This window comes from Streptomyces sp. NPDC059002 (assembly GCF_042740435.1).
Classification (GTDB): domain Bacteria; phylum Actinomycetota; class Actinomycetes; order Streptomycetales; family Streptomycetaceae; genus Streptomyces.
The window spans coordinates 1-57,125 of the sequence record NZ_JBHYJI010000061.1 but is presented as its reverse complement, the minus strand read 5'-3'; the positions used below and the strand labels follow the sequence as shown (position 1 = coordinate 57,125).

General features: G+C 68.6%; 49 protein-coding genes and 2 tRNA genes. 32 read left to right on the top strand and 19 right to left on the bottom strand.

From position 1 onward, the window contains the following. Positions 1 to 175: 175 nt before the first annotated feature. Both ACFWZ2_RS35795 and ACFWZ2_RS35790 read right to left on the bottom strand, forming a co-directional pair. Positions 176 to 1,702 (bottom strand): glycosyltransferase family 87 protein, encoded by a 1,527-nt coding sequence (locus ACFWZ2_RS35795; RefSeq protein WP_384552977.1) that lies wholly within the window; start codon positions 1,700 to 1,702, stop codon positions 176 to 178. A 137-nt stretch (positions 1,703 to 1,839) separates the two neighbouring features. Continuing rightward, positions 1,840 to 4,599 (bottom strand): transglycosylase domain-containing protein, encoded by a 2,760-nt coding sequence (locus tag ACFWZ2_RS35790; protein WP_384552975.1) that lies wholly within the window; start codon positions 4,597 to 4,599, stop codon positions 1,840 to 1,842. A gap of 373 nt (positions 4,600 to 4,972) precedes the next feature. Between ACFWZ2_RS35790 and ACFWZ2_RS35785 the strand changes: the two genes are divergently transcribed. The 4 genes from ACFWZ2_RS35785 (at position 4,973) to ACFWZ2_RS35770 (ending at position 8,795) form a co-directional block, all read left to right on the top strand. Next, a complete protein-coding gene (locus ACFWZ2_RS35785; protein WP_384552973.1) occupies positions 4,973 to 5,659 on the top strand; it encodes a helix-turn-helix transcriptional regulator in 687 nt (228 codons plus the stop codon). A 62-nt stretch (positions 5,660 to 5,721) separates the two neighbouring features. After that, complete coding sequence (locus ACFWZ2_RS35780; RefSeq protein WP_384552971.1) at positions 5,722 to 6,804, top strand: inositol-3-phosphate synthase; 1,083 nt, start codon at positions 5,722 to 5,724, stop codon at positions 6,802 to 6,804. A gap of 98 nt (positions 6,805 to 6,902) precedes the next feature. Next, positions 6,903 to 8,159, top strand: coding sequence for an MFS transporter (locus ACFWZ2_RS35775; RefSeq protein ID WP_384552969.1), 1,257 nt, complete (start codon positions 6,903 to 6,905; stop codon positions 8,157 to 8,159). 114 nt (positions 8,160 to 8,273) lie between these two features. Further along, positions 8,274 to 8,795, top strand: coding sequence for a hypothetical protein (locus ACFWZ2_RS35770; protein WP_384552967.1), 522 nt, complete (start codon positions 8,274 to 8,276; stop codon positions 8,793 to 8,795). Positions 8,796 to 8,910: 115 nt separating this feature from the next. On the opposite strand, the gene ACFWZ2_RS35765 is transcribed toward ACFWZ2_RS35770, so the two are convergent. Beyond that, on the bottom strand, positions 8,911 to 10,377 hold the full coding sequence (locus ACFWZ2_RS35765) for a CCA tRNA nucleotidyltransferase (protein ID WP_384552966.1): 1,467 nt from the start codon (positions 10,375 to 10,377) through the stop codon (positions 8,911 to 8,913). 207 nt (positions 10,378 to 10,584) lie between these two features. Between ACFWZ2_RS35765 and ACFWZ2_RS35760 the strand changes: the two genes are divergently transcribed. The 7 genes from ACFWZ2_RS35760 to trxA all read left to right on the top strand — a co-directional run bounded on the left by ACFWZ2_RS35760 (position 10,585) and on the right by trxA (position 20,511). Continuing rightward, complete coding sequence (locus ACFWZ2_RS35760) at positions 10,585 to 12,930, top strand: DUF6049 family protein (RefSeq protein ID WP_384552964.1); 2,346 nt, start codon at positions 10,585 to 10,587, stop codon at positions 12,928 to 12,930. A gap of 46 nt (positions 12,931 to 12,976) precedes the next feature. Next, positions 12,977 to 15,370: a murein biosynthesis integral membrane protein MurJ gene (gene murJ, locus ACFWZ2_RS35755; protein ID WP_384552963.1), complete on the top strand. Its 2,394-nt coding sequence runs from the start codon at positions 12,977 to 12,979 to the stop codon at positions 15,368 to 15,370. A 118-nt stretch (positions 15,371 to 15,488) separates the two neighbouring features. Next, positions 15,489 to 17,204, top strand: coding sequence for a protein kinase family protein (locus ACFWZ2_RS35750; protein ID WP_384552961.1), 1,716 nt, complete (start codon positions 15,489 to 15,491; stop codon positions 17,202 to 17,204). 45 nt (positions 17,205 to 17,249) lie between these two features. Beyond that, positions 17,250 to 17,984 carry an RNA polymerase sigma factor SigM gene (gene sigM / locus ACFWZ2_RS35745; protein WP_384552959.1) on the top strand — a complete coding sequence of 245 codons (735 nt, stop codon included), beginning with the start codon at positions 17,250 to 17,252 and terminating at the stop codon, positions 17,982 to 17,984. Further along, entirely contained in the window at positions 17,981 to 18,961 is a 981-nt protein-coding gene (locus tag ACFWZ2_RS35740; RefSeq protein WP_384552958.1) for an anti-sigma factor family protein, read from the top strand. The genes sigM and ACFWZ2_RS35740 overlap by 4 nt, the downstream gene beginning before the upstream one ends. Positions 18,962 to 19,177: 216 nt before the next feature. Next, positions 19,178 to 20,137, top strand: a complete 960-nt coding sequence (trxB, locus tag ACFWZ2_RS35735; protein WP_384552957.1) for a thioredoxin-disulfide reductase — start codon at positions 19,178 to 19,180, stop codon at positions 20,135 to 20,137. A gap of 41 nt (positions 20,138 to 20,178) precedes the next feature. Beyond that, positions 20,179 to 20,511, top strand: coding sequence for a thioredoxin (trxA, locus tag ACFWZ2_RS35730; RefSeq protein WP_384552955.1), 333 nt, complete (start codon positions 20,179 to 20,181; stop codon positions 20,509 to 20,511). A gap of 127 nt (positions 20,512 to 20,638) precedes the next feature. Here trxA and ACFWZ2_RS35725 read toward each other — a convergent pair whose 3' ends face one another. The 3 genes from ACFWZ2_RS35725 to ACFWZ2_RS35715 all read right to left on the bottom strand — a co-directional run bounded on the left by ACFWZ2_RS35725 (position 20,639) and on the right by ACFWZ2_RS35715 (position 23,750). After that, entirely contained in the window at positions 20,639 to 21,256 is a 618-nt protein-coding gene (locus ACFWZ2_RS35725; RefSeq protein WP_384552953.1) for a GNAT family N-acetyltransferase, read from the bottom strand. 320 nt (positions 21,257 to 21,576) lie between these two features. Then, positions 21,577 to 22,677: a ParB/RepB/Spo0J family partition protein gene (locus ACFWZ2_RS35720; RefSeq protein ID WP_384552951.1), complete on the bottom strand. Its 1,101-nt coding sequence runs from the start codon at positions 22,675 to 22,677 to the stop codon at positions 21,577 to 21,579. Next, positions 22,674 to 23,750, bottom strand: a complete 1,077-nt coding sequence (locus tag ACFWZ2_RS35715) for a ParA family protein (protein WP_384552979.1) — start codon at positions 23,748 to 23,750, stop codon at positions 22,674 to 22,676. Before ACFWZ2_RS35715 ends, ACFWZ2_RS35720 begins: the two co-directional genes overlap by 4 nt. Positions 23,751 to 24,192: 442 nt before the next feature. On the opposite strand from ACFWZ2_RS35715, the gene ACFWZ2_RS35710 reads away from it, so the two are divergent. Next, positions 24,193 to 24,492 (top strand): hypothetical protein, encoded by a 300-nt coding sequence (locus tag ACFWZ2_RS35710; protein ID WP_384552949.1) that lies wholly within the window; start codon positions 24,193 to 24,195, stop codon positions 24,490 to 24,492. 72 nt (positions 24,493 to 24,564) lie between these two features. Here the strand turns inward: ACFWZ2_RS35710 and rsmG are convergent, their stop codons facing one another. From rsmG to rpmH, 6 genes are all read right to left on the bottom strand, one after another. Continuing rightward, positions 24,565 to 25,281 carry a 16S rRNA (guanine(527)-N(7))-methyltransferase RsmG gene (rsmG, locus tag ACFWZ2_RS35705; RefSeq protein ID WP_384552948.1) on the bottom strand — a complete coding sequence of 239 codons (717 nt, stop codon included), beginning with the start codon at positions 25,279 to 25,281 and terminating at the stop codon, positions 24,565 to 24,567. Positions 25,282 to 25,381: 100 nt separating this feature from the next. Beyond that, a complete protein-coding gene (locus ACFWZ2_RS35700; RefSeq protein WP_384552946.1) occupies positions 25,382 to 25,897 on the bottom strand; it encodes a protein jag in 516 nt (171 codons plus the stop codon). A gap of 14 nt (positions 25,898 to 25,911) precedes the next feature. Then, complete coding sequence (yidC, locus tag ACFWZ2_RS35695) at positions 25,912 to 27,219, bottom strand: membrane protein insertase YidC (protein WP_384552944.1); 1,308 nt, start codon at positions 27,217 to 27,219, stop codon at positions 25,912 to 25,914. A 3-nt stretch (positions 27,220 to 27,222) separates the two neighbouring features. Next, positions 27,223 to 27,579, bottom strand: a complete 357-nt coding sequence (gene yidD / locus ACFWZ2_RS35690) for a membrane protein insertion efficiency factor YidD (protein WP_384552942.1) — start codon at positions 27,577 to 27,579, stop codon at positions 27,223 to 27,225. Then, positions 27,576 to 27,947, bottom strand: a complete 372-nt coding sequence (rnpA, locus tag ACFWZ2_RS35685; protein ID WP_384552941.1) for a ribonuclease P protein component — start codon at positions 27,945 to 27,947, stop codon at positions 27,576 to 27,578. Before rnpA ends, yidD begins: the two co-directional genes overlap by 4 nt. 21 nt (positions 27,948 to 27,968) lie before the next feature. Further along, positions 27,969 to 28,106, bottom strand: a complete 138-nt coding sequence (gene rpmH / locus ACFWZ2_RS35680; protein WP_003949374.1) for a 50S ribosomal protein L34 — start codon at positions 28,104 to 28,106, stop codon at positions 27,969 to 27,971. A gap of 367 nt (positions 28,107 to 28,473) precedes the next feature. Here rpmH and dnaA point away from each other — a divergent pair, with 367 nt between their 5' ends. The 10 genes from dnaA (at position 28,474) to ACFWZ2_RS35630 (ending at position 41,588) form a co-directional block, all read left to right on the top strand. After that, entirely contained in the window at positions 28,474 to 30,345 is a 1,872-nt protein-coding gene (gene dnaA, locus ACFWZ2_RS35675) for a chromosomal replication initiator protein DnaA (protein ID WP_384552939.1), read from the top strand. 888 nt (positions 30,346 to 31,233) lie between these two features. Beyond that, entirely contained in the window at positions 31,234 to 32,364 is a 1,131-nt protein-coding gene (gene dnaN / locus ACFWZ2_RS35670) for a DNA polymerase III subunit beta (RefSeq protein ID WP_384552937.1), read from the top strand. A gap of 89 nt (positions 32,365 to 32,453) precedes the next feature. Further along, positions 32,454 to 33,329 carry a phosphogluconate dehydrogenase (NAD(+)-dependent, decarboxylating) gene (gnd, locus tag ACFWZ2_RS35665; RefSeq protein WP_384552935.1) on the top strand — a complete coding sequence of 292 codons (876 nt, stop codon included), beginning with the start codon at positions 32,454 to 32,456 and terminating at the stop codon, positions 33,327 to 33,329. Positions 33,330 to 33,381: 52 nt separating this feature from the next. Then, complete coding sequence (gene recF / locus ACFWZ2_RS35660; RefSeq protein WP_384552933.1) at positions 33,382 to 34,503, top strand: DNA replication/repair protein RecF; 1,122 nt, start codon at positions 33,382 to 33,384, stop codon at positions 34,501 to 34,503. Continuing rightward, a complete protein-coding gene (locus tag ACFWZ2_RS35655; protein WP_384552931.1) occupies positions 34,500 to 35,063 on the top strand; it encodes a DUF721 domain-containing protein in 564 nt (187 codons plus the stop codon). Before recF ends, ACFWZ2_RS35655 begins: the two co-directional genes overlap by 4 nt. 265 nt (positions 35,064 to 35,328) lie before the next feature. Further along, positions 35,329 to 37,389 carry a DNA topoisomerase (ATP-hydrolyzing) subunit B gene (gene gyrB, locus ACFWZ2_RS35650; protein WP_384552930.1) on the top strand — a complete coding sequence of 687 codons (2,061 nt, stop codon included), beginning with the start codon at positions 35,329 to 35,331 and terminating at the stop codon, positions 37,387 to 37,389. Positions 37,390 to 37,432: 43 nt separating this feature from the next. Further along, a complete protein-coding gene (gyrA, locus tag ACFWZ2_RS35645; protein ID WP_384552928.1) occupies positions 37,433 to 40,033 on the top strand; it encodes a DNA gyrase subunit A in 2,601 nt (866 codons plus the stop codon). An 18-nt stretch (positions 40,034 to 40,051) separates the two neighbouring features. Next, entirely contained in the window at positions 40,052 to 40,762 is a 711-nt protein-coding gene (locus ACFWZ2_RS35640; RefSeq protein WP_384552926.1) for a DUF3566 domain-containing protein, read from the top strand. Between the two features lie 97 nt (positions 40,763 to 40,859). Beyond that, positions 40,860 to 40,933, top strand: a tRNA-Ile gene (locus ACFWZ2_RS35635). 208 nt (positions 40,934 to 41,141) lie between these two features. Next, a complete protein-coding gene (locus ACFWZ2_RS35630) occupies positions 41,142 to 41,588 on the top strand; it encodes a hypothetical protein (protein ID WP_384552924.1) in 447 nt (148 codons plus the stop codon). Positions 41,589 to 41,806: 218 nt separating this feature from the next. Here the strand turns inward: ACFWZ2_RS35630 and ACFWZ2_RS35625 are convergent, their stop codons facing one another. Then, positions 41,807 to 42,136, bottom strand: a complete 330-nt coding sequence (locus ACFWZ2_RS35625; protein ID WP_384552922.1) for a DUF6344 domain-containing protein — start codon at positions 42,134 to 42,136, stop codon at positions 41,807 to 41,809. Between the two features lie 313 nt (positions 42,137 to 42,449). On the opposite strand from ACFWZ2_RS35625, the gene ACFWZ2_RS35620 reads away from it, so the two are divergent. Then, on the top strand, positions 42,450 to 42,578 hold the full coding sequence (locus ACFWZ2_RS35620; RefSeq protein WP_003999697.1) for a DLW-39 family protein: 129 nt from the start codon (positions 42,450 to 42,452) through the stop codon (positions 42,576 to 42,578). Between the two features lie 205 nt (positions 42,579 to 42,783). Continuing rightward, positions 42,784 to 44,238, top strand: coding sequence for a hypothetical protein (locus tag ACFWZ2_RS35615; RefSeq protein WP_384552920.1), 1,455 nt, complete (start codon positions 42,784 to 42,786; stop codon positions 44,236 to 44,238). 17 nt (positions 44,239 to 44,255) lie between these two features. Here the strand turns inward: ACFWZ2_RS35615 and ACFWZ2_RS35610 are convergent, their stop codons facing one another. Then, on the bottom strand, positions 44,256 to 45,677 hold the full coding sequence (locus ACFWZ2_RS35610; RefSeq protein WP_384552918.1) for a serine/threonine-protein kinase: 1,422 nt from the start codon (positions 45,675 to 45,677) through the stop codon (positions 44,256 to 44,258). A gap of 49 nt (positions 45,678 to 45,726) precedes the next feature. After that, complete coding sequence (locus ACFWZ2_RS35605; protein WP_055563954.1) at positions 45,727 to 46,275, bottom strand: hypothetical protein; 549 nt, start codon at positions 46,273 to 46,275, stop codon at positions 45,727 to 45,729. 183 nt (positions 46,276 to 46,458) lie between these two features. On the opposite strand from ACFWZ2_RS35605, the gene ACFWZ2_RS35600 reads away from it, so the two are divergent. Together ACFWZ2_RS35600 and ACFWZ2_RS35595 are read left to right on the top strand one after the other, a co-directional pair. Continuing rightward, a tRNA-Ala gene (locus ACFWZ2_RS35600) sits at positions 46,459 to 46,531 on the top strand. A 104-nt stretch (positions 46,532 to 46,635) separates the two neighbouring features. Further along, complete coding sequence (locus tag ACFWZ2_RS35595; protein WP_384552916.1) at positions 46,636 to 48,501, top strand: tyrosine-type recombinase/integrase; 1,866 nt, start codon at positions 46,636 to 46,638, stop codon at positions 48,499 to 48,501. Positions 48,502 to 48,844: 343 nt separating this feature from the next. Here ACFWZ2_RS35595 and ACFWZ2_RS35590 read toward each other — a convergent pair whose 3' ends face one another. After that, positions 48,845 to 49,216, bottom strand: coding sequence for a LexA family protein (locus ACFWZ2_RS35590; protein WP_384552915.1), 372 nt, complete (start codon positions 49,214 to 49,216; stop codon positions 48,845 to 48,847). A 696-nt stretch (positions 49,217 to 49,912) separates the two neighbouring features. Here ACFWZ2_RS35590 and ACFWZ2_RS35585 point away from each other — a divergent pair. Further along, a complete protein-coding gene (locus ACFWZ2_RS35585; RefSeq protein ID WP_384552913.1) occupies positions 49,913 to 50,104 on the top strand; it encodes a hypothetical protein in 192 nt (63 codons plus the stop codon). A gap of 74 nt (positions 50,105 to 50,178) precedes the next feature. On the opposite strand, the gene ACFWZ2_RS35580 is transcribed toward ACFWZ2_RS35585, so the two are convergent. Genes ACFWZ2_RS35580 through ACFWZ2_RS35570 form a run of 3 tightly spaced genes read right to left on the bottom strand, consistent with a single transcriptional unit; the run spans position 50,179 to position 51,516 of the window. Beyond that, positions 50,179 to 50,838 (bottom strand): hypothetical protein, encoded by a 660-nt coding sequence (locus ACFWZ2_RS35580; protein ID WP_384552911.1) that lies wholly within the window; start codon positions 50,836 to 50,838, stop codon positions 50,179 to 50,181. Further along, complete coding sequence (locus ACFWZ2_RS35575) at positions 50,813 to 51,256, bottom strand: hypothetical protein (RefSeq protein WP_384552910.1); 444 nt, start codon at positions 51,254 to 51,256, stop codon at positions 50,813 to 50,815. The genes ACFWZ2_RS35580 and ACFWZ2_RS35575 overlap by 26 nt, the downstream gene beginning before the upstream one ends. Positions 51,257 to 51,258: 2 nt before the next feature. Further along, positions 51,259 to 51,516: a hypothetical protein gene (locus tag ACFWZ2_RS35570; RefSeq protein ID WP_384552908.1), complete on the bottom strand. Its 258-nt coding sequence runs from the start codon at positions 51,514 to 51,516 to the stop codon at positions 51,259 to 51,261. Between the two features lie 537 nt (positions 51,517 to 52,053). Here ACFWZ2_RS35570 and ACFWZ2_RS35565 point away from each other — a divergent pair. The 5 genes from ACFWZ2_RS35565 to ACFWZ2_RS35545 all read left to right on the top strand — a co-directional run bounded on the left by ACFWZ2_RS35565 (position 52,054) and on the right by ACFWZ2_RS35545 (position 57,024). Continuing rightward, positions 52,054 to 52,806 (top strand): DUF2786 domain-containing protein, encoded by a 753-nt coding sequence (locus ACFWZ2_RS35565; RefSeq protein WP_384552906.1) that lies wholly within the window; start codon positions 52,054 to 52,056, stop codon positions 52,804 to 52,806. Positions 52,807 to 52,871: 65 nt separating this feature from the next. Next, positions 52,872 to 53,312, top strand: coding sequence for a DUF6197 family protein (locus tag ACFWZ2_RS35560; RefSeq protein ID WP_384552904.1), 441 nt, complete (start codon positions 52,872 to 52,874; stop codon positions 53,310 to 53,312). Between the two features lie 117 nt (positions 53,313 to 53,429). Continuing rightward, positions 53,430 to 55,181: a ParB N-terminal domain-containing protein gene (locus ACFWZ2_RS35555; RefSeq protein WP_384552903.1), complete on the top strand. Its 1,752-nt coding sequence runs from the start codon at positions 53,430 to 53,432 to the stop codon at positions 55,179 to 55,181. A 67-nt stretch (positions 55,182 to 55,248) separates the two neighbouring features. Next, the gene (locus ACFWZ2_RS35550) at positions 55,249 to 55,671 is read left to right on the top strand and encodes a hypothetical protein (protein ID WP_384552901.1); all 423 of its coding nucleotides are present in this window, start codon (positions 55,249 to 55,251) and stop codon (positions 55,669 to 55,671) included. 135 nt (positions 55,672 to 55,806) lie between these two features. After that, entirely contained in the window at positions 55,807 to 57,024 is a 1,218-nt protein-coding gene (locus tag ACFWZ2_RS35545; RefSeq protein ID WP_384552899.1) for a hypothetical protein, read from the top strand. Positions 57,025 to 57,125 lie beyond the last annotated feature (101 nt).

Here is a 57,125-nt window from a genome sequence, read left to right as displayed (position 1 = left end):
GGCCTGCGGCCCGCTTGCCCGTGCCACCCGGCCCGGCCCCCCCGCGCGGCCCGCCCCCCCCCCCCCCCCCCCCCCGCGCGCCCCCGCCCCCGCCCTTCTCCATGCACACTCCTGGCCGCTCCCCACAGCCCTTGTTCGCTCTCGGCGAACAGCCCCCGGAGGCCGGGGGAGCGGTTCAGCGCGACAGGTCGGTCGCCGATCCCCACTGCACCGGGGGCGCCTCGGTGGCGCGCGCCATGGGCCGCGCCTCGTATGCCGCGGGCCCCAGGACGAAGCGGTCCTCCGCGCCGTCCAGAACACCGCCCGAAGGATCGTCGTCCCCCGACCGCCGCACCACGTCCCGCTCCGGCATGAGGATGTCCCGTACGACCACGGCGCACAGGTACAGGGTGCCCAACAGGTGCACGACGATGGCCAGTTGGTAGCCCTCGGTCGGCAGCCCCTTATGGGCGTCGCCGCTCGTCGTGTACGCCAGGTACAGCCAGATCCCGAGGAAGTAGGCGACCTCGCACGCCTGCCAGATCAAGAAGTCGCGCCAGCGCGGCCGGGCGAGCGCGGCGAGCGGAATGAGCCACAGGACGTACTGCGGCGAGTAGACCTTGTTGGTGAGGATGAAGGCGGCGACCACCAGGAAGGCGAGCTGCGCGAAGCGTGGGCGGCGCGGCGCGGTCAGGCCGAGTGCTCCTATGCCCAGGCAGGCGAGCAGCATCAGCGCCGCCGCCAGGGTGTTGACCGTGTCGGTGGTCAGCGGCGAATCCATGCGCTGGGAGAGGATCAGCCAGAAGGAGCCGAAGTCGACGCCGCGCTCCTGGCTGAATGTGTAGAACTTCGACCAGCCGTCGCTCGCGAGCAGCATCACCGGAAGGTTCACGACCAGCCAGGCACCCGCCGTGCCGAGCAGCGCGGTCCCGAACTCCCGCCAGCGGCCCGCACGCCAGCACAGGATCAGCAGCGGGCCGAGCAGCAGGACGGGATAGAGCTTGGCGGCCGTCGCGAGCCCCAGGAGCACGCCGAAGGCGAGTACACGCGCGCGTGACCACATCAGCATTGCGGCGGCGGTGAGGGCGACGGCGAACAGATCCCAGTTGATGGTGGCCGTCAGCGCGAAGGCCGGGGCCAGGGCGACGAGCAGGGCGTCCCAGGGGCGGCGCCGGTGCGTGCGCGCGACACAGACGGCGATGGCCGCCGTGCACGCCATGAGCATCCCGGCGTTGACCATCCAGTAGATCTTCTCCTGGTGCTGGATGGAGCCGCTGCCGGGCGTCACCCAGGAGGCCACCTCCATGAACACGCCGGTCAGGACCGGGTATTCGAGATACTCCATGTCGCCGGGCAGCTTGTCGAAGTACGGCACGAGGCCATCGGAGAAGCCACGCCCCTGGTACAGATGCGGGATGTCGGAGTAGCACGCGTGCGTGTACTGCGAGCTCGCCCCGAAGAACCACGCGCCGTTGTAGCACGGCATCTTCTGGACCATACCGAGTGCGAACATCCCGATCGCGACGAGCGCGATGACGCGTACGGGGGTCCACCATGTCGCCGCGTACAGCACTCTGCGCCCGATGGGCCCACCGATCAGCTCGCTGCCGGCCTCGGCGACCTCGTCCTCCTTCGTGGGCCGTACCGGCTCCGGCTCCGGCGTGCTCACGGGCTCGTACACGCTCGTGCGCGGTGTCTCTGCGCTGGGGTCCGCACTAGGCATGCGGCCATCCTGCCGTACGCGACTGAGAACACGGAGAGGGCCGCCGCACCGGTCGGTGCGGCGGCCCTCGTTTCACGTGAAACACCCGCGGGGGAGATCCCGGGGGTCCGCCGGGTCACCCGGCGACGGTCCCCGGCTCAGCCTGTCGGGCCTCCGAAGATCGTCCCGCCGCCATTGCCGTTGCCGTTGTTGCCTCCGCCACCGGTCGGATCCTCCGTGGCAGGTGGTGACTCACCACCTGGCCCGCCGTCGGCGCCTCCATCGGCACCGCCGTTCTCCGTACCGCCGTCGTGGTTGCAGTCCCAGTCGAACGGGTCGCAGGACTCACCGGGATCGGGCGATTCCGTCGGAGGCTTCGAGGACTCGGACTCCGAGGGTGTCGGTGACGTGGTCTCCTCCGGCTCCTCGGTCGCCGTCGGGCTGGGCGGCGGGGGCGGGGTCTCGCCGACGACCTTGCCGATCGGGCCGGGCACGTTGAAGTTCTCGACGGGCTCGTCCTTGAGCGCCTGCGTCATGTAGTCCTGCCAGATCTGCGCGGGGAACGAGGCGCCGTGGATCTTCTCCTCGCCACCCGTGCCGAACATCTCCAGGAACTGGCGCTTCTTGTTGTTCTCGTCGTCGTCGAGGCGGTACATGCTGACCGCCGTCGACAGCTGCGGGGTGTATCCGACGAACCAGGCGGACTTGTTGCCGTCGGTCGTACCGGTCTTGCCCGCGACCTGGCGGCCCGGCAGCTTGGCCGAGGTGCCGGTGCCCTTGTCCACGACGGTCCTCAGCACGTCGGTGACGTTGTCGGCGACCTCCGGGTCGAAGGCCTGCTTGGTCTGCTTCTCGTGCCGGTAGACCGTGTCGCCCTCGTGCTCGACCTCCTTGACCGAGAACGGCTCGTTCTGCTTGCCGCTCGCCGCGAAGGTGGAGTACGCCCCGGCCATCCGGATCGCGCTCGGCGACGAGGTGCCGAGCGAGAAGGACGGGTAGTTGGCGCTGGCCATGGAGCTGTCGTCCTTGAGTCCCGCGTCCATGGCCGCCTCCTTCACCTTGTCCAGGCCGACGTCCATGCCGAGCTGCACATAGGCCGAGTTGACCGACTCCCTCATCGCCTCGCGCAGGTCGATCTGATAGGTCGGGGCGTTGTACGAGGCGTCTCCGTCATTGGTCTGGAGCCACTCCTTGCCCTCCCGGTCGGTCCAGACGTCACCGTTGTACTTCTGGATCTTGAGCTTGTTCTTGCCGCTGTACAGGCTCTTCGGGTTGACGATGGTGCGCTCGGCCTCGCTCTGGATCTCCACGCCCTTCGGGTCACGCACGCCGTACTTGAAGGCGGCGGCGAGCACGAACGGCTTGTACGTCGAACCGACCTGGGCACCGGTCTGGTCGGCGTTGTTGGTGAAGTGCTTCGTCGCGTCCTCACCGCCGTAGATGGCCTTGATCGCGCCGGTCTTCGGGTCCACGGAGGCGCCGCCGAACTGGACGTGCGTGTCCTTCTTCGGACGAAGCTTCGGCTTGATCTTCGCCTTCTGGACGTCCTTCACCGCGTCCTCGAGCTCCTTGACCTTCTTCCTGTCGAAGGTCGTGTGGATCTCGTAGCCGCCCTGCTGAAGCTGCTCGGCGGTGATGTTGGTGTTCCTGATGACGTACGCCTTGGCCAGGTCCACGAGGTAACCGGTCTGGCCGGCCAGCTGGGTGTTCGACCGCGGGTTCTGCAGCTTGGGGAACTTCGTGTACTTGCCCCGCTCCGCGGCGGTCAGGCGGCCGTCCTTGACCTCCTCGTCGAGGATCCACGCCCACCGCTTCTTGGCTCGCGCGGTGTTGTCTTCCTTGCTGGCCGCGGGGTCGATCTCGGGGTAGCCGGCGGGGTCGTAGTACGTCGCTCCCTTGAGCACCGTCGCGAGGAGAGCACACTCGCTCGGGTCCATCTCGCTGGCTTCCTTGTCGAAGTACGCCCGCGCCGCCGCCTGGATGCCGTAGGCCCCACGCCCGTAATAGGCGGTGTTGAGGTACCCGGCCATGATGTCTTCCTTGGAGACCGTCCGGCCGACCTTTATGGAGATGAAGAGCTCTTTGAACTTACGGCTGAACGTCTGCGACTGGTCACCGAGGCGCGCGTTCTTCACGTACTGCTGAGTGATCGTCGAGCCACCCTGGGTCTGACCGCCCTTGGCCATGTTGACCAGGGCGCGGGTGATGCCCATCGGGTCGACGCCCTTGTCCTTCTCGAACGTCTTGTTCTCCGCCGACATGACGGCGAAGCGCATCTCCTTGGGGATGTCGTCGTAGTCGATGATCTGGCGGTTGCGCTCACCGCCGGTCGCGACCATCTGCTTGCCGTCGGCCCAGTAGTAGACGTTGTTCTGGGCCTTGGCCGTCTGGTCGACCTCGGGCACCTCCACCAGGGCGTACGAGATGCCGGCGACCGCCATCACGCTGCCGAGGAAGCCGATGAACAGGCCGCTGACCAGACGCCACGACGGGATCCAGCGACGCGCACCGTGCCGACCCGCGCGCGGGTAGTCGATGAACCGCTTCTTGCGGGGCGGCTCGGCACCACGGCCCCTGCCGCGCCCGGGACCGCCCGGACCACCGGGACCACCGCCACCACGACGGCCACCGCCGCCCGAACGCCCGCCACCGGCACCGTCCGGTGCTCTGCGGCGGCCGCCTCCCGCGCCGACCGAGCCGCTGCGCTGGGCAGCGCGACGTGCCTCGGCTCGGCCACCGTAAGGACGGTCCCCGTCATCCGGGGCCTCGGATCCATACGACCCGTACGAGGAAGAGGGCGATCCAGTGGCGCCCCGCGGTGCCGCGCGGCGGCCCGACGGCGCTCCTGGGGCGCCACGCCTGGCCGCGGCGCGTCCGCCGCCCTGCGGCTGCGGCGGTTTGCGACGGTGCTCGCTCATCGAACGATTACTCCTCGGGCAGGCGCAGCTGTCCACGCCTGGAAACGGCGGCTGGTTTCCGGTCCCCCCGAAATGCGGATGCGCCCGTTCCGGCACCCACCCGCACTGCACCGGGGACAACGACGCCCCCTGGCATCACTTGGTTCCCGGTGGTCTGCATGGCGCACAGACTACGCACCGTCAAAACCCTCGTAGGGCCGAAGTTCACCCCAAATCAGGCAAGTTACTTCCTACGAATCGGTGATGTGATGCCGTTCACCGTGCCCCCTCTTGTCTCATCCGGATCGCCGTTCTATCGTCTCGATGTATCGAGTCGATACATCAGCTCGGCATAAGGGCCGTACTGAAGGACCGTGGCAGACGGGAGGCGACGATGAGCAGGCGCTCCGGCATCCTCGAGTTCGCCGTGCTCGGTCTGCTCCGCGAGTCCCCGATGCACGGCTACGAGCTGCGGAAACGACTCAATACGTCGCTGGGGGTGTTCCGCGCCTTCAGCTACGGGACCCTCTACCCCTGCCTCAAGACGCTGGTCGCCAACGGCTGGTTGATCGAGGAACCGGGCAGCGCACCCGAAGACGCCCTTGCGGCTCCACTCTCAGGGCGTCGCGCCAAGATCGTCTATCGGTTGACGGCGGAAGGTAAGGAGCACTTCGAGGAGCTGCTCTCGCAGACCGGCCCCGACGCGTACGAGGACGAGCACTTCGCCGCCCGCTTCGCCTTCTTCGGGCAGACCTCGCGGGACGTACGCATGCGGGTGCTCGAGGGCCGACGCAGCCGTCTCGAAGAGCGTCTGGAAAAGATGCGCGCCTCCCTGGCCCGTACCCGGGAGCGCCTGGACGACTACACGCTTGAGCTGCAGCGACACGGAATGGAGTCCGTGGAGCGCGAAGTGCGCTGGCTGAACGAGCTCATCGAGAGCGAGCGGGCGGGGCGGGACCAGCAACGGTCCACCCCCCAGAGCTCCGCTCAGCAGGACAGCACATCCGGGGAGTCGGCGGGCCTGCCCCGGCGGCGGGAGAGCAACCCGCCGCCGGATCCGTCCGATGACCCCGCCAAGTGAGACCCCGCGTTCCGCAGGGTCTTCTTATCCGGAATACCGAGATCACACAGGGAGCAACCGGAATGGGTTCGGTTCGCGTAGCCATTGTCGGCGTGGGCAACTGCGCCGCCTCGCTGGTCCAGGGCGTCGAGTACTACAAGGACGCCGACCCGGACACCAAGGTCCCGGGCCTGATGCACGTCCAGTTCGGCGACTACCACGTCGGTGACGTCGAGTTCGTCGCCGCGTTCGACGTCGACGCGAAGAAGGTCGGCCTCGACCTCTCGGACGCCATCGGTGCCAGCGAGAACAACACCATCAAGATCTGCGACGTGCCGAACACCGGCGTGCAGGTCCAGCGTGGCCACACCCACGACGGCCTGGGCAAGTACTACCGCCAGACCATCGAGGAGTCCACCGAGGCCCCCGTGGACGTCGTCCAGGTCCTCAAGGACAAGCAGGTCGACGTTCTCGTCTGCTACCTGCCGGTCGGTTCCGAGGCCGCCGCGAAGTTCTACGCGCAGTGCGCCATCGACGCCAAGGTCGCCTTCGTCAACGCCCTCCCGGTCTTCATCGCCGGCACCAAGGAGTGGGCCGACAAGTTCACCGAGGCGGGCGTCCCGATCGTCGGCGACGACATCAAGTCCCAGGTCGGCGCCACCATCACGCACCGTGTGATGGCGAAGCTGTTCGAGGACCGCGGTGTCCGTCTCGAGCGCACGATGCAGCTCAACGTCGGCGGCAACATGGACTTCAAGAACATGTTGGAGCGCGAGCGCCTCGAGTCCAAGAAGATCTCGAAGACGCAGGCCGTCACCTCGCAGATCCGCGACCGCGAGCTGGGCGAGAACAACGTCCACATCGGCCCGTCGGACTACGTCGCGTGGCTCGACGACCGCAAGTGGGCGTACGTCCGCCTCGAGGGCCGCGCCTTCGGTGACGTCCCGCTGAACCTGGAGTACAAGCTCGAGGTCTGGGACTCCCCGAACTCCGCCGGTGTCATCATCGACGCCCTGCGCGCCGCGAAGATCGCCAAGGACCGGGGCATCGGTGGCCCGATCCTCTCCGCGTCCTCGTACTTCATGAAGTCCCCGCCGGTGCAGTACTTCGACGACGAGGCCATCGAGAACGTCGAGAAGTTCATCAGGGGCGAGGTCGAGCGCTGAAGCTCCCCCAGGAGGGCTGACGCTCTGCTGCCGCACGCGTGGTGAGGGTCCCCGGGCATTCCGCCCGGGGACCCTCCTCGTATGTGAGGCTGTGCCCTATGGCTGTCGTCGGTGACCTGCGGATACTGCTGCGCCTGCGGGATTTCCGGCGGCTGCTCGCCGTACGGCTGATCTCCCAGGGCGCGGACGGCGTCTACCAGGTCGCGCTCGCCACGTACGTCGTCTTCTCCCCGGAGAAGCAGACCTCCCCCGGAGCAATCGCCTCCGCGATGGCGGTGCTGCTTCTTCCCTACTCACTGATCGGCCCGTTCGCAGGCGTCCTCCTCGACCGCTGGCAGCGTCGGCAGGTTTTCCTGTACGGCAATCTGCTGCGGGCCGCACTGGCATCGCTGACCGCCGTGTTGATCCTGAGCGGCGTGCCGGACTGGCTCTTCTACGCCTCCGCGCTGTGCGTCACGGCCGTCAACCGTTTCGTCCTCGCCGGACTCTCGGCCGCGCTGCCACGAGTGGTGGACGGCGACCGCCTGGTCATCGCCAACTCCCTCTCCCCGACCGCGGGCACGCTCGCCGCGACGGTGGGCGGCGGACTCGCCTTCGTCGTACGCCTGGTGGGCCCGGACTCGGACGCGGCGGTGGTCCTCCTCGGCGCCGTCCTGTACCTCTGCGCCTCACTCGCCTCGCTCCGCATGGCCCGTGAACTCCTCGGCCCCGACCCGGAACTGGTGCAGCCACGGCTCGGGGCCGCGCTTGCCGGGACCGCCCGCGGGCTGCGGGCCGGGGCGCGCCACCTGGCACAACGCCCAGCGGCCGCCCGCGCGTTGGCCGCGATGACGGTGATGCGGTTCTGCTACGGCGCCCTGACCGTCATGGCCCTGATGCTGTGCCGGTACGCCTGGACATCCTCGGAATCCGACGGGCTCGCGCTGCTCGGGCTCGCGGTGGGCATCTCCGGAGCGGGCTTCTTCGTGGCCGCCATAGTGACGCCCTGGGCGGTGGGGCGACTGGGAGCGAGTGGCTGGATCGTCGCCTGCGCGGCCACGGCGGCGATCCTCGAACCGGCGCTCGGCCTTCCCTTCGCCCCCGTCCCCCTGCTCATCGCCGCCTTCTTCCTCGGCCTGACGACACAGGGCGCCAAGATCGCCACGGACACGGTGGTGCAGTCCTCGGTGGACGACGGCTTCCGCGGGCGGATCTTCTCGGTCTACGACGTGCTGTTCAACGTCGCCTTCGTCGGCGCAGCGGCAGTGGCCGCCCTGATGCTGCCGCCTGACGGGCGATCGGTTCCGCTGGTCGTCGGGGTGGCCGTGCTCTACGCGGCAATTGCTGGGGCTATGGCCCGATTTAGCTTGCAGTAAGTGTCACATCAGTGCCACAGAGCGCCTCCGGACTTCAGAGATGACACCGCACCCCGATAACTTACGGGCGTCGTATTCGCGCCATCGCGCTCTCGTTCGAGGGGGACCCCCAAAGTGACCACTCCGCCGCCCCAGGGCCAGAACCCGTACCCGCCCCAGGGTCAGAACCCCTACGGCCAGCCCCAGGGCGTCGCTCCGTACGGCCAGCAGGCTCCTGCCCCGTACCCGCCGCAGCAGGGCGCTCCGTACCCGCCCCAGCAGGGCGCGCCCTACCCGCCGCACCAGGGTGGTCCCGTTCCCCCGCCGGCCGCTCCCCGCCGCGGCAAGAAGATGCTCCTGCGCATCGGTGGCCTTGTCCTGATCGCGATCCTCATAGGCGTCGGCAAGTGGCAGCTCGGCAAGAGCGACGCCGAGACGACCTCGGTCGGCAGCTGCATGCACAACGACGGCACGCAGACATCGCCCGACCTCAAGGAGGTCGACTGCTCCTCGAGCGACTCCGAGTTCGAGGTCGTCGAGAAGTTCGACAACACCAGCGACAGCAACAAGTGCGAGGCCGTCAAGACCTCCGAGATCGCCTACTACCAGCAGGGCAAGGGCCACGACGTCGTGCTCTGCCTGAAGAAGACCAAGTAGGGGACAACCGAGGGGCGCTGTTTCACGGTTTCACGTGAAACAGCGCCCCTCGGCGTATCCCGGGGCGGTGGCTTGTTTCACGTGAAACACCGTGGAACAAGCCAACCGCCCCGTCTCAGCTCTGCTCGGCCCACCACTCCTTGAGCGCCGCCACCGCCGCGTCCCGCTCCATCGGACCGTTCTCAAGGCGCAGTTCCAGCAGGAACTTGTAGGCCTTGCCGATCACAGGGCCGGGGCCCACGCCCAGGACCTCCATGATGTCGTTGCCGTCGAGGTCGGGGCGGATCGAGTCCAGCTCCTCCTGCTCCTGGAGGCGGGCGATGCGCTCCTCCAGACCGTCGTACGCACGCGACAGGGCACTGGCCTTGCGCTTGTTGCGCGTCGTGCAGTCGGAACGGGTCAGCTTGTGCAGCCGGCTCAGGAGCGGCCCCGCGTCGCGTACATAGCGACGCACCGCCGAGTCCGTCCACTCTCCCGTGCCGTAGCCGTGGAAGCGCAGGTGCAGCTCGACCAGGCGGGAGACGTCCTTCACGAGCTCGTTGGAGTACTTGAGCGCCGTCATGCGCTTCTTGACCATCTTGGCGCCGACCACCTCGTGGTGGTGGAACGAGACCCGGCCGTCGCCCTCGAAGCGCCGCGTCCTCGGCTTGCCGATGTCGTGCAGCAGCGCAGCGAGCCGCAGCGTCAGGTCGGGGCCGTCCGTCTCCAGCGCCATCGCCTGCTCGAGGACGATCAGCGAGTGGTCGTAGACGTCCTTGTGCCGGTGGTGCTCGTCCCGCTCCAGACGCAGCGCGGGAAGCTCGGGCAGCACGCGGTCGGCGAGACCGGTGTCGACGAGGAGGGCGAGGCCCTTGCGCGGGTGCGCGGAGAGGATCAGCTTGTTCAGCTCGTCCCGCACCCGCTCAGCGGAGACGATGTCGATGCGCTCGGCCATCGCCTTCATGGCCGCGACGACCTCCGGCGCCACCTCGAAGTCCAGCTGCGCGGCGAAGCGCGCGGCCCGCATCATCCGGAGCGGGTCGTCCGAGAAGGACTCCTCGGGCGTCCCGGGGGTGCGCAGGACACGCTCGGAAAGGTCCTCGAGGCCGCCGTGCGGGTCGATGAACTCCTTCTCGGGCAGCGCCACGGCCATCGCGTTCACGGTGAAGTCACGCCGTACGAGGTCTTCCTCGATGGAGTCGCCGTAGGACACCTCGGGCTTGCGCGAGGTCCTGTCGTACGCCTCCGAACGGTAGGTCGTGACCTCGACCTGGAAGCTCTGCTCCACGTCCCCTACGCGGGCGTCCTTCTGGCAGCCGACCGTCCCGAAGGCGATCCCGACCTCCCACACCGCGTCGGCCCACGGCCGCACGATCTTCAGCACGTCCTCGGGGCGGGCGTCGGTCGTGAAGTCCAGGTCATTGCCGAGCCGGCCCAGCAGGGCGTCCCTGACCGAGCCGCCGACCAGGGCGAGGGAGAAACCCGCCTCCTGGAAACGGCGGGCGAGATCGTCCGCGACAGGGGACACACGCAGCAGTTCGCTGACCGCGCGGCGCTGCACCTGACTCAGTGCGCTGGGATTGTCTTCATTGGCGTTCGGCACAACAGAAAAGGGTACGTGCCCCGGACGCCCGAGGCCGACTCGATTCCCGCGAGGCCCGGAGAGGCCCGTCAGGCCCGCCCCGGCCAGGTCTTCCGATCATGTGGAGCAGTCCGCGGCACTTCGCCACAGCGCGCATCGTTACCATGCGTGGACGCAGGAACCGAGAACCATCGATGAAGCCGACGACGACGAGGGACGGGCGAACGCGTGGCCGAGGCGGCAGACATCCCGGGGACGAGCCCCTCACCTGCCCGCCGGTGGCTGCGGCGCACCGCAGCACTGCTGGTGGGTGCCCCTTTGCTGGCCGGACTGCTGCAGGTACCGGCAGGCCCCGCCGCACACGCCGACGCACCGAGAGCGAAGGCCGACGCCACCGGCTCCAGCACCGTCGACGTCTCGCTCGACAAGCTCACGCCCACCGCTCCGGGTGAGGACGACACTCTCACCGTCTCCGGCACGGTCACCAACAACGGCAAGCAGGCGGTGACCACGGCCCAGGTCGGGCTGCGCGTGGGAACGGCCCTCACCGGCCGGAGCCAGATCGACAGCGCCGCCAAGCGCACGGGCTTCGTGCCGGGAGCCGACGGCTCCGAGATCGGCGGCAAGTACATCGAGAAGTTCTCCAAGCTGGCGCCCGGCGTCCCGCAGGACTTCAGCATCTCCGTGCCGGTCAAGGCGCTGAACCTCGGCGTCGACGGCGTCTACCAGCTGGGCGTCTCGCTCACCGGCCAGACCGCCGCACAGCCGTACCCGCAGGTGCTCGGCATCGAGCGCACCTTCCTGCCGTGGCAGCCCGACGCCACCGACACGAAGACGAAGACGACCTACCTGTGGCCGCTCATCTCCAGGACCCACCTCACCGCGGAGACGGGCTCCGACGAGCAGCAGACACCCGTCTTCAAGGACGACAGCCTGGCCCAGGAGATCGCCCCCGGCGGACGCCTGGAGCAGCTGCTGTCGCTGGGCCGCGAACTCGACGTCACCTGGGTCATCGACCCGGACCTGCTGGCCTCCGTCGAAGCCATGACGAAGAGCTACCGGATCCAGACCAAGGACGGTAAGTCCACCGTCGCGGGGAAGCACCAGGCGGCCGCCAACCAGTGGCTCAACGACCTCGGAGACGCCGTCAAGGGCAAGAAGGTCGTCGCCCTGCCCTTCGCCGACCCCGACCTCGCCTCCCTCGCCCACACCGGCAAGGCCGTCACCGGCTCGCTCGGCCACCTCAAGGAAGCCACCGAGGTGGGCGCCGACGCGGTGAAGGCCATCCTTCAGGTGAAGCCGAGCACCGACTTCACCTGGCCCGCGGACGGCGCGATCGACCCGTCCATCGTCGATGTCGCCACCTCGGCGGGCGCACACAGCGTGATCGCCCGCAGCGACAGCCTCCGCGAGGGCGGAAACCTGCTGTACACGCCCAACGCCGCCCGTCCCATCGGGGGCGGCACGACGGCCGTGGTGGCCGACGCGCGGCTCTCGACCGCCTTCCAGGGCGACATGACGGAGGCCGAGAACTCCACGCTCGCCGTGCAGGAATTCCTCGCCCAGAGCCTGATGATCACGCTGCAGGACCCGGAGAAGCAGCGCAGCATCGTCGTCGCGCCCCAGCGCATGCCGTCCGTCAGCCAGGCCCAGTCCATGGCGAAGGCCCTGACGGCGCTCGGGGAGGGCCGCTGGTCCCAGCCCCAGGACCTGGCCGCGGCGGCGAAGGCGAAGCCGGACCCGAACGCCACGACGCAGGTGCCGTCGGCCGGTGCGTACCCGTCGGCGCTGCGTAAGCAGGAGCTGCCGCAGTCGGCCTTCGAGGACATCCAGAACACCCAGGAGATGCTCAAGAGCTTCCAGGTGATCCTCACCGAGAAGGACCGGGTGGTCACGCCGTTCGGGCGGGCCATGGACCGTGAGATGGCGACCTCCTGGCGCGGCCGCGCGGCCGCGGCGACGAGCTACCGCGACGGCGTCACGGAGTACCTGACCACGCTCACCGAGCAGGTGTCGCTGATCCAGAAGTCCGACGCGAAGCTCTCCGGGCGCAGCGCCACCATCCCGGTGTCGGTGCAGAACAACCTGGTGCAGGGCGTCGACCACCTGGTGCTGCGCCTGACCTCCATGAACCCCACCCGCCTGAAGATCGGCGACGGGCCGTACGAAGAGCACCCGATCAAGATCGCGGGAGGACACTCCCAGTCGGTCAAGTTCACGACCACCGCCAACGCCAACGGCCCGGTTCCGGTCTACGCCCAGCTCTACACCGAGGACGGCGAGCCGTACGGCAACCCCGTCCGCTTCGAAGTCAACGTCACCGAGATCACCCTCACGGTGATGCTCGTCATCGCAGGCGGCATCCTGCTGCTCGTGCTCGCCGGGTTCCGCATGTACACCCAGCGCAAGCGTGCGGCCCGGAAACGCGCCCTGGAGGGCCCCGACGAAGGTCCTGAGGGCGAATCCGGCACCGGGTCCGGGGAAGACGACCCCGAGCAGCCGAGTGACCCGACGCCGGACACCGCTCCGGAAAGCACCGACCCGTCGGAAACGGGTGAGAGAGTGGACCGTTGAGCGATGTCGTGGCCGGTGGGCCCGGGGACGATGAGGTGGGGTAACCATGAACGCGCCGTACGACGGTGACCGTGGCCAGGGCGCGGGCGGCTCCGCCTCGCCCGGAGGCCCGCCTCCCGGCTCTCCCGAGCACGGACAGGTGCCACCGCAGCCCGCGCCGGACATGTACCTCCAGGACGCCTACGACCAGGATCCCTACCGGGCGCAGGACCTCTCCGCCCAGGACCCGGTGAACGAGGCGCTGTACGACCGCGCGGCACACCCCCCGCCGCCCCCCGGCACGTACCAGCAACAGCAGCCCCTGTACGCCCAGCCGCCCACCTCGCAGCACGCCCCGGACCCGCGCGTATGGGCCCAGACCCCGGCCCCGGAGCCGGAGGGCCCGACCCGCCACCTCCCGTACGGCGACGACGCGAGGACGACCCAGTTCGTGGGCGTCGACGACCTGGTCACCCAGGCCGGCGAGGAGCACCACGAGCCGGACGCCTTCGCCCACCTCTTCCGGGACCAGCAGCCCGGCGGCTACCGGAGCCAGCAGGCCCCCTACCAGCAGGAGGGCTACCAGCAGGCCGCCTATCAGCAGGACGAGTACCAGCAGAACGGGTACCAGCAAGGCGGCTACGCCCAGAGCAACGGCTACCAGCAGGGCGGCAACGGCTACCCGCAAGGCGACGGCTACCCCCAGGGCAACGGCTACCAGCAGCCCCCCGTCAACGGCGGCTACCCGCCCGCCGAGCAGCCGGTCGTCCCGGCTCCGGCGGCTGCCCCCGCCCCGGCTCCCGCGCCCGCACCGCCCGCCAAGTCGGGCGGCCGCGCGTCGAGCCTGCTGAAGTCGAGCGCCGTCATGGCGGCCGGCACGCTCGTCTCGCGGCTCACCGGCTTCATCCGCTCCGCCCTGATCGTCTCGGCGCTCGGCGTCGGCCTGCTCGGTGACACCTTCCAGGTCGTCTACCAGATCCCGACGATGATCTACATCCTCACCGTCGGCGGCGGCCTCAACTCCGTGTTCGTGCCGCAGCTGGTGCGCTCCATGAAGGAGGACGAGGACGGCGGCGAGGCCTACGCCAACCGGCTCCTCACGCTCGTCATGGTGGCGCTCGGCGCACTCACCGTGCTGGGCATCGTGCTTGCTCCGCAACTGGTTCGGGTGATGTCCGTGCCGGTCGCGAACGACCCGGCGGCCACCGAGGTCGGCATCACCCTGCTCCGCTACTTCCTGCCCTCGATCTTCTTCATGGGCGTCCACGTGGTGATGGGGCAGATCCTCAACTCGCGCGGCAAGTTCGGCGCGATGATGTGGACGCCGGTCCTCAACAACATCGTCATCATCTTCACGCTCGGCATGTTCATCTGGGTGTACGGGACGTCGGCGTCGTCCGGCATGACCGTGAACAGCATCCCGCCGCAGGCCGAGCGCCTCCTCGGCTTCGGCGTCCTGCTCGGCCTGGTCGTCCAGGCCCTGGCGATGATCCCCTACCTCCGCGAGACCGGGTTCAGGCTGCGTCCCCGCTTCGACTGGAAGGGCCACGGCCTGGGCAAGGCCGCCAAGCTCGCCAAGTGGACCATCCTCTTCGTCCTGGCCAACCAGGCAGGCGCGATCGTCGTCACCCAGCTGGCCACCGCGGCCACCACCGATCTGCCGTCGACCAGCGGCATCGGCTTCGCCGCGTACGCGAACGCCCAGCTCATCTGGGGCCTCCCGCAGGCCATCATCACGGTCTCCCTGATGGCGGCCCTGCTGCCCAGGCTCTCCCGGTCCGCACACGACGGGGACACCGGTTCGGTACGCGACGACATCTCGCAGGGCCTGCGCACGACGGCCGTCGCGATCGTCCCGATCGCCTTCGGATTCGTCGCGCTCGGCATCCCGATGTGCACCCTGATCTTCGGCTCCTCGGGCAGCGCCCAGGCCACGAACATGGGCTTCATGCTGATGGCCTTCGGCCTCGGCCTGATTCCGTACTCCGTGCAGTACGTCGTGCTGCGCGCGTTCTACGCCTACGAGGACACCCGGACCCCCTTCTACAACACGGTCATCGTCGCCGCAGTGAACGCCGCCGCCTCCGCCGCCTGCTACATGCTGCTGCCGACCCGCTGGGCGGTCACCGGCATGGCAGCCGTGTACGGCCTCGCATACGCCATCGGCGTGGGTGTCGCCTGGCGTCGGCTGCGCAAGCGCCTCGGCGGCGATCTGGACGGCGCCCACGTCCTGCGCACGTACGCCCGTCTCGGGATCGCCGCGCTGCCCGCGGCGCTGCTCAGCGGCGGCGCCGCGTACGCGGTCACGCAGGCACTCGGACAGGGTGTCTTCGGGTCGCTCGTGGCGTTGCTCGCGGGTGGTGCGGTGCTGCTCGGAGTCTTCTTCGTCGCCGCGAAGCGCATGCGGATCGCGGAGCTCAACTCGATGGTCGGAATGGTCCGCGGGCGTCTCGGTCGCTGAGATCGAGGGGTTCGCACAACCATCATCGGCCACCGCGTGTCGTGCATAGCACCGGACTGTGGGCACAATTGGCTTTGGCGTCTGATGAAGCGCAACGGATGGGGAGGCAGGAACGACGGTGGCGGAACGGAGCACGGCTGCCGTCGACGTGGCAGACAACAGCGGCGACGAGCCGCTGACCGCCAAGGCGGACCAGGCCACGGCCGACGGGGTGGCCCAGACCCGGGAGCGGGACACGGCAGCAGACGAAGACGCGGCGGAGACCGACAAGCCCACGAGCCGCGGGGCGTCCTCACCCCCAGAACTGCACAGCGGTCACAAGCTCGCCAGACGCTATCGCCTCGAAGAGTGCGTCACCCGTCTGGACGGTTTCAGCAGCTGGCGTGCGGTGGACGAGAAGCTCCGCCGCGCCGTCGGCGTGCATCTCCTGCCCGCCGACCATCCACGGGCCCGTTCGGTGCTCGCCGCGGCCCGTTCCTCGGCGCTGCTCGGTGACCCGCGCTTCGTACAGGTCCTGGACGCCGTCGAGGAGAACGACCTCGTCTACGTCGTCCACGAGTGGCTGCCGGATGCCACGGAACTCACCACGGTCCTCGCGGCGGGCCCGCTGGAGGCGCACGACGCGTACCAGCTCGTCAGCCAGACCGCCCAGGCGATGGCCGCCGCACACCGTGAGGGCCTGGCGCATCTGCGGCTGACGCCCAGCGCCGTGCTGCGCACCTCCACCGGGCAGTACCGCATCCGCGGTCTCGCGGTGAACGCCGCGCTGCGTGGCATCAGCTCCGACACCCCGCAGCGCACCGACACCGAGGCGATCGGCGCTCTCCTGTACGCAGCGCTGACCCAGCGCTGGCCGTACGAGGACGACGCGTACGGCCTCTCCGGGCTTCCCAAGGGCGTCGGCCTCATCGCCCCCGACCAGGTGCGCGCGGGCGTGCACCGCGGCCTGTCCGAGCTCGCCATGCGCGCGCTCGTCAACGACGGCGCGACCGCGTCCCGCCAGGAACCTCCGTGCACGACACCGGAGGAACTGGTGAAGGCCATCGGCGAGATGCCCCGCATCCGCCCGCCGGAGCCCACCTTCACCGCACCGCCCGAGTACCAGCGCACCACGTACCAGCAGGGGACGTACGGCCGTCCCGCCGCCCACCCGGGCGCCACACAGCCCGTACCGACCCCGCCGCCCCCGCTGCAGAGCCGTACGGGCAAGGCCCTCAAGTGGGCCGTGTCCGCCTTGCTCATCGCGGCCCTCGGACTGGGCAGCTGGCAGCTGGCGGACGCCCTGATGGACCGCGAGAACTCCGGAGAGCCGGGCAGCTCGCAGACCTCGGGAGGCGGCGACAAGGGCGGGCACAAGCCCGGCAAGACGCTGAGCGTCAAGGACGCCAAGGAGTACGTCGTCGAGGGCCGGGCCCAGGCCCCGGACAAGGTCCGTGACACGTACGACGGAAACAACTCCACGCTGTGGCGCACGAAGACGTACAACGACGGCCCGGAGCTCGCTCCATACAAGCCGGGTGTCGGTATCGTCTACGACCTCGGCTCGGCCCAGGACGTGGCTGCCGCGTCGATAGCCCTTCGGTACGGCGGTGACCACACCTCGGTCACGCTCTACGCCGTGGATTCGCTGTCGCCCTCGACGCCGATCGACTCGATGAAGAAGATCGGCACCGGCACCACATCGGGTACGACCCTGAAGGTCAAGGCCGGCAAGAAGCCGGTGAAGTCGCAGTACGTGCTCCTCTGGATGACGGCGGCGCCGAGGTCGGCGACCGACGGCTACTACTCGGAGGGCTACAAGCAGGGGATCGCGGACGTGAAGTTCACGAGCTGAGGTACCAGTTCGACAAGGCTCACCGGGGGGGGAGGGGGTTCGACGGTGGACAGCACCGCACACGGCGACATGAGCGACCAGGACCTCCTCGCCTGCCATGTCGCCGGTGACAAGGACGCCTTCGGTGAGCTCGTGCGGCGCCATCGTGACCGGCTGTGGGCCGTGGCGCTGCGCACCCTGGGAGACCGCGAGGAGGCCGCTGACGCGGTGCAGGACGCGCTGGTCTCCGCCTACCGTGCCGCGCACACCTTCCGGGGACAGTCCGCCGTGACGACCTGGCTGCACCGCATCACCGTGAACGCCTGCCTCGACCGGGCGCGGAAAGCGGCCTCGCGCAAGACCTCCCCGATCGACGACACCGAGCGACTCGAGCAGCTCCTGGAGCCGGAGGAATCGGCGGCCGCGCCCGTCGAGCGCGGCGATCTGCACAGGGAGCTCCTGGAGGCGCTGGGCACACTGCCGCACGACCAGCGCGCGGCGCTCGTCCTGGTCGACATGCAGGGCTATCCGGTGGCCGAGGCCGCCCGTGTCCTCGACGTGCCCACCGGCACGGTCAAGAGCCGCTGTGCGCGCGGCAGAGCCAGACTGCTGCCGCTCCTCACTCATCTGCGGACGGAGGCGCCCACGCGGAACGGGGACGGCGGCGACGAGGACGAAAGCAAGAAGCCTGGCTCAGGAAGGAACCGGACGCAGGGGACATCCGTCCCACCGGCAGCAGGGCCACGGGATACAGGACCAAGCGATTCAGCTGCTGTGAAGGGCGGAGGTGGGCGAGCGTGACAACCACGACCGACTCGGCCGGGCACCCCGAAGTCGCTGAGATCTCGGACCTGACCGAGGGCCTGCTCTCCCCGTCGCGTACGGGGGACGTACGACGGCACCTGGACGGCTGCGAGCTCTGCGCCGACGTCTACGCCTCCCTGGAGGAGATCCGCGGCATGCTCGGCACGCTGCCGGGCCCGCCTCGTATGCCCGCCGACGTCGCGGGGCGCATCGATGCGGCGCTGGCGGCCGAGGCCCTGCTGGACTCCACCTCGCCCGACGCTCCTTTCGCCTCCGCTGCCGCTTCCGAGTCGGCGTCGACATCGGCTTCGGCGGAACCGGTGACGGTGCCCGCGGCCGCCTCTGCGTCGCCCGCCGCCGCGCGTGTTTCACGTGAAACATCGCCCGCATCGACATCCGGAGCATCCGTGGACCGTCCCGCGGGGCACCCGCGTGCGTCCACTGGGCCGGGTCGTGGCGAGCGGCTGCGGGGCACACGTCGGCGTACCACCGTGCTCGGCGCCGTCTTCACGGCAGCGGCCATCGGACTCGGCTCGCTGCTGGTGTACAGCCTCAGCGACGATTCGGGCGGGTCGGGCCGACAGGACTCCGCCAGTTCCTTCGCCGACGAGAAGCTCAAGAGCAAGGTCGCCGATCTTCTTGCCAGGACCTCCGTCAAGAGCCCCGGGAAGAGCCCTGGCAAGACGGACGGCTCCTTCGACACACGGTCCAGCCCGGTGTCCCCCGAGACGGAACCGTCCATTCGCACGGCCACCGTCGACGTTCCGGTGTGCATCCAGCGCGGCATCGGTGACAGCACACCGATCGCGGCCGAGGAAGGCACCTACGAGGGCAAGAAGGCCTACCTCGTCGTGGTGCCGGATGCGTCGGACAGCACCCAGGTGTACGCGTACGTCGTCGACGCCGCCTGTGTGGGCAAGCCCTCACCGGCCAAGGGCAAGGTCCTGACGAAGCACTCCTACCCCCAGAGCTGACTCTCTCGGGGCTGTTTCCCGGTACCGGTTCACGTGGATACCGCGCTGTGGCCAGGGGCCTTGTGGCGCATGGCACTCTCCCGTTCTGACATGCTTCCGTGCGCTCGGACACGTCGGGGAATGCATGCCCCGTAGGATCCGTTGGGTGGGGTGAGAGTCCTGAGACGGACACCCGCCAGCAGTACGCAGCAGTCCCCAGAGACGAGGAATCAAGCCGTGACCGACGTCCGTAACGTGATCATCATCGGCTCCGGGCCCGCCGGCTACACGGCGGCGCTCTACACCGCGCGCGCGTCGCTGAAGCCGCTGGTGTTCGAGGGCGCCGTCACCGCAGGCGGTGCGCTGATGAACACCACCGAGGTGGAGAACTTCCCCGGCTTCCAGGACGGCGTCATGGGCCCGGAGCTCATGGACAACATGCGGGCCCAGGCCGAGCGTTTCGGCGCCGAGCTCGTGCCCGACGATGTCGTCGCCGTCGACCTGAGCGGTGAGATCAAGACCGTGACGGACACCGCGGGCACCGTGCACCGTGCGAAGGCCGTCATCGTCACGACCGGCTCCCAGCACCGCAAGCTCGGCCTGCCGAACGAGGACGCCCTCTCCGGACGCGGCGTCTCCTGGTGCGCCACCTGCGACGGCTTCTTCTTCAAGGACCAGGACATCGCCGTGATCGGCGGCGGCGACACCGCGATGGAGGAGGCCACCTTCCTCTCGCGCTTCGCCAAGTCCGTGACGATCGTGCACCGTCGTGACAGCCTGCGCGCCTCCAAGGCGATGCAGGAGCGTGCCTTCGCCGACCCGAAGATCAAGTTCATCTGGGACAGCGAGGTCGCCGAGATCAAGGGCGAGCAGAAGCTCTCCGGTCTGACGCTGCGCAACCTCAAGACGGGCGAGACGTCCGAGCTTCCGGTGACCGGCCTGTTCATCGCGATCGGCCACGACCCGCGCACGGAGCTCTTCAAGGGCCAGCTGGAGCTGGACGACGAGGGCTACCTGAAGGTCGACGCGCCCTCGACCCGGACGAACCTGACCGGTGTCTTCGGCGCCGGTGACGTCGTCGACCACACCTACCGTCAGGCGATCACGGCAGCCGGCACCGGCTGCTCCGCCGCTCTCGACGCCGAGCGTTTCCTCGCTGCTCTCGCCGACAACGAGACCGCGGCTGCCACCGTCTGACCGCCCCATCTTCCCCACTGCACCAAGTTAAGGAGACTGCCGTGGCCGGCACCCTGAAGAACGTGACCGACGCCTCCTTCGAAGAGGACGTCCTCAAGAACGACAAGCCCGTGCTGGTGGACTTCTGGGCCGCCTGGTGCGGTCCGTGCCGCCAGATCGCCCCCTCCCTTGAGGCGATCGCGGCCGAGCACGGCGACAAGATCGAGATCGTCAAGCTCAACATCGACGAGAACCCGGGCACCGCCGCCAAGTACGGCGTCATGTCCATCCCGACGCTGAACGTGTACCAGGGTGGCGAGGTGGCCAAGACCATCGTCGGCGCCAAGCCGAAGGCCGCAATCGAGCGCGACCTCGAGGACTTCATCGCCGAGTAGTTCGGCGACGATGTTTCACGTGAAACACGAATGGACCAGTCCCTCCGGGGGCTGGTCCATTCGCCTTTCACCACCCGGTGACGGGTCCACGGATCAGGGACCGTGGCTCGGGCCGCCAAGCCTGGAGTCACAGCGGCCGGAGCACGGGCTCCTTCTGCACGGCTCCCAGCAGTCGGTCGAGCGCCAACTCGACGTCTTCCTTCCAGGACAGCGTCGTACGCAGCTCAAGCCTCAGCCGGGGATAGGCCGGGTGCGGGCGGACCGTCTTGAACCCCACCGCCAGGAGATGCTCCGCGGGCAGCAGGCACGCCGGCTTCTCCCACCGCGCGTCCCCGAAGGCCTCGATCGCCTTGACTCCTCTGCGCAGCAGATCCTTCGCCACCGTCTGCACGATGACCCGGCCAAGCCCCTGCCCTTGATAGCCGGGCATGATCCACGCCGTCATCAGCTGAACGGCGTCCGGGGACACAGGGCTCGTGGGGAACGCGGTGGAGCGCGGTACATAAGCCGGTGGTGCGTAGAGCACGAAGCCCACCGGCACGTCGTCGACGTAGACGACCCGGCCGCAGGACCCCCACTCCAGCAGGACCGCGGAGATCCACGCCTCCTTCTCCAGCTCCGGCGTTCCCGCCTTTACCGCGGCCTGGCCGCTGACCGGATCCAGCTCCCAGAAGACACACGCGCGGCAACGCTTGGGAAGGTCCGAGAGGTTGTCCAGCGTGAGCGGTACGAGCCGACGCCCCATGAAGGCGGTTCCTCACTTCCTTCGCCCGCCGCACAGCGGGCGGCGGTCAGAGCGCTGCGTTCCCTGAGCAGACTGCCGACGAAGCCGCCGACCGCTCCCAGTCCCAGGCCCGCGGTCATCAGTCCGGTGCGGCTCATCGTTCGCATGGCCCCCGCCTCCCCAAAGGTGCCGTCAGGTGGATGCGCCATACCTCAACGCATCGTATCCACGATGCGATTGCGTCGATACCGTAGGAAAGCAAAGAGCGGGCCGTGTTCCGGTACAGACCGGACACGGCCCGCTCTCGCGGTACTTGGGCTGTGGGCTCCCCTGCGAAGACCCTAGGAGGCTTCCTCCGTGGAGTCCTCAGCCGACCCGTTCTGAAGCACCGGACCCTCGCCCGGGGCGAGGGTGCTGAGGATGCGCTCCAGGTCCTCCAGAGAGGCGAAGTCGACGACGATCTTGCCCTTCTTCTGGCCCAGGTCCACCCTCACCCGGGTCTCGAAGCGGTCGGAGAGCCGGGTGGCGAGGTTGCTGAGCGCCGGCGAAAGCCGGGCACCGGCACGCGGCCCCTTGGCCTTCGGGGCGCTCTGCGGCCGCGAACCCATGAGGGTCACGATCTCCTCGACGGCGCGCACCGAGAGCCCTTCGGCCACGATCCGGTGGGCGAGCCTGTCCTGCTCTTCCGAGTCCTCCACGGAGAGCAGGGCACGGGCGTGCCCCGCGGAGAGCACCCCGGCAGCGACCCTGCGCTGAACCGCCGGCGAGAGCTTCAGCAGTCGCAGCGTGTTGGAGACCTGCGGGCGGGAGCGACCGATCCGGTCCGCCAGCTGATCGTGCGTGCAGTTGAAGTCCTTGAGCAACTGGTCGTAGGCCGCGGCCTCTTCCAGCGGGTTCAGCTGGGCGCGGTGCAGGTTCTCGAGCAGCGCGTCCAGGAGGAGCTTCTCGTCGTCCGTGGCCCGCACGATCGCCGGAATGCGCTCAAGCCCCGCCTCACGGCAGGCCCGCCAGCGCCGCTCGCCCATGATGAGCTCGTAGCGCGCGGGGCCCAACTGCCGTACGACGACCGGCTGGAGAAGGCCGACCTCCTTGATGGAGGTCACCAGCTCGGCGAGGGCGTCCTCGTCGAACACCTCACGCGGCTGCCGCGGGTTGGGCTTGATGGAGTCCAGTGGCAGCTCCGCGAAGTGCGCACCGGCCACGGGCCGGCTCTCTGGCGCCTCCGTCGTTCCGTTCACCGGCTCCGCCGTTTCATGTGAAACGGTGCTCTGCGGGAGTGCCGCCACCTTCGCGGCCGCCACGCCTCGCTCGGCGGTCAGCACCGGCACCGCCGAGGGAGAGGTCGAGGCGCCGCCCACGGTCTGGGGGGCCTGCTTCTCCGTCGGGGCTGCAGGGATCAGGGCTCCGAGGCCTCGCCCCAGCCCTCTCCGTCGCTCGCTCACTGCATCCCCTCCGTCATGCTCTGCTGGTCATTCTGAGCGCCCGCGTGGGCGTGTTGGACGTCGTACCGCACGCCGACTCCGCGCAGCGCGATCTCTCGCGCCGCCTCGAAGTAGGAAAGGGCGCCGCTCGACCCCGGGTCATAGGTGAGCACCGTCTGTCCGTAGCTCGGTGCCTCGGAGATGCGTACCGACCGCGGGATGCTCGTCCGCAGGACCTCGTCACCGAAGTGATTGCGGACCTCGTCCGCCACCTGGGAGGCGAGTCGGGTCCTGCCGTCGTACATGGTGAGCAGGATCGTCGACACATGCAGATTGGGGTTGAGGTGGCCCCGCACCAGATCGACGTTGCGCAGGAGCTGACCGAGGCCCTCCAGTGCGTAGTACTCGCACTGAATGGGGATCAGCACCTCCGCACCGGCAACCAGTGCGTTGACCGTCAACAGCCCCAGCGACGGCGGGCAGTCGATGAGGATGTAGTCCAACGGCTGCTCGTACGCCTGGATCGCCCGCTGCAGCCGGCTCTCCCGGGCCACCAGCGACACCAGCTCGATCTCCGCACCGGCGAGATCGATGGTGGCGGGGGCGCAGAAGAGACCCTCGACATCAGGCACCGGCTGAACGACCTCAGAGAGCGGCTTGCTCTCGACCAAGACGTCGTAGATGGACGGCACTTCGGCGTGATGGTCGATGCCGAGAGCCGTGGAGGCGTTGCCCTGCGGGTCGAGGTCGATCACCAGGACACGTGCACCGTGCAGAGCGAGTGAAGCGGCGAGATTGACGGTCGTCGTCGTCTTGCCCACTCCACCCTTCTGGTTGGCCACCACCATGACGCGCGTCTGCTCGGGGCGTGGCAGGCCTTCGCCTGCGCGGCCCAGCGCTTCCACCGCCAGTTGGGCAGCACGACCGATGGGTGTGTCGTCCATCGGGGTCGGTGTTTCACGTGAAACATCCTCCCCCGCCGACTCGGTACGGGGACCGGGGACCGGATCGGTCATCGGTCCCGCGATGTTGGCGTCGGACCGCAAGGATTCACTCTCCTCGACATCAGGCTCGCAATGAACAGAGCCTCCCATGCTTTCGGGGTCGTGAACCAGCGAGGCCCGGTCTTCTGTGGACGAATCCACCTCTGTGGACAACTCCGTTCCCTTATCGAGGGAACCGAGTGGCCGACGGTCGCGAGGTTCCGCAGCGCGGCCGCGACTGATGATGCCATGCAGCAGTGAGCGACGTTTCACGTGAAACACGATGCCAATAGCCAGACCTTTTTGTCCGCAACACTCCGATTAGAGGCATTTCTATGACCGGATCAGCCACCATGAACAGCTGTATTTCGATCATGAAGGGGCAAATTCCCTCCTGCTAAGATCCACGAGCTAAACCGGGGGGTCGGGGGAACAGCCAGTCTTGGCCAATGCGCCGCACCCTCCTGTCCGTTCAGAGAACGACCACAGGGGAACAGTTCAGATGAAGTCGAAGAACGCAGGCCGTCTCGTAGCAGTTGCGCTGGGTGTGGGCATGCTGACCACCATTGCCACCCCCGCTTTCGCCGACCAGGACATCAAGGTGATCTGGGGCCACGGCTACCGCACCAACAGCGACCACGGCGTTGCCGCCGTGAAGGACCTCGCCGACGACGGCAACGAGGTCTATGTGAAGTACACGCGCAAGGGCCACGGCGACAGGCTCTTCACCCTGTGGAACAAGAAGGGCAAGGGCAAGACCACGTACAGCGGTGACGGTGGCACCGTGACCATCAAGAAGGTCTGCCGTTCCATCTCCGCTCGCCCGGACGTCTGCTTCACCCACTCCGCCTGACCGGTTTCCGGTGAACGACAGAGGCGCTCCCCACTCGGTGGGGAGCGCCTCTTGTTCTGTCGTACGACGCGATCAGCGGCGCCGACGGGCACGGCCCGCGCGAGCGGCCTTGGCCCGCTTCGCCGCGAAGCGGACGCCGCCGGGGCTCTCGCCGACCTCGACCCGTACGACCGTGGACTGCGGGTCGACCACGCCCTCGCCCACGTGCAGGACCGAGGTATCCACCGCGCCGAGCTTGCTCAGGGCGGCTCCTGCCGCCTTGACCTCTTCCTCGGCGGTGTCGCCCTTGAGGAGGAGCATCTCTCCGTACGGACGGAGCAGGGGCACGCCCCAGGCCGCCAAGCGATCCAGCGGTGCGACGGCGCGCGCGGTCACCACATGGACGGGCGGGAGCTTGCCGAGGACCTCCTCGGCGCGGCCGCGCACGACCGTCACGTGATCGAGGCCGAGCAGCTCGACGACCTCGGTGAGGAAGTTCGTACGCCGCAGCAGCGGTTCGAGGAGCGTGATCTTCAGGTCCGGGCGGACGAGGGCGAGCGGGATGCCCGGCAGTCCGGCACCGGAGCCGACGTCGCAGACCGTGACGCCCTCGGGCACGACCTCCGAAAGCACCGCGCAGTTCAGCAGGTGCCGCTCCCACAGCCGGGGCACTTCCCGAGGACCGATCAGGCCTCGCTGCACTCCAGCGTCGGCGAGCAGCTCCGCATACCGGACCGCGTCCGAGAAGCGATCGCCGAATACCGCGCGCGCCTCTTCAGGCGCCGGGGGGAGCTCCGCTGCCTCCGTCACGGGGACCGTCCTTCCGTACCGCACTGGTGTGGCTGACTATCAGGCTGACAAAGATCGGCCCCGCCTGCGAACAGACGGGGCCGCGAATACGCTGTACCGCTCAGGCGGGGAGCACGACGACGAAGCGCTGCGGCTCCTCGCCCTCGGACTCGCTGCGCAGGCCGGCGGCCTTGACCGCATCATGCACGACCTTGCGCTCGAACGGCGTCATCGGCTTGAGCTTGACCGGCTCGCCGGAGCTCTTCACCTCGGCCGCGGCCTTGGCGCCCAGCTCGGAGAGCTCCTCGCGCTTCTTGGCGCGGTAGCCCGCGATGTCCAGCATCAGGCGGCTGCGGTCGCCCGTCTCGCGGTGCACGGCGAGACGCGTGAGTTCCTGGAGCGCCTCCAGGACCTCGCCGTCGCGGCCGACCAGCTTCTGCAGGTCGCGGCTGCCGGTGTCGCTGATGATCGAGACAGCGGCCCGGTCGGCCTCGACGTCCATGTCGATGTCGCCGTCGAGATCGGCGATGTCCAGCAGACCCTCGAGGTAGTCCGCCGCGATCTCGCCCTCCTGCTCGAGGCGGGTGAGAGTGTCGCCGGCCTCAGCTGCGGCGGAGGTGGTGGTGCCTTCCGTCACGGGATGGACTCCTTCTACTTCTTGGAGGACGGGTGCTTGGGGCGCTGCTGGCCCTTGCGCTGCTGTCCCGACTTGGCTCGGCTGCGCTGACCGGCGCCGGGCTTGTTGCCCTGCTTGTTGCCACCGGCCTGCTTGGTGTTGGGGGCGGCGTCCGCGGGCTCGTCCGCGGTCTTCTCCAGCGAGGTCTTCGCCGGGGAATCGTCGTCCTTGGCGGCTCCCGCACCCTGCGTCGTGGCGGACTGACGCTGCGCCTTGCTCTGGCGCTTCGGCTGCTGACGCTTGGGGGCGCCGCCCGTGGGCGTGCCGTCCTCGGTCTCGGTGGCGACGGTCGACTCGCTCTCCACCACGGTGCCGTCGGCCTGGGCCGCGAGGCCCGCCTTCGTCAGACCGTTGATGAACTTGCGCTCGAACTCGTTGCGGTCCCGGCCCTTGGCGACGATCGCCTTGATGACGTTCGTGTTGCCACGACCCCGCACCTTCTTGTTGTGCGAGATCTGCTTCTGGAGGCGCTCGAGGAATGCGGCCTGGGCCTTGGAGCCCGGGGTCGGGTTCCTGCGGATCACGAACATCTGCTGGCCCATGGTCCACACGTTGGTGGTCAGCCAGTAGACGAGGACACCGACGGGGAAGTTGATGCCGAACACGGCGAACATGACCGGGAAGACGTACATCAGCATCTTCTGCTGCTGCATGAACGGCGTCTTGACCGTCGTGTCCACATTCTTCGTCATCAGCTGGCGCTGGGTGAAGAACTGCGAGGCCGACATCAGGACGATCATGATCGCGGTGACGACGCGGACGTCCGTCAGCGAGGCGTTGAGCGAGGCGACCTTGTCGGCGCTGTCCGTGAACTTCGCGGCCAGCGGGGCACCGAAGATGTGTGCCTTACGGGCGCTCTCGAGAAGACCCTGGTCGATGACCCCGATCGTCTTGCCCGTCGCGATGCCGTTGAGCACGTGGTACAGGGCGAAGAAGAACGGGGACTGCGCCAGGATGGGAAGGCACGAGGAGAGCGGGTTGGTACCCGACTCCTTGTACAGCTTCATCATCTCTTCGGACTGGCGCTGCTTGTCGCTCTTGTAGCGCTCCTGGATCTTCTTCATCTCGGGCTGCAGCGTCTGCATCGCCCGAGTCGCCTTGATCTGCTTCACGAAGAGCGGGATCAGGCAGATCCGGATCAGGATCACCAGGGACACGATGGACAGGCCCCAGGCCCAGCCCGTGTCGGGACCGAAGATCTTCCCGTACACCGAGTGGAACTGAACGATGACCCACGAAACTGGTGTGGTGATAAAGCTGAAGAGACTGGCAATCGTGTCCACTAATCAGGCTCCTTGAGCATGGGACGGGGTCTCGGTCTCGGCGGCCGGAGCCGGGGGAGGATTCCCGGTCGGCGTGCCTGCGGCGGAGGGCCCGCCCTTGCGTTCGCGCCAGGCGGCGCGCAGCATCTCGTGCCACCGCGGACGCTTGCGCGGCGGAACATGGTCGACTCCACCGAGCGACCACGGATTGCACCGCAGGATGCGCCAAGCAGTGAGCGCCGTTCCCTTGATCGCACCGTGCCGGTCGATGGCCAGGTAGCCGTAGCGGGAACACGATGGGTAGTACTTGCACACTGGGCCCAGGAGCGGACTGATCGTCCACTGGTACAGCTTGATCAGAGCCAGCAGCGGGTACTTCATCGCGCGCCCCCTCCCAGCAGCCGCTGCAGGGCGGCATCCAGGTCTCGGGCCAGCTGTGCATGGTCGGCGTCGCCCGAACCGGGCAGCGCTCGTACGACTACCAGGCTACCGGGGGGCACCGAGGCCAGCCGGTCGCGCATCAAGTGGCGAAGTCTGCGCTTCACCGTGTTGCGTACGACCGCGCCACCTACGGCCTTGCTGACGACGAAACCCGCACGTGTCGGGGGAAGGGTCTCCCCAGGCACGTGCGGGTCCGTTGCGCCGCTGCGTAGATGGACGACGAGAAGCGGGCGTCCGGCCCGGCGTCCTCGGCGTACCGCGGTCGCGAAGTCTTCGCGCCGCCTCAGCCGATGCTCGGTAGGCAGCACGACGTCATGACCTGACTGAGATCAGGCGGACAGGCGGGCGCGACCCTTGCCACGGCGGGACGCGAGAATCGCGCGGCCGGCACGGGTGCGCATGCGCAGCCGGAAGCCGTGGGTCTTGGCGCGACGACGGTTGTTCGGCTGGAAGGTGCGCTTGCTCACTCGGGGGCTCCAGAAATGATCGTGTAGTGGCGGGACATCGCCTGGCTGTCACCGTGCGCCCACGAGAAGCTCGCGTATACGCACCGAGTGCACCGCTTCACAATCACTGATCGTGATCTTTGCCCATCGGAGGCAGGCGGCAGCAGCCATCGACAACTCGACCTGGTCACGGTACGCGGGGCTACGCCATCCGGTCAAACCGGCTGCTGGAGGGAGACACTGTGCACAGCCTGTGGACAACAACTTGAACCGCACCCGTCGCCCTGACTACCGTGGCTGAACTCCGATTCGTTCCCTTCCCCCTCCCCATCCCCATTTCCGTCCCAAGAACCACACCTTCGTGGGACCCCGTGAGAGAGCGTGCCCTGTGGCTGACGTACCTGCCGATCTTGCCGCAGTGTGGCCACGAGTTCTGGAACATCTGCTGGGTGAGGGCCGCGGGCAGGGCGTCGAGGCGAAGGACGAACGGTGGCTCAGGAGCTGCCAGCCACTGGCGCTCGTCGCCGACACCGCGCTGCTCGCCGTGCCGAACGAATTCGCCAAGGGCGTACTCGAAGGCCGTCTCGCGCCCGTGGTCAGCGACACCCTGAGCCGGGAGTGCGGCCGCCCGATCCGCATCGCCATCACGGTCGACGACTCCGTCGGCGAACCCGTGGGCCCGCCGGCGCCGCCGATCCAGCAGCCCGTCCAGCAACAGCAGCCCCAGCAGCAGCACTACGACGAGCCCGAGTTGCCGTCGGCCCCGGGGCAGGGCCGCGACGCGTACGACAGCTACGGTCGCCGCCACCAGGAGGAGCACCCGTCGGGGCCGCGCCCCGACCAGCTGCCGACCGCCCGCCCCGCGTACCCGGACTACCAGCGCCCCGCTCCCGGCGCCTGGCCGCAGCATCCGCAGCCGCAGGACGACTACGGCTGGCAGCAGCCGCGGCTCGGCTTCCCCGAGCGCGATCCGTACGCGAACCCGGTCCAGCAGCCGCAGCACGACTACCGCCCGCAGCCCCCGCAGGAGCGTTCGCCGTACGAGCAGCAGCGTCCCGAGCCGCAGGACCGGCGCGAGCGCCACGACATGCCCGAGCAGTCCGGCGATCACCGGGGCAACGGCCACGGCGGCGTACACCGGGGCGGTCCTGTCGGCCCCACCTCGTCGAGCGGCGCCCCCGGCCCGCTGGCCGCGCAGCCAGCGCCCGCGACGGGCCCCGGTGAGCCCACCGCGCGCCTCAACCCGAAGTACCTCTTCGACACCTTCGTCATCGGAGCGTCCAACCGCTTCGCGCACGCGGCCGCGGTCGCGGTCGCCGAGGCGCCGGCGAAGGCGTACAACCCCCTCTTCATCTACGGGGAGTCGGGGCTTGGCAAAACGCATCTGCTGCACGCGATCGGGCACTACGCCCGCAGCCTCTATCCCGGCACGCGCGTGCGCTATGTGAGCTCGGAGGAGTTCACCAACGAGTTCATCAACTCCATCCGCGACGGCAAGGGCGACAGCTTCCGCAAGCGCTACCGCGAGATGGACATCCTGCTCGTCGACGACATCCAGTTCCTCGCGGACAAGGAGTCGACGCAGGAAGAGTTCTTCCACACCTTCAATACGCTCCACAACGCGAACAAGCAGATCGTGCTCTCCAGTGACCGGCCGCCCAAGCAGCTGGTCACGCTGGAGGACCGACTGCGCAACCGCTTCGAGTGGGGACTGATCACCGACGTCCAGCCGCCGGAGCTGGAGACCCGTATCGCGATCCTTCGTAAGAAGGCGGTGCAGGAGCAGCTCAACGCTCCTCCGGAGGTTCTCGAGTTCATCGCGTCGCGGATCTCGCGGAACATCCGTGAGCTGGAAGGCGCACTGATCCGCGTCACGGCGTTCGCGTCGCTCAATCGACAGCCTGTGGACCTCGGTCTCACGGAGATCGTCCTCAAGGACCTGATCCCCGGGGGCGAGGATGCCGCTCCGGAGATCACGGCGACGGCCATCATGGCCGCGACCGCCGACTACTTCGGTCTGACGGTGGACGACCTGTGCGGATCGTCGCGCAGCCGCGTCCTGGTGACGGCACGACAGATCGCCATGTACCTGTGCCGCGAGCTGACCGACCTCTCCTTGCCGAAGATCGGCGCGCAGTTCGGCGGCCGCGACCACACGACCGTCATGCACGCGGACCGCAAGATCCGCGCTCTGATGGCCGAGCGGCGCTCCATCTACAACCAGGTCACCGAGCTCACAAACCGCATCAAGAACGGCTGACAGCGGCAGCGTCACGTCTCTGAAGGCGCCTCAGGACACCTCCTGGGGCGCCTTTTTCGATGTCTACGGGGCGACGGCGAGCCGGACCGGTCCCGGCCGCTGTTCGATTACCGCTGGTCAGGCGGGGGTTCTCCACAGATGTTCGAACTTTTTCGCGTCCACACCCTGGGGACCGGGAAGTTGTCCAGACGCTGTCCACAGGGGACCCTGCTGAGGAACCATCAGACCAGGTCAGGTGGCTGTGGATTCGTGGACGAAGACTCTCCACAGGCTGTGGATCAAATCTTCGTCCACAGGCTGTGCATGAAGTTGTCCACCGGCTGCCCACAGGATCGGAGTCGTTGTCCCCAGTGATCCCCAGCTTCTCCACACGGCTGTCCACTGTTCGGCAACGCAACGCGCCCTCTCACCGGGTCGAGTGAAAGGCGTCACACCAAGGTGGTCGGTTGGCCTGTGGGGAAGCTGGGTAAAGCTGGGGACAGCGCTGGGGAGAAGTAGCCCCTCCCTGTGCATCGGGTGTGCAGAACTTTCGCCCGTCCACAGAAACACCCGGTTGTCCACTGCCACCGCCCACAGGCTCAGTGGATAAAAAACCGGTGCTGACCTGCGCATTCGCGGTTATCCACGGTTTCCACAGGCCCTACTACTACTCCCAACTAGAGAGTCCGGGGAAATCGTTTGGAAGGGGGGCCTGTGCACAACTCGCGCTTCGGAGCCCCGACGCCGCTCGGCACGACTTGACCCCGACGGGCACCGACTGTCAGTGCGGTGCGTCAGACTGGTCCCCGGTGTCCTTCCCACGGCATGGCTGAGAGACACCGAGTCAGACGACGAGGGCCTCAGGCCCAGCGGGCGAGAGCAGCCAGCAACAGCAGGAGGGCGGCTTAGGTGAAGATCCGGGTGGAACGCGACGTACTCGCGGAGGCAGTGGCGTGGGCGGCACGCAGCCTCCCGGCACGGCCGCCAGCGCCCGTCCTCGCGGGCCTGCTGCTGAAGGCCGAAGAGGGCGCGCTGAGCCTGTCGAGCTTCGACTACGAGGTCTCGGCACGTGTCTCGGTGGACGCCGAGGTGGACGAAGAGGGCACGGTTCTCGTGTCGGGCCGACTGCTCGCGGACATCTGCCGCGCGCTCCCCAACCGCCCGGTGGAGATCTCCACAGACGGTGTACGGGCGACGGTGGTCTGCGGCTCCTCGCGATTCACACTCCACACGCTTCCTGTGGAGGAGTACCCGGCGCTGCCGCAGATGCCGACCGCCACGGGCACCGTCCCCGGTGAGGTCTTCGCCTCCGCCGCCTCCCAGGTGGCCATCGCCGCGGGCCGTGACGACACGCTGCCGGTGCTGACCGGTGTGCGCATCGAGATCGAGGGCGACACGGTCACCCTGGCCTCCACCGACCGCTACCGCTTCGCGGTCCGCGAGTTCCTGTGGAAGCCGGAGAACCCCGAGGCGTCCGCTGTGGCGCTGGTCCCCGCCAAGACGCTCCTGGACACCGCCAAGGCGCTCACGAGCGGCGACACGGTCACCCTGGCGCTCTCCGGGTCCGGTGCGGGCGAGGGTCTGATCGGTTTCGAGGGTGCCGGGCGGCGGACGACGACGCGTCTGCTCGAGGGCGACCTGCCGAAGTACCGCACGCTGTTCCCGACCGAGTTCAACTCGGTGGCCGTGATCGAGACCGCCCCCTTCGTGGAGGCCGTCAAGCGTGTGGCCCTGGTCGCCGAGCGCAACACTCCGGTGCGGCTCAGCTTCGAGCAGGGTGTGCTGATCCTGGAGGCGGGCTCCAGCGACGACGCACAGGCTGTGGAAAGGGTCGACGCCCAGCTCGACGGCGACGACATCTCGATCGCCTTCAACCCGACATTCCTGCTGGACGGCCTCAGCGCGATCGACTCCCCGGTCGCCCAGCTGTCGTTCACGACGTCGACGAAGCCGGCGCTGCTGAGCGGCAAGCCGGCCGTGGACGCCGAGGCGGACGAGGCCTACAAGTACCTGATCATGCCCGTACGTCTGAGCGGCTGAGCCCACAGGTGTGTGCGTGCGTCCGGGCGTAGGCTCGGACGCAGGTACGAAAGTGCCGTAACGCCACCTCGCTAGTGAAGGAACCTCTGATGGAGCTCGGTCTCGTCGGCCTCGGCAAGATGGGCGGCAACATGCGCGAGCGCATCCGCCGCGCAGGTCACACCGTCATCGGATACGACCGCAATCCGGATCTCGCGGATGTCGCAAGCCTCGAAGAGCTGGTGGGCAAGCTCAAGGGCCCGCGCGTGGTGTGGGTGATGGTCCCGGCCGGGGCCGCGACCCAGTCCACCATCGACGAGCTGTCCGAGCTCCTGCAGCCCGGCGACGTCGTCGTGGACGGCGGCAACTCCCGCTGGACGGACGATGAGAAGCACGCCGAGGAGCTGAAGGCCAAGGGCATCGGCTTCGTCGACTGCGGTGTCTCGGGCGGCGTCTGGGGCCTGGAGAACGGCTACGCGCTGATGTACGGCGGCGACAAGGAGAACGTCGCCAAGGTCCAGCCGATCTTCGACGCGCTGAAGCCCGAGGGCGACTTCGGCTCCGTGCACGCGGGCAAGGTCGGCGCCGGCCACTTCGCGAAGATGGTCCACAACGGCATCGAGTACGCGATGATGCAGGCCTACGCCGAGGGCTGGGAGCTCCTGGAGAAGGTCGACTCGGTCACGGACGTCCGTGAGGTCTTCCGCTCCTGGCAGGAGGGCACGGTCATCCGTTCCTGGCTGCTCGACCTCGCGGTCAACGCCCTGGACGACGACGAGCACCTGGAGAACCTGCGCGGCTACGCACAGGACTCCGGAGAGGGCCGCTGGACCGTCGAGGCGGCCATCGACAACGCCGTGCCGCTGCCCGCGATCACCGCGTCGCTCTTCGCCCGCTTCGCCTCGCGGCAGGACGACTCGCCGCAGATGAAGATGATCGCCGCGCTGCGCAACCAGTTCGGCGGTCACGCGGTCGAGAAGAAGTAATCCACAGCCTGTGCGCTGAGCACGGGTTTGCCGGGGGAGGTCGGCGCACACCATGCACGTCACGCATCTGTCGCTGGCCGACTTCCGGTCGTACGCCCGGGTCGAGGTCCCTCTCGATCCGGGCGTCACCGCGTTCGTGGGTCCGAACGGGCAGGGCAAGACCAACCTCGTCGAGGCCGTCGGCTATCTCGCCACGCTCGGCAGCCACCGGGTCTCCTCGGACGCGCCCCTCGTCCGCATGGGCGCGGAGCGGGCCGTCATCCGGGCCGCCGTCACCCAGGGCGAGCGGTCCCAGCTGGTCGAGCTCGAGCTGAACCCGGGCCGCGCCAACCGCGCCCGTATCAACAGGTCCTCGCAGGTCAGGCCGCGCGATGTGCTGGGGATCGTCCGTACGGTGCTGTTCGCGCCCGAGGACCTCGCGCTGATCAAGGGCGATCCCGGGGAGCGGCGGCGCTTCCTCGACGAGCTGATCACCGCGCGTTCCCCGCGCATGGCGGGCGTGCGCTCGGACTACGACCGCGTCCTCAAGCAGCGCAACACCCTCCTGAAGTCGGCCGCCCTCGCGCGGCGGCACGGCGGGCGCTCCATGGACCTGTCCACGCTCGACGTCTGGGACCAGCACCTCGCGCGCGCGGGTGCCGAACTGCTCGCGCAGCGGCTCGACTTGATCGCCGCGCTGCAGCCGCTGGCCGACAAGGCGTACGAACAGCTGGCGCCCGGCGGCGGACCGGTCTCCCTGGAGTACAAGCCGTCCGCACCGGGCGAGGGCCACACGCGCGAGGCGCTGTACGAGCAGCTGATCGCCGCCCTGGAAGAGGCCCGCAAGCAGGAGATCGAGCGCGGCGTGACCCTGGTCGGCCCGCACCGCGACGAACTGCTCCTCAAGCTGGGCCAGCTCCCCGCGAAGGGGTACGCCAGCCATGGCGAGTCCTGGTCGTACGCGCTGGCGCTGCGCCTGGCCTCGTACGACCTCCTGAGGGCCGAGGGCAACGAACCGGTGCTCGTCCTGGACGACGTCTTCGCGGAGCTGGACGCGCGCCGCAGGGAGCGGCTCGCCGAGCTGGTGGCGCCGGGCGAGCAGGTGCTCGTCACCGCCGCGGTGGATGATGACGTTCCGGGCGTGCTCACCGGCACCCGGTATGCGGTGTCCGACGGTGCGGTGGAGCGCGTATGAGTACCGAAGAGCCCTCCAAGGGCGGAGCCAAGGACGTGTCGGAGCCCGCTCCGAAGACCCCCGAGCCCTCCGGCGTCGACCTCGCGCGGGTCGCCCTGCGCGCGGCCAAGGAGCAGGCACGCGCGCGTGGTGACGCCGCGCAGCAGAAGAAGCAGGCCCGCCGCGGCGGACTGCGCTCCGGTGCCCGCGCCGACGGGCGTGACCCGCAGCCGCTCGGCTCCGCGATCAACCGGCTGATCACCGAGCGCGGCTGGGAGACCCCGGCCGCGGTCGGCGGCGTGATGGGCCGCTGGCCGCAGATCGTCGGCGACGACCTGGCCAAGCACTGCGTTCCGCAGCGGTACGACGAGGACGAGCGGGTCCTGACCGTGCAGTGCGATTCGACGGCGTGGGCCACGCAGCTGCGCCTCATGGCCCCCCAGCTGGTCGCGCGTCTCAACGAGGACCTGGGCCACGGCACCGTACGCCTCATCAAGGTGCTCGGTCCCGGTGGCCCCGCGCGCCGCTTCGGACCCCTGCGCGCGCCCGGCAGCACGGGCCCCGGGGACACCTACGGCTGAGACCGCCGCGGGCGGTAGCTGGGGGTTGACGGCTCGAAGCGCTGAGTGCCGCTGTGAGCCCTTTGGAGCCCCGTTCCGCATATGGGGAGTCGGCCGAGTCCGGTTCAGGGCGGCACATGAGGACTCAGGTACCGGCAAACCCCCATCACTGTCGGCGCTACCGGTAGACTGGAAGCTAATCCCGCCCCACTTGTGGGACGCACCGAGCAACGCTGACTATCGCTGAACGACGCAGCCGCTCCGGCCACCGCCGGGAGCTTGGCTTGTGCTGTGCCAGAAAGGGCGCTTCGTGGCCGATTCCGGCAACCCCAACGAGAACATCCCGTCCACCGCCGCCGGCGAGAACGGCGAGGTCACACCCTCGTACGACGCCAGCGCGATCACCGTCCTCGAGGGTTTGGACGCGGTCCGCAAGCGACCCGGCATGTACATCGGCTCGACCGGTGAGCGTGGCCTGCACCACTTGGTGCAGGAAGTCGTCGACAACTCCGTCGACGAGGCCCTCGCCGGGCACGCGGACACCATCGACGTCACGATCCTCGCCGACGGCGGCGTGCGCGTCGTCGACAACGGCCGTGGCATCCCCGTCGACCTGCACCCCGTGGAGAAGAAGCCCGCGGTGGAGGTCGTCCTGACCGTGCTGCACGCGGGCGGCAAGTTCGGCGGTGGCGGTTACGCCGTCTCCGGTGGTCTGCACGGCGTCGGTGTCTCGGTCGTGAACGCGCTCTCCACCAAGCTCTCGGTCGAGATCAAGCGCGACGGCTACCGCTGGACCCAGGACTACAAGCTGGGCGTGCCGACGGCCCCGCTCGCCAAGCACGAGCAGGTCGAGGAATCCGGCACCACGGTCACCTTCTGGGCCGACCCGGACGTCTTCGAGACGACCGAGTACTCCTTCGAGACGCTCGCGCGGCGCTTCCAGGAGATGGCGTTCCTCAACAAGGGTTTGACCATCAAACTCACTGATGAGCGCGAGTCGGCGAAGGCCGTGGCGGGTGCGGACACGGCCGAGGCGGCCGACGACGAGGTCCGCACGGTGACGTACCACTACGAAGGCGGCATCGTCGACTTCGTGAAGTACCTCAACTCCCGCAAGGGCGAGGTCATCCACCCCACCGTCATCGACGTCGAGGCCGAGGACAAGGAGCGCATGCTCTCGGCCGAGATCGCGATGCAGTGGAACTCGCAGTACACGGAGGGCGTGTACTCCTTCGCGAACACGATCCACACGCACGAGGGCGGTACGCACGAAGAGGGCTTCAGGGCCGCGCTGACGGGCCTGGTCAACCGCTACGCGCGCGACAAGAAGCTGCTGCGCGAGAAGGACGACAACCTCACGGGTGAGGACATCCGCGAGGGTCTGACCGCGATCATCTCGGTGAAGCTGGGCGAGCCCCAGTTCGAGGGGCAGACCAAGACCAAACTGGGCAACACGGAGGCGAAGACCTTCGTGCAGAAGGTCGTGCACGAGCACCTCACGGACTGGTTCGACCGGAACCCGAACGAGGCCGCGGACATCATCCGCAAGGGCATCCAGGCCGCCACGGCGCGTGTCGCCGCCCGCAAGGCGCGCGACCTGACCCGCCGCAAGGGCCTCCTGGAGACGGCGTCCCTGCCGGGCAAGCTCTCCGACTGCCAGTCCAACGACCCGACGAAGTGCGAGATCTTCATCGTCGAGGGTGACTCCGCCGGTGGTTCGGCGAAGTCCGGCCGTGACCCGATGTACCAGGCGATCCTGCCCATCCGAGGCAAGATCCTGAACGTCGAGAAGGCGCGCGTCGACAAGATCCTGCACAACACCGAGGTCCAGGCGCTGATCTCGGCGTTCGGCACGGGTGTGCACGAGGACTTCGACATCGAGAAGCTCCGCTACCACAAGATCATCTTGATGGCGGACGCCGACGTCGACGGTCAGCACATCAACACGCTGCTCCTGACCTTCCTGTTCCGCTTCATGCGGCCGCTGGTCGAGGCCGGGCACGTCTACCTGTCGCGCCCGCCGCTCTACAAGATCAAGTGGACCCGCGACGACTTCCAGTACGCGTACTCGGACCGTGAGCGCGACGCCCTGCTCGAGCTCGGCCGCCAGGCCGGCAAGCGCGTCAGGGACGACTCGGTCCAGCGCTTCAAGGGTCTCGGTGAGATGAACGCCGAGGAGCTGCGCGTCACGACGATGGACCAGGAACACCGCGTCCTCGGCCAGGTGACCCTGGACGACGCGGCACAGGCCGACGACCTCTTCTCGGTGCTGATGGGAGAGGACGTCGAGGCACGGCGCTCGTTCATCCAGCGCAATGCCAAGGACGTTCGCTTCCTCGACATCTGAGTCGGCCCGTACAAGCCGCACCTCGAAAGGACTTTGACCAGCAATGGCCGACGAGAACACCCCCGTGACGCCCGAAGAGGAACCCACCGTTCCCGGCGTGGGCATGCGTGTCGAGCCCGTCGGGCTCGAGACGGAGATGCAGCGCTCCTACCTCGACTACGCGATGTCCGTCATCGTGTCCCGCGCGCTGCCCGACGTACGGGACGGTCTCAAGCCCGTCCACCGCCGCGTCCTGTACGCGATGTACGACGGCGGCTACCGCCCCGAGAAGGGCTTCTACAAGTGCGCCCGCGTCGTCGGCGACGTCATGGGTACGTACCACCCGCACGGCGACTCCTCCATCTACGACGCCCTGGTGCGCCTCGCCCAGCCGTGGTCGATGCGGATGCCACTCGTCGACTCCAACGGCAACTTCGGCTCCCCGGGCAACGACCCGGCCGCCGCCATGCGCTACACCGAGTGCAAGATGGCGCCGCTGGCCATGGAGATGGTCCGTGACATCGACGAGGACACCGTCGACTTCACGGACAACTACGACGGCCGCAACCAGGAGCCGACGGTCCTCCCGGCGCGCTTCCCGAACCTGCTGATCAACGGCTCGGCGGGCATCGCGGTCGGCATGGCCACCAACATCCCGCCGCACAACCTCCGCGAGGTCGCGGCGGGCGCGCAGTGGGCGCTCGAGCACCCCGACGCCTCGCACGAGGAGCTGCTCGACGCCCTCATCGAGCGCATCAAGGGCCCCGATTTCCCGACCGGCGCCCTCGTGGTGGGCCGCAAGGGCATCGAGGAGGCGTACCGCACGGGCCGTGGCTCCATCACGATGCGCGCGGTCGTCGCGGTCGAGGAGATCCAGAACCGCCAGTGCCTGGTGGTCACCGAACTCCCCTACCAGACCAACCCGGACAACCTTGCGCAGAAGATCGCCGACCTGGTGAAGGACGGCAAGGTCGGCGGCATCGCCGACGTCCGCGACGAGTCGTCGTCGCGCACCGGCCAGCGCCTGGTCATCGTCCTGAAGCGGGACGCGGTCGCCAAGGTCGTACTGAACAACCTCTACAAGCACACCGATCTGCAGTCGAACTTCAGCGCCAACATGCTGGCCCTGGTCGACGGTGTGCCGCGCACCCTCTCGCTGGACGCGTTCATCCGGCACTGGGTCACGCACCAGATCGAGGTCATCGTCCGGCGCACCAAGTTCCGGCTGCGCAAGGCCGAGGAGCGGGCGCACATCCTGCGCGGCCTGCTCAAGGCGCTGGACGCGATCGACGAGGTCATCGCACTCATCCGCGGCAGCCAGACGGTCGACATCGCGCGCGAGGGCCTGATGGGCCTCCTCTCGATCGACGAGATCCAGGCCAACGCCATCCTCGAGATGCAGCTGCGCCGACTGGCCGCCCTGGAGCGCCAGAAGATCGTCGCCGAGCACGACGAGCTCCAGGCGAAGATCAACGAGTACAACGCGATCCTGGCCTCGCCGCAGAAGCAGCGCCAGATCATCAGCGAGGAGCTCGCGGCGATCGTCGAGAAGTTCGGCGAGGACCGTCGCTCGGCGCTCGTGCCCTTCGACGGCGACATGTCCATGGAGGACCTGATCGCCGAAGAGGACATCGTCGTCACGATCACCCGCGGCGGCTACGTCAAGCGCACCAAGACGGATGACTACCGCTCACAGAAGCGCGGCGGCAAGGGCGTTCGCGGCACGAAGCTCAAGGAAGACGACATCGTCGACCACTTCTTCGTGTCGACGACGCACCACTGGCTGCTGTTCTTCACGAACAAGGGCCGCGTCTACCGCGCCAAGGCGTACGAACTGCCCGACGCCGGACGCGACGCCCGCGGCCAGCACGTGGCGAACCTCCTCGCCTTCCAGCCGGACGAGCAGATCGCCGAGATCCTCGCGATCCGTGACTACGAAGCGGCGCCCTACCTGGTCCTCGCCACCAAGGGCGGCCTGGTCAAGAAGACCTCGCTGAAGGACTACGACTCGCCCCGTTCGGGTGGTGTCATCGCCATCAACCTCCGCGAGACGGAGGACGGTTCGGACGACGAGCTGATCGGCGCCGAACTCGTATCGGCCGAGGACGACCTGCTGCTCATCAGCAAGAAGGCCCAGTCGATCAGGTTCACCGCAACGGACGACGCGCTGCGCCCGATGGGCCGCGCCACTTCGGGCGTCAAGGGAATGAGTTTCCGCGACGGCGACGAGCTGCTCTCGATGAATGTTGTCCGTCCGGGTACGTTCGTGTTCACCGCCACCGACGGTGGGTACGCGAAGCGGACCAACGTCGACGAGTACCGCGTTCAGGGTCGCGGTGGCCTGGGCATCAAGGCCGCCAAGATCGTGGAGGACCGTGGTTCGCTCGTCGGCGCACTGGTGGTCGAGGAGACCGACGAGATCCTCGCCATCACGTTGTCCGGCGGTGTGATTCGTACGCGAGTCAACGAGGTCAGGGAGACGGGCCGTGACACCATGGGCGTCCAACTGATCAACCTGGGCAAGCGCGATGCCGTGGTCGGTATCGCTCGTAACGCCGAGGCCGGGCGCGAGGCCGAGGAAGTCGACGGAGACATCGTCGACGAATCGGATGGCGCCGAGCCGGCCGCCGGTACGGACGAGGGCACGGACTCCTCGGCCGAGTAGCGCGAGGAGTGAGTCATCGTGAGTGGAGCCACGGGCGCCGGATCGAAGCGGACCGGCACTACCGGCACGGACGGTGCCCGTGGCTCTGCCACTGATGCACATGACTCTCACGAGTCTCATGGATCCCAGGGGGGGACTGTGACGGACACCCGAGGGCCAGGGACTTCTGGTCAGGCTTCAGGCCAGTACGACGCCGCGTACGCGGCCGGCAAGAAGGCGCAGGGCGGCAGCGGAGCGCTCCCCGGGGAGCGGCAGCCGCAGCAGGCGTCAGGGCCGTACCACCCGCCGCAGGCGTATCAGCAGGGCTCCCAGACGGGTTCGGTGCGCAGGCCGCGCACGGGGGCCCGTACGACGCCGCGTACGCGCAAGGCGCGGCTGCGGGTGGCCAAGGCCGACCCGTGGTCGGTGATGAAGGTCAGCTTCCTGCTCTCCATCGCGCTCGGCATCTGCACCATCGTCGCGGCGGCCGTCCTGTGGATGGTCATGGACGCGATGGGCGTCTTCTCCACGGTGGGCGGCACGATCTCCGAGGCGACGGGCTCGAACGAGTCCAACGGCTTCGACCTGCAGTCCTTCCTGTCGCTGCCGCGGGTCCTGATGTTCACGTCGATCATCGCGGTCATCGACGTCGTGCTCGCCACGGCCCTCGCGACGCTCGGAGCCTTCATCTACAACCTCTCCGCGGGCTTCGTCGGCGGCGTCGAGCTGACCCTCGCCGAGGACGAGTGACCCTCGGCTTCCCCGGCGCCCGGGTATCGATTTTGGGACTGGCCCGCAGGTGCGCTAATCTTCAGAGGTCAGCGCGCGGGACACACCGCAGCGCGGCGGGGCTATAGCTCAGTTGGTTAGAGCGCATCCCTGATAAGGATGAGGCCACAGGTTCAAATCCTGTTAGCCCCACATCGGCGTCATGCCAGTTCAGAAGGCCGGTAGATCGAAAAGATCTACCGGCCTTCTGCGTTTGATGATCTTGGGCGGAGCTACCGCGAGGGTTTACCCCACTACCGCGAGAGTTGAGGGTGAGTCCCCCTGTCGTTGGATGTTCCTGCTGGGGCGGCACCCCTAGCGTCGTGCACGACCGCACGACACTCACAGGGGGAAATTCACCATGCATGCTGTCCAGAAGGCAGGGCTGGCGCTGGCGTCGGCTCTCGTGGGCCTGACCGCCGCCGCGGTGCCCGGGAGCGCGGCCGCTGCGCCCTCGTCGTCCACGACCGCCCAGGAAGGGTCCGTCGCCGCATGTAAGAAGCCCATCGACCGCTGGGGACACAGGGGCTACTACAGGTGTGGCAGTTCCCCCATGAACGCCTACTGGGACGACCGGCCCGGGTACGACGAGACGTTCGTGGTCGGCCCCGACCGGAAGATCTACTCCATCTGGGCCGGGTCGGGCGGCTGGCACGAGCTGCCGGGGAACGGCCGGGCCGACGACATGTACGGCCATGACGAGTCCAACGGACGCACCGTGGCCGTCCGCGTCGGCACCGCCAAGTTCTGCACCAACTACAAGCACGGCCAGTGGAACGGCTGGCACCGGTGCGGCAGCGTCGGATGAGGGACGCCGGACGACGGCGCAGGTTGCTGCCGGTGGCGTGATCCAGGTGGTGCATGGGGCTTGAACTGCCTTGGGCGGCAAGGGTGGTTCGAGCCCCTCCGGGGCCCTCGATCAGGTGGGTCTTCTGCTGGGGGCGGGCATGCGAAGACCCCCAGACCGTGGAGGGCTGGGGGTCTTCGGAGAGTTTCAAGGGCGCTGGGCCCGGGGGAAGGCCGGGATTACGGTTCCGCGGCGAGTGCTGGTTCCTGGGTGTCCGACTCGGCCTCGGCTTCCGTGTCCGTCGTGGGCAGGTGCCGGCAGCTGGGGGAGGAACCATGGGCCTCGGCGCGGATGCGCTGCTTCATCGTCGGGGGCAAGGACCGTTCGTACGCCATCGTCCAGTGGGCCATGACGGGGGCGGGCGCGCTCGCCGTGGCGTTGCGTGCGTTCGTGGTCTCCTGTACCGCCGTGGCCGCGGTGGCCGTCGTGGTGAGTCCCAGCGCGGCGAAGAGCGCGAGGAAGGCGGTGACGATCGTGGTCCACAGTTTCATGGCCTTGGTGCCGGTCATGGCCCCTCAATTCAGGTTGGGCGATTTGCGTACTTTCCTCATGATGTGTATGCGGGGCAGAGAGTGGTGGACCGACGCTCGCGTCGCGCCGATGTTCAGATGAACACCACCCGGATGGCCCCAAGAGGCCCGAGAAGGGGGCAAGAGCGGCGAAAGTCACAGCGGACGGGATTCGTGCGGAGCTGCGGCATCCGTTTCGACTGCTGTGCTGGGGACGGCAGTTGGGGTGGATCCAGGTCACCGATCGATATCGATCGGTGTGTATAGTCGGGCGCCAGAAGTCCCCTACGTCAAGGAAAGACGAGGTCGCGCGGTGAAGAAGCTTCTCCTGGTCGCACTGGCCGCCATCGGCGGGCTCCTCGTGTACCGCCAGATCCAGGCGGATCGCGCCGAGCAGGATCTGTGGACGGAGGCGACTGACTCCGTGCCCACGGGTTCGTGAGTATCGACAACAGTCACTTCACAGGCCCCGGTCGCTTTTGCGGCCGGGGCTTCGTGTTGCCCGGACCTGCCGATTGTGCCCGCGATATTCGCTTGCGTGAATGATTCACTTGCGTAAGCAAATGTGGCGGGGCGGTGCGGTCCCTTCGGTGGCGGGTTCGTGGTGGTGTTCGCGCGGCGCAGGGCGGGCAGGACGGTCGGGACGAGTGGGACGGCTGGTTCACGACGAGGGGTGGCGCGTGATGGGGCGGCGGCTGACTGAGGGCCGGGCGGCACGACGGGGCGGCGGCCGGACCGCGGTCGTGGTCCTCGCCGCGGCGGTGTGCGCGGTGGCGGGACTCCCGGGGCAGGCCGCGGCCGCGGGGACGCCCAGTCCGTACGCCTTCGCCGAGGGGGCCGAAGTGGTCGCCGGTGCGACCAGCAACGTCGAGGGGCATCGGCTGGTGCCAGGGGCGACGTACAAAAGCTCCCTCCCGCGCGCGGGACAGCGTTTTTACCGTCTTGAGCTCAAGGCGAAGGAGAGCGCGTACGTTTCGGCGACCGCCGTTCCGAAGCTGGGCACGAGAGTCTCGTACTCCGATGGGCTCAAGGTGTCCGTACAGGACGCGGACGGTTACAACTGCAGCCCCCTGGACTCGGAGAAGGCGCGGTTCGGCTCGTCGGAGAGTGCGCGCCCCATCACGGCCACGGCGTCCCGGAGGGTCGGTCCCGAGGAGAAGAGCTGCAAGGGGGCCGGTACCTACTACGTGCTCGTCGAACGGACCAGTGATCCCGCGTCCGGTCAGGAGGACTGGGACCTGGAGCTTCGTATCACGTCGGAACCCGCCCTGCGGAAGCGGAGTGCGACGGTGCCTCCGGAGTCATGGGATTCCGCGTCGCCCGAGCCGCCGCGCGGCGAGCGGAGGCTGCGCGAGGGCGGCACGAGCTTCAACAAGGCGCGCGGGCTGGGGACCGGGGTGTGGGGAGACCGCATCGAGCCCGGGGAGACGCGTTTCTACCGGGTGCCGGTCGACTGGGGGCAGCGGCTCTCGATCGGGGCCGAGCTCGGCAGTTCGACCGGGGGCAGGTTGGAACGGGACCGGGGGTTCGTCTCGACCGCGCTGGTCCTCTCGCTGACCAATCCGGTGCGGGCGCAGGTCGACGACGCGGACACGGCGTACGACGGAACGCAGAGTTCGACGGCTCTGGGGCCGCTGCCGCCGGTCGCCTACGAGAACCGATTCGCCCCCGCCGACCGGGTGGCCGCGACGCGGTTCGCCGGCTGGTACTACCTGTCGGTCCATCTGAACCCGGACGTCGCGGGGAAGTTCGGCAGGGCGCCGCTGGACGTGACGCTGCGGGTCACCGTCGACGGGGCGGCGCGGCCGGGGCCCGAGTACGCCGGATCGGCCAAGCCCGCCGACGAGTTCAGCGTCACGGAACGGGACACGGAGGCCGCCCAGCAGGGGGAGACGGCCGCCGGGAGCCGTGCGGACGGGGGCGACGACCGGGTGATGGCGGTGGTCGCCGCCGGGGGGATCGGTACCGGCGTGGGGCTGTTGGCGATCCTCGGCGTGTGGACGCTGATCGCTCGGCGGAGGGCGGCGGCAGCCGTGGCGCTGCCCGGGGCTGCCGTGCCGGGAGCCGGGCCTGCGCAGTTCGGACCGCCTCGAGGGTGGTGAGCGTCCGTGTCGAACTGTCAGATCTGTGTCAGGGCCCAGAATCCGACGGCGAGGCAGACCAGCGCGACGAACAGCATCGGCACCGCCACCTTCGCGGGCGGTCCCGGGCGGCGGCGTCGTCGTGATGGGGCGGGGGAGGCGGAGGCCGCGGGCTGCGGCTGGGGCTGGGTGATTGCCTGGCTCAGGGGCGGAACGTGGGCGGTGTACGGCTGAGCAGGGGCGTGAGGGGGATACGCCCCGGACGTCACGGCCCGTGAGGGGTCGTGGGCCGGGACGTGGTGGACCTGCCCGGGGGAGGTCACATAGGTGGGCTCGGGCACGGGTGTCTGCGGGGCAGCGGGAGCGGAGGCCGCCGGGGCAGGGGGCGCAGACGGCGTGGGTGGCTGCTGGGGCGGCGGCAGGTGGAAGCTGCCGGTTTCCGAGCTGACGGACGGCGTCGGGGTGGGGGTCGGGTCCGGGGCCGTGGTGGGTGGCGGTGGCGGCGGAGGCGTGCTGGGCGCCTCGGGGATCACGGTGGGGGGTACGCGGCCCGGGGCGGGGCGCAGGCGTCGCGCGGAGGTGAGGGGGCCGTCGGGGCCGAACCCCGTGGGCAGGGGCGCGAGTTGGTCGAAGATCTCGACGAGCTCGTCGTCGGGGCCCGGCTCGGGCAGCATCTCGGCGGCCGAGGCGAGGGCCTTGCGTGCGCCGGTGGCGGTGCGGAAGCGGGTCTGCGGGTCCGGCTGCAGGAGGGTGGCGATGACCTGCCAGAGCGGCTCGGGCATGCCCTGGGGGGCGCCCGGGGTGCCGTGCTCGGCGAAGTGCTCGATCAGCGCCTTGGCGTCCGGCTTGGCGCCTTCCAGGAGGTACAGGGCGACCAGGCCGACGGCGAAGAGGTCGGCGGGGAAGTCCGGTTCGGCGCCCATCATCTGCTCGGGGGCGAAATAGCCGGGCGTGCCCACCACATAGTCGGCCTCGGTGAGCCGGGGCTCGCCCTTGCGCATCGAGATGCCGAAGTCGGAGAGGCGCAGATGCGGGCGCCCCGCGCCGGTGGCCTCGAGGAGGATGTTGGCCGGCTTGATGTCGCGGTGGACGACGCCTTCGGCATGGACCGCCGCGAGGCCGGCCAGGAGCTGGTCGAGGAGCGTGCAGGCGAACAGGGGCGGCAGCGGGCCGTAGTCCCCGATCACATGCGCCAGCGAGCCGCCGGCGACCAGGTCCATGGTGAACAGGACCTTGTCGTCGTCGGCGGCCCAGCTGGCGGGCGCGAGCACATGGGGGTGGTCGATGCGCAGGGCTTGTTCCCGTACGAACCGCAGGAGCGAGTGCGCGTCGCTCTGCTGCAGGACCTTGGCGGCCACATACCGGTGCCGCCGGTGGTCCCAGGCCCGCCAGACCGCTCCGACTCCCCCGTGTCCGACCGGGTCGACCAGTTCGTACCGGCCTGCGAAGACCTCACCCATGGTCGTGCTCCGCTCCCCTTCCGGGCCGCGCGGCGGCCCGGCCGACGGCTCAGCTCTGGTGCGCCTCGTAGTGGGCGACCGCGTCCGCGGTGCGCCCGGCGCCGTACACCCGGAGGAACTCTGCCAGTTCCGGGTGGGTGGGGGCGAGGGAGTCCGCCGCATCGATGATGTCGCCGGCGGCCGCGACGGAGCGCAGCAGTGACTGGATCTCGCGCACCACGCGCTTCACGGTGGGTGCGCCCGAACTCGTCGCCGTCTGCGAGGTGTTGGTGAGGACGGAGCCGCCCTGGGACTTCTTGATCTCGTCCATGCGGTCGGTGGCCTCGGCGGCGCTCACGCTGCCGTCCGCCACCTGGCCCGCCAACTCCTGGAGCAGCTGGACGCGTTGGACGACCGCGGGGTTGCCGATCTTGGCGCGCTGGCCGCTCATCAGCTGGGAGAGCATCGGGGCGGACAGACCGAGGACTCCGGCGAGACGGGCCTGGTTCAGGCCCAGGTCATCGATGAGTCGACGGAAGAGCGCCCCCAGCGGCTCCCCGTACCAGTTCCGCTGGAGCTCCCGTGCTCTCGCGGTGGTGTCTTGTTGTGCGGCGTCCATTGCGTCTCCCCATCGCTTCCCCTAAGACCGCGGTTCGCTGCCGCGAACCACGTCGAGCATCTTACGGAGCGTGGTCGTGGACCGGGACCCCCAATCCTTTTGCGAGATCCGGGGGGTGACCCGGTACTCTGGTCTGCGGTGCTCACCGGGGACGTGATTCTTCCGGTCCGACGCATCGTTAGCGGGGCCTTAGCTCAGTTGGTAGAGCGCTGTCTTTGCATGGCAGATGTCAGGGGTTCGACTCTCCTAGGCTCCACAGTCGGAGAGGTCCTCTGACCAGCGGAAACGCCGGTCGGAGGGCCTCTCCGTATTTATAACGTCAGCACCGTGTCAGCACCGATCTGATTTACGGTGCTGTGCATGGCGTACATCAAGAAACGGGACAAGCGGGATGGAACGGCCAGCTTCACGGTCATGTGGAGGGCTGGCGGAGCCCGTGGCGGCAAGCAGGAGTCCGAGGTTTTCGAGGACGAGACAGCCGCCGACCGCTTCCGTGATCTGGTGAACGGCCACGGCCAGCAGTGGCCGCCCGGCTGGGTGCGGGGGCAGGGATTCATAGCGGACCAGCGCAGGCCGGGCACGATGTTCGAACCCTTCGCCCTCGCCTACGTCGACCGCCTCACCGGTGTCCAGGGCGACACCCGCAGCAAGTACAAGAAGGAGATCAGGGAGAACATGGCTCCCTGGTTCGGCCCGTACTCCGTCGAGGACGGCGAGGGCAGCATCGTTCGGACCATGGTCCAGGACTGGGTCAACGACCTCGAAGCTGGACGCCTTGCTCCGCTCGACCCGCGCGACCGGAAGCCCCGAACCTCGTACGCACCGAAGACCGTGCAGAACAAGCACGGCCTCCTTAGCGCGATCCTGCAATCCGCAGTGGACGCAGAACCGTCACTGCGGGCCTCCAACCCCTGTGCGAAGACGCGCCTGCCCCGGCTCGATGGCGCCGAGGACGAAGAAGAGATGGTCTTCCTCGAACGCGAGGAATGGGCCTGGATCTACGAATGCCTCAAGGACGACGCCAAGGATCTTGGCGAGACCATCGCGGAGACCGGCTTCCGGTGGGGCGAAGCAACTGCGCTCCAGCCCCGGGACCTCCGGCGACGCAACGGCCGCCCCGCCATCCGCGTCCAGAGGGCGTGGAAGAAGGACGAGGACGGAAAGTCCGTGCTCGGCCCCCCGAAGACCCGGAAGTCGCGCCGCACCGTCGTGATCACTCACAAGTTGGACCGGATGCTGCGGCGCCGCGCCAAAGGGCTGGCTCCCAATGCCCTGATATTCACCGGCCCCGAGGGGGGCAAGTGGGACCCCGGAACCTTCCGACGCCTGCGCTGGGTGCCCGCGATCGAACTGGCCGCAGAGAAGTACGGACTCATCAAGCGACCGCGCATCCACGACCTCCGCCACTCCCATGCGTCCTGGCTGATCGCCGCCAAGGTGCCGCTGCCAGCCATCCAGGGACGACTTGGGCACGAGTCCATCACCACCACCGTGGACCGCTACGGCCACCTCCTGGACGCCTTGGACGACGAGGTCATGGCCGCCGTCGAATGGGCCATGGACCCGACCGCCCCGTTGCCGGGCTTCCTGGAGCACTCCGGCCTGGCATCCACGACGGACGGACTCCCCAATGTGCCCCGCCAGCTCTCTGGGCTTGCCCAGGAGGCCTGGAAGGACGCCAGTAACGTGCCGCCGGACGGTGCGGAGCGCGGGAGCGACCCCGTGTTCGTCGTCACCCTGGGCGGGCAGGAGGTGCCGTTCGAGGACCGACAGCACGCGCAGGACGTCGCCGACCAGTGGAACGACGACCACCAGGACGAGGTCGCGGCCATGCGTTCAGACGGCTGGCCAGAGGAGAAGATCGTCCGCCGCGGAGCCCTCGGGCCCGAGGAACGCGAGCGGTGGACTGGCGGTGGCTCTGTCTGGACCCGGATGCCGGAGAGGCAGTTCGTGTACTCCGCTCTGGCGTCATATGAAGCCGACGGCACCCTGACCTACGAACCCCTCCCTGCGAGTAGTCGGTGGACGTGGGAGTTCGAACTCGACGGCTTCACCACCCGGGCTGCCGAGTTCCGGACCGAGTTCCGACCCGGCAGCAGCACCGAGGCCCACGCCCGGGGAATCAACAGATCGGCGGTGTCCCGGGCCTTTGAGCAGGCCCGTGTGGAGGCTCTGGAGGTGTGCGCCACGCACCCAGACGCGGATCTCACCAGCACACAGGCATAACGCGGTTCGCTATGAACGTCAGTTAGGGTTCTGGTCCATTTTCTGTGGAGCAGGAAAGGGGCTCCTCTGCGCGAGTCTGGTGGGCGCGTCTGACCTGCGCCGTATCGCTCTGCCGCTGCCGGTCGACCACGGGCTCGACCGGCTCCACAGAAAGTGGGCCAGAGCCCGTTCTCGTGAACAAAGCCGCCCAGGCGTGGTCGCTGAAGGCATCACCGCGCTTCCACTTCTTCGGGTCTTCGGCAACGGCATCGATGAGCCTGTGCATACAGTCCCCCTTGTGATCCACAGGGATGTCACGGTGCAGAGGTTGGGGAGATCTCCCTTGGGCCTGTGGATAACCCGGTCAGGCCAGCCGGTACGCCCTGTGGCGGTGGTCGTCTCGGGCGACCATGCCGAGCTGCTGGAGGCGGCCGAGCTGGTAGTGCACGGCCGACTTGCTGGAGAGGCCAACGCGCGCCGCGATCTCTGCCAGGGTCGGGGCCTCGCCTGTCTCGGCGATTACCTCGCGCATGCATCGCAGGATCTGTACCTGCCGCTCGGTCGGAGAGCCAATCACGATCGACTCCTCCCGCGGGCGAGACGGAGTAGCTCTTGGCGGGCGCCGGGAGTGCGCGCCTCGGGTCGGCTCGCCAGTTCGCACGAGAGCTGGAGCAGGCGGCGCCGGAGCGCGGTGCGGCCTGGCTCCTTGGCGAGCTGCTGGTAGGTAGCCATCCATGCCCGTTGCGTGTGTACGAGGTCATCGGGGATTGAGTGGCGCATACCCACCACTAGAGCACGTGTTCGAATTCTTGAGCAAGAAACCCTCAGTCGTGTTGTGGCCCCGAGGTGCGCTAACCATCAATCGGCCGGAGTCACACGTGTGTCAGCCGACCCATCAGACACGCTCTAGAGAGCCGGATGACTACGTCCGCGGACGGTCCCCAATGCATCCGAGTTCACCGAGGTCGAGGTCATGTCGCATTTACGCGTGCCCTGGCTAGTCAGCTGGCCCGGGAAATCAGCGGACACGTCTTGGCCATCATCAGAGGGCAACGGCGACGATCGAGAAGGTGGTCCAGAGGGGCGATTTTCGGGCGATGGAGGGCCCGCAGATTGTCGTCACGTGACGACAAACGCCGGGTCCGTCTAGTGATTTGGCCCTGGTCAGGGGGTCTCAGCGACTTTGGGCCTGATCGTGATACGCCAGCTCTTCCCGGCGAGGGCCGCGCTGTACCGTCTTGATCAGGTCAGGCCGCGCTCAACTCAGGCGCGTCGGCCTAGCACCGCCATCAGCGTGCAGAGGCCCAGGCCCTCGTGCAGGTAGCGCCTCATCCCCAGCACAGTCACCTCGCCCTACCGCCCCATGCCCACATCAGGGCCGGGCCCAGTACCGCGAGCAGTCGCTCGCCCCTATCCACCTGGAGCTACCTCGATGTCCTCCGTGCACACTCTCCTCGTCGCCGCTCTGTGTGGCCTGGTCCTGCTGCTCATCATGGCGGGTGCCGCGTATCTGTGCTGGCAGCACCCGGCTGCGGCCGACCCGATCACGGCGGCCGCGACCGTGGCCGGGGTTCTGGTGGCCGGGGTAGGCGTGACCGTCGGAGCCGTCAGGCGCCGCCCGTGAGTCCTCAGCCGTACTTGGGCCCTCGGAAAGCTGGCGTCGCGCAGCGAACACCGTCGTGGTCATACAGGCTGGGACTACCAAAGGCTTAAGGGCCTGCCAGCCGCCGCTGCGGCGTGGACACGATGAACGATCTGACCATGAGGTTCGCCGACTGCGAGGCCAGCACGTATGGCCGAGCCGATGGCCCGCGAACGGGCGGCGGGCCCCCGGAGGTCGGCGAGAGGACTGCCGGGATTGCGGCGCCGCGCGAGCCATTCGGCCCGGTTCTCCGCCGGAGTGCCGAGCCGCAGGTGCTCCGGCTGCTGACAGGAGTGGTTGTCACAGGTGTGGCAGACGGTCGGGCTGTCATTGCCCCAGCCCAGGCGGGCAATCACGCCGTGCGCGAGCTGGTACCCGTACAAGTGCCCCGGCACCGTGCCCCGCCGGGTCCTGCCCGGCAGAGAGGCCGCGCGGAAGCTTGCATGTCCCGTGTCGGACACCCCGGCAATCCAGAACCAACAATCCGACTCGGACGAAGTGCGGTAGACCTTGGCCCAATACCGGGCCTGGACCGACTCATCGGCGAGCCAGGACTCCCACTCCACCGCCGGGATACGCACCGGGGACGGCTCACCGATCAACGCGAGCTGCTCAGCGCCTCCACCCGCTGGCGCAGGCCCGGCCACGTCCACCGTCGACAGCGGGAACAGGCCGGGCCCGAGCGCGTCATCACGCGGCATCGGCCCGACCGGCATCCGGATCCTCGATCTCCGGAGAAGCCGGTGCAACAGCCGATGAAGGACTCTCCGCGGGCCGGGCAGATGGTGATCGCCGCTGCCGTGGACGTTCCGCACGAGCACGCAGCGCCTCGATGACCTCCTTGGCCCGAGCAGCGGTAACAGGCTTCGCCTCCCGCTCCAGCTCCTCCGCAGGCACCCCAAGCAACTGCGAGACCAGCTCGGAGTCCTGATCGAACAGCCGCAGAGCCACAGCAGCAGCCTCTCGTGCCCGGACGTCGGCTGCTTCCTTGGCCGCCGCCGCGACCACCGCCGCCTTACGCGCCGTCAGGACCTCTCCCGCAGCCATCTCACGGGTCTTCGCCTGGAGTGCCTCGATCGCCCGCACCCGGCGCCTGAGTTCAGCCGTGCTCACTGAACCCGTCGCAGACGTCATGGTCACCGGTCTCCCTCCTCGATGTTTTCGCCTTCTGCCGCGGCCGTGACCCAAACTCTGCCGACCGCACGCCCCATCCGGCGGGCCAATTGCTCGGCTGCCTGGCGAAACTCCCCGTCCGTTAGATCCTTGGCCTCCCTGGAGGACGGATACCACCGACTGTCTGCTACCTGGTGGTGCACGACGTCGTCCATCTCGCCTATCAGGGCCTGGACCGCTTCCTCGATCTCGGCACGCTGCTGCTCGGAATACCTGCTCATAGCGCGCACCGTAGGCAGGGGCTCGGGAAGAACTCACATGCGGGCGTATCGGTGCTGGCCTCAGAGCATTTACGCCTCCGGCGGGTCCGCTCTCGGAGGGGGAGGGGGCGAGTAGTTCGGCTGCGGCGCCGTCGTGGTTGCGGAAGAGGGCGGCGGGGTTCCCTCCTCGATCGGCCGCCTCAGCTTCGCGCACCGCGCCGCAGGGCCGCATGGTCGTTCGTCCGGGTCCTCAACTCCCTCCGTTCCTCCGGAAGTTGCGGCTTCCGGGCGCTCCACCATGCGGCCCTGCACCACGGCACGCCGGGGCAGTGTCGTCCAACCGAGGAGGGAACCCCGCCGCAGGCCCGTTGTGGCCAAGGCCTGAGCCCTCGCGTGGCCGGTGTGCGCCAGAGAAAGCCCAGTTCAGAGGCACTATCAAGGTTGACCCAACCCCTAGAACATGGTTTAATTAGTGATGTCGGAAGGGGAGGGCAACACCCCGAACGGCGCCCCGCAGAGCCGACCGGCCCTGCGGAACCTCTCACCAGAAACGGCACGATGAGCACCACGCAGAACACCGCGACGGCGAACCCCAAGCTGGCCACGATCCGAGCCCTGCTCGCCAAGGCGGAAGACCCCTCGACCCCCGAGGCGGAAGCCGAACTGGCCCGCAAGCGGGCATTCGAGATGATGGCCAAGTACGGCGTCGAACAGGCCATGTTGAACGATGGGAACCCGACCAGCGACGCCTCGGCAGACCGCCAGATCGTCTTGGATAACCCGTGGGCCATGGAGCGCGTCCGCCTGATCAACCGCATAGCCCGCGCTCTCGGATGCCAGCTCATCCACCTTGGACGCGACGGAGGCGGGCCCGCCCGCCGCGTCCACATCTTCGGGTACGAATCCGACCTTCAGCGCGTTGAACTCCTCTACACCTCCCTACTCCTCCAGATGAACAGCGGGCTCGCCGCCCAGTACGTCCCCGTAAGCAGCGGCGCACGAGCGTGGCGCCGTTCCTGGCTCCTGGGATTCATTGACCGCGTCGGACGGCGCATCGAGGAAGCCGAGCGAGGCGCCCAGGAAGAGGCCCGCAGCGAAACCTCCGCCACCGGCCGCAGCACCGCTCTTGTTCTCGCGGACCGCAAGGCCGTCGTTGAACGGAGCTACCGCGACGCCTACCCGCGAGCCCGCAAGGGCGGTTCAACGACGATGACCGGCAACGGATTTGGCGCCGGATGGACCGCAGGTGGACGCGCCGACATCGGAGGCCGCCGCATCGGCCGCGCCACCGCCGGAACGATCGCGTCGTAACCCCCACCACCGCCGGGGTGGCACTCCGCCACCCCGGCCCCCGTGTCCGCCCCCAGGAGAACCCCATGCCACCCCGCAAGCCCCCGGCTACCCCTGCCCGCATCCTCACCGCCGCCGCCGTCCACATTGACCGCGTCGGCCTGTATCAGGGCGACCACCTCTGGCAGCCCGGCAAGATGGGCGACAACGCCCCGTGCAACCTGCTGCACGCATGGGAGCGCGGCGTACGCGCCAACCGGCCCCACTGGGCCGTGCGCGGCGAACCGTGGGACATCTTCCACCGCGCCCTTACCAACTCCCTGGCCATCTTCAGTGACCACATCAACGGCCGCCCCGTCGCGCCCGCCCGATGGCGGAAGCTGCGGATAGACGAATACGTCTACCGCCGCACCATGCTGTGGTGCTGGGGCGACGACCCCCGCCGCACGTCCGGGGAGGCGGCCACCGCGTTCCGCGCCGCCGCAGCCACCTGCGGGCGTGGCCGCGATCGCATCGCAGGTGTTTGATCCACCCCTCAGAACATGGTTTAATTAATGGTGTCGGAAGGGGAGGGCAACACCCCCTCCGACACCCCGCTGGGCCGACCGGCCCAGCGGAACTCTCACCAAGGAAGACAACGCGCGATGAGCAACACCACGGCCCAGGCCGACGTCCAGGTAACCCCTGCCCAGTGGGACACCCTCCCCATCGCTGAACTCACCGCGTATCCCGGTAACATCCGGGACATCGAGGTTCCCGTCGACCTTCTGGCCGACATCAAGGAGAACGGGGTTCAGGAGCCGCTGTACGTCGTCCGTACCCACGGTGATGTGCCCCAGGTGATCGACGGATTCCAGCGGCTGGCCGCCGCCGTCGCCGCTGGGCTGGAGACCGTTCCGGTCACCCCGCGCCCCGTCATCCGGATCGACGCGCTCACCCCGCACCCGAAGAACGCCCGCGAAGACCTCGACCTCAACGCGCCGTTCGTGGAATCGCTCCGCGCCGAGGGGTGCCGTATCCCGATCAAGGTGCAGCGCCTGGACGGAGGGGTCATCCAGGTCAACGACGGGAACCGGCGCTACTTCGGTGCCCAGGAGGCAGGGCGTACCCACCTGCCCTACGAATGGGAGGACGACGACCGTGACGCGGCCGGGCAGTTCCTCGACATGATCACGACCGCCCAGCACCGCAAGGCCCTGACGCGCGGCGAGATGACCGCCGCCATGTTCAGCGCGGCCGAAGCGGGCGCCCAGGTGGGACGCATCGCCAAGGCGGCCGGAGTGCGGCAGAAGGACGTCAAGGCCGTCGTCAAGGTCAAGGGCGACAAGACCTTGAGCGACGCCGTCACGAGCGCCACCTATGCGTGGACCTTCGACCAGATGGCCGCGCTGTCGGAGTTCGCCGACGACCCCGAAGCGCTCTCCGCGATCACCGAGGCCGCCGAGGAGGCCGCCGCCGACGAGGACGCGGCCGACGAAATCGACTGGATCATCCGGATTGAGCAGACCAAGCGCGAGAAGCGCGCGAAGGCCCAGGCTCACCGCGCCGAGCTGGAGAAGGCCGGGCAGAAGGTGCGGGACATGTCGGAGCTGTCCGAACGGGCCACCCCGGTATGGCGCCTAAGGGCACCGGACGGGGGGCACATCACCGCCAAGGACCACGCGGAATGCAAGGGCCTGGTCTGGGTGCTGGAGGAGGGTGAGGACGAGCAGTTGAAGCCGTACTGCACCTCTCCCGCCCTGTACGGCCACGCCGAGCCCGGCAACCCCTTGGGGGGCAGCGGCAGGAGCACCGCTGAGAAAGAAGCCGAGAAGGCCGCCCGCGCTGCTGTCAAGAAGGGCAACATCGAGTGGGACGCCGCCGAAGGTAGGCGTCACCAGTGGCTCGCGGACATGATCAAGAGCCGCAACCTTCCCAAGGCCACCACCAACGCCCTGATCGGCCACGTCAACACGGCACTGCTCGGCGGGCAGTGGGGCCTCTGCGACGACCTGAACAAGGAACCCACCACCAACATCCTGGCGACCTTGCTCGGACTCACCGGCGACAAGGCGAAATACCGCATGACCTTCCCCGAGCAGGTCGCCAAGGACCCCAGGAGGGCCCCGCAACTCCAGTTCGCCGCCGTCGCGGCTGTCCGGGAGAAGTCCGCCACCCGGGTCGCATGGCGCACTGATTCCCAGCGGTGCAGCGAGATCAGGAAGCCCACCGCCATGTGGTTCGTGATCCTCGAAGCGCTCGGGTACCAGCTCACCCCGATTGAGCAGGCCGTGAAGGATGACGAGCCGTACGACCCGTACAAGAAGAAGCGCGCCGCGATCACGGCCAGCGGCGAGGCCGACCAGGACCCCGCAGCCGCCGCCGACGAGCCGTTGGACGACGCAGCCGCCGCCTAAGACCCCCAGCCGCACGACGCCGGGGCGGGTAGAACCGCCCGCCCCGGGCCACCCCAGGAGCCCCACAGTGACCCGTACAGCCCCGTTCGAGACCCTCGCAGGCGAGACCGGTTGCGGTTGCGTCCCCGCCCCCGCCGAGCCCGACCCTGGCACCACGGCCGACAGCATGCAGGCCCGCGCGATCGCGGCCGGACTCGCAGAGTTCGGCATCGGGCCCGCCCGCTGGTCCGCCGCCTACGACCACGAGGCCGCCGCCGTCGTCCTGCGTGTGGACACCCCGCGCGGACTGTACGCACTCGCTATCCCCGCCCCCGGCCAGCCGTTTCCCGTCCGCCACCGGGGCGAGCGCATCGGAGCCCTGAACTGCCGCCGCACCTACGGCACCGCCGACAGCTACACCGCAGCCCTGTTCGCCGCGTTCCTGAGAGACCGCGCTGCACTGGACATCCCTGGCCGCGATGTTTGCCCCACACCTCAAAACATGGTTTAATTAGGCATGTCGGAGAGGGAGGGCAACACCCCCTCCGACCACCGGGCCGCACGCGGCCCGCCAGATCCGGCCGAACGCGGAGGGCAACCCGCCCGGCCGGGCGCTCATCACCTCTCACCAGCAGGAGCATCCACGATGAACAGCGCTGCCATGCGTTTCGACGTCCCGGCCACGTCTGCCCGCCGCGTCCGTCAGCTCGTCGAGACCACCAACACCCGCGCCGCCGTCCACGGACTCACCGCCTACCAGCTCGACTTTTCCGCGCCGTTCCTCGCGGACTACAAGGACCCGTACGACGGCCGCATCGTCTGCCAGCGGCCCACGGTCACCGTGACGATCTTCGGGGAGATCCCGCGTCACAGCGGCTGGACGGTCGTGGCCCGGCTGGACCACGACGAGGAGGGCGAGACGCTCCTCAGTCTGTTCCCCGGACTGCCCGAGCAGCTCGCCGCCGAGGCGAGCGCACAGCGGATGACCGCGAACGTCTGCCACGGCTGCAACATCGCGCGGCACCGAACCGCGACCTACCTTGCCCGCCACGACAGCGGCGAGTACCGGCAGTTGGGCACCACTTGCGTGGAGCCGTACACCGGACTTCCGATCAAGGGCCTTGAGGCACTGTGGCGGTTCGGCAAGCTGAAGGACTCCGATTGGGACGACAGCGAGGGCGGATTCCCCGACGATCTCCGCGTCCCCGTGGCCGAGGTGCTCCGGGTGACCGCCGCGATCGTGGCCCAGGAAGGCCGCTTCTACAGCCGTTCCGAGCAGTGGGCGAAGTCCCCGACCGCCGACGGAGTCGAGGCGTACTTCTTCAGCCGCAAGGCCCCGATGGAGTGGCGCGCGGACATCGACGCCGAGCCCGACGCGACCGCCACGGCCGCCGCCGTCAGGGAATGGGCCGTCCAGGGATACGGCAGCCTGAACGACTACCGCCACAAGGTGGGCCAGCTGGCCAAGGCGGAAACCGTCGACCCGCGCCACCTCCCCACCCTTGTCTCCGCGATCGCGGGATGGCACCGCGACCAGGAGCAGGCCACCGCCGAGCGCGCCGCCCGCAACTCGAAGCCGCAGGGCACCAAAGGAGAACGGCTCACCGTCACCGCCACCGTGACGACCGTGATCGAGCTGGAAGAGCGCCACTACGGCTACCACGCCCAGCGCCGCCGACTGGTCAAGTTCCAGGACCCGGAAGGCAACGTGTACGTCTGGTTCAGCAGCGCCGCCAACGTGCCCGACAAGGGCGACGAGATCCAGCTCACCGGCACGGTCAAGGACCACAGCACCTACGGCGAGGTCACGCAGACCGTACTGACCCGGTGCCGCGTCGCCGAGCGCGAGCTAGCCGCAGCGTAAGACCACCGGCCGGGCGGACCGCCACCGTCCGGCCGGACCCTGGCCGCCGGGACCGGGGTGGGGGGGGGGGGGGGGGCGCCCCCCCCCCCCCCCCCCCCCCC

Excerpts from the sequence above, each read along its gene's own strand:
- ACFWZ2_RS35795 (WP_384552977.1), bottom strand. The coding sequence starts at position 1,702 with ATGCCTAGTGCGGACCCCAGCGCAGAGACACCGCGCACGAGCGTGTAC.
- ACFWZ2_RS35790 (WP_384552975.1), bottom strand. The coding sequence starts at position 4,599 with ATGAGCGAGCACCGTCGCAAACCGCCGCAGCCGCAGGGCGGCGGACGC.
- ACFWZ2_RS35785 (WP_384552973.1), top strand. The coding sequence starts at position 4,973 with ATGAGCAGGCGCTCCGGCATCCTCGAGTTCGCCGTGCTCGGTCTGCTC.
- ACFWZ2_RS35780 (WP_384552971.1), top strand. The coding sequence starts at position 5,722 with ATGGGTTCGGTTCGCGTAGCCATTGTCGGCGTGGGCAACTGCGCCGCC.
- ACFWZ2_RS35775 (WP_384552969.1), top strand. The coding sequence starts at position 6,903 with ATGGCTGTCGTCGGTGACCTGCGGATACTGCTGCGCCTGCGGGATTTC.
- murJ (WP_384552963.1), top strand. The coding sequence starts at position 12,977 with ATGAACGCGCCGTACGACGGTGACCGTGGCCAGGGCGCGGGCGGCTCC.
- ACFWZ2_RS35725 (WP_384552953.1), bottom strand. The coding sequence starts at position 21,256 with ATGGGGCGTCGGCTCGTACCGCTCACGCTGGACAACCTCTCGGACCTT.
- ACFWZ2_RS35715 (WP_384552979.1), bottom strand. The coding sequence starts at position 23,750 with ATGGGAGGCTCTGTTCATTGCGAGCCTGATGTCGAGGAGAGTGAATCC.
- ACFWZ2_RS35710 (WP_384552949.1), top strand. The coding sequence starts at position 24,193 with ATGCTGACCACCATTGCCACCCCCGCTTTCGCCGACCAGGACATCAAG.
- yidD (WP_384552942.1), bottom strand. The coding sequence starts at position 27,579 with ATGAAGTACCCGCTGCTGGCTCTGATCAAGCTGTACCAGTGGACGATC.
- gnd (WP_384552935.1), top strand. The coding sequence starts at position 32,454 with ATGGAGCTCGGTCTCGTCGGCCTCGGCAAGATGGGCGGCAACATGCGC.
- recF (WP_384552933.1), top strand. The coding sequence starts at position 33,382 with ATGCACGTCACGCATCTGTCGCTGGCCGACTTCCGGTCGTACGCCCGG.
- ACFWZ2_RS35655 (WP_384552931.1), top strand. The coding sequence starts at position 34,500 with ATGAGTACCGAAGAGCCCTCCAAGGGCGGAGCCAAGGACGTGTCGGAG.
- gyrA (WP_384552928.1), top strand. The coding sequence starts at position 37,433 with ATGGCCGACGAGAACACCCCCGTGACGCCCGAAGAGGAACCCACCGTT.
- ACFWZ2_RS35630 (WP_384552924.1), top strand. The coding sequence starts at position 41,142 with ATGCATGCTGTCCAGAAGGCAGGGCTGGCGCTGGCGTCGGCTCTCGTG.
- ACFWZ2_RS35625 (WP_384552922.1), bottom strand. The coding sequence starts at position 42,136 with ATGACCGGCACCAAGGCCATGAAACTGTGGACCACGATCGTCACCGCC.
- ACFWZ2_RS35610 (WP_384552918.1), bottom strand. The coding sequence starts at position 45,677 with ATGGGTGAGGTCTTCGCAGGCCGGTACGAACTGGTCGACCCGGTCGGA.
- ACFWZ2_RS35605 (WP_055563954.1), bottom strand. The coding sequence starts at position 46,275 with ATGGACGCCGCACAACAAGACACCACCGCGAGAGCACGGGAGCTCCAG.
- ACFWZ2_RS35595 (WP_384552916.1), top strand. The coding sequence starts at position 46,636 with ATGGCGTACATCAAGAAACGGGACAAGCGGGATGGAACGGCCAGCTTC.
- ACFWZ2_RS35590 (WP_384552915.1), bottom strand. The coding sequence starts at position 49,216 with ATGGATGGCTACCTACCAGCAGCTCGCCAAGGAGCCAGGCCGCACCGC.
- ACFWZ2_RS35585 (WP_384552913.1), top strand. The coding sequence starts at position 49,913 with ATGTCCTCCGTGCACACTCTCCTCGTCGCCGCTCTGTGTGGCCTGGTC.
- ACFWZ2_RS35580 (WP_384552911.1), bottom strand. The coding sequence starts at position 50,838 with ATGCCGGTCGGGCCGATGCCGCGTGATGACGCGCTCGGGCCCGGCCTG.
- ACFWZ2_RS35575 (WP_384552910.1), bottom strand. The coding sequence starts at position 51,256 with ATGACGTCTGCGACGGGTTCAGTGAGCACGGCTGAACTCAGGCGCCGG.
- ACFWZ2_RS35570 (WP_384552908.1), bottom strand. The coding sequence starts at position 51,516 with ATGAGCAGGTATTCCGAGCAGCAGCGTGCCGAGATCGAGGAAGCGGTC.
- ACFWZ2_RS35565 (WP_384552906.1), top strand. The coding sequence starts at position 52,054 with ATGAGCACCACGCAGAACACCGCGACGGCGAACCCCAAGCTGGCCACG.
- ACFWZ2_RS35560 (WP_384552904.1), top strand. The coding sequence starts at position 52,872 with ATGCCACCCCGCAAGCCCCCGGCTACCCCTGCCCGCATCCTCACCGCC.
- ACFWZ2_RS35555 (WP_384552903.1), top strand. The coding sequence starts at position 53,430 with ATGAGCAACACCACGGCCCAGGCCGACGTCCAGGTAACCCCTGCCCAG.
- ACFWZ2_RS35545 (WP_384552899.1), top strand. The coding sequence starts at position 55,807 with ATGAACAGCGCTGCCATGCGTTTCGACGTCCCGGCCACGTCTGCCCGC.